General features: G+C 68.8%; 43 protein-coding genes (1 of these 43 running past the window's edge). 10 read left to right on the top strand and 33 right to left on the bottom strand.

Features of this window, described 5'->3' with window-relative positions:
* Positions 1–16: 16 nt before the first annotated feature.
* Positions 17–1,063: a peptidoglycan-binding protein gene (locus U9R90_RS26625; protein ID WP_411059207.1), complete on the bottom strand. Its 1,047-nt coding sequence runs from the start codon at positions 1,061–1,063 to the stop codon at positions 17–19.
* A 376-nt stretch (positions 1,064–1,439) separates the two neighbouring features.
* Between U9R90_RS26625 and cspE the strand changes: the two genes are divergently transcribed.
* Positions 1,440–1,649, top strand: coding sequence for a transcription antiterminator/RNA stability regulator CspE (gene cspE / locus U9R90_RS26630; RefSeq protein WP_411059208.1), 210 nt, complete (start codon positions 1,440–1,442; stop codon positions 1,647–1,649).
* 152 nt (positions 1,650–1,801) lie between these two features.
* On the opposite strand, the gene U9R90_RS26635 is transcribed toward cspE, so the two are convergent.
* Positions 1,802–2,446: a hypothetical protein gene (locus U9R90_RS26635; protein WP_411059209.1), complete on the bottom strand. Its 645-nt coding sequence runs from the start codon at positions 2,444–2,446 to the stop codon at positions 1,802–1,804.
* A gap of 11 nt (positions 2,447–2,457) precedes the next feature.
* A complete protein-coding gene (locus tag U9R90_RS26640; RefSeq protein ID WP_411059210.1) occupies positions 2,458–3,099 on the bottom strand; it encodes a ParB N-terminal domain-containing protein in 642 nt (213 codons plus the stop codon).
* A 479-nt stretch (positions 3,100–3,578) separates the two neighbouring features.
* Between U9R90_RS26640 and U9R90_RS26645 the strand changes: the two genes are divergently transcribed.
* The 6 genes from U9R90_RS26645 (at position 3,579) to U9R90_RS26670 (ending at position 9,458) form a co-directional block, all read left to right on the top strand.
* Positions 3,579–4,166 (top strand): hypothetical protein, encoded by a 588-nt coding sequence (locus tag U9R90_RS26645; protein WP_411059211.1) that lies wholly within the window; start codon positions 3,579–3,581, stop codon positions 4,164–4,166.
* Positions 4,167–4,235: 69 nt separating this feature from the next.
* Positions 4,236–4,526 carry a hypothetical protein gene (locus U9R90_RS26650; protein ID WP_411059212.1) on the top strand — a complete coding sequence of 97 codons (291 nt, stop codon included), beginning with the start codon at positions 4,236–4,238 and terminating at the stop codon, positions 4,524–4,526.
* Entirely contained in the window at positions 4,523–5,533 is a 1,011-nt protein-coding gene (locus tag U9R90_RS26655) for a hypothetical protein (RefSeq protein ID WP_411059213.1), read from the top strand. Before U9R90_RS26650 ends, U9R90_RS26655 begins: the two co-directional genes overlap by 4 nt.
* 27 nt (positions 5,534–5,560) lie before the next feature.
* Positions 5,561–6,349, top strand: a complete 789-nt coding sequence (locus tag U9R90_RS26660; RefSeq protein ID WP_411059214.1) for a hypothetical protein — start codon at positions 5,561–5,563, stop codon at positions 6,347–6,349.
* Between the two features lie 142 nt (positions 6,350–6,491).
* Positions 6,492–7,487 carry a hypothetical protein gene (locus U9R90_RS26665; RefSeq protein ID WP_411059215.1) on the top strand — a complete coding sequence of 332 codons (996 nt, stop codon included), beginning with the start codon at positions 6,492–6,494 and terminating at the stop codon, positions 7,485–7,487.
* A 348-nt stretch (positions 7,488–7,835) separates the two neighbouring features.
* Positions 7,836–9,458, top strand: a complete 1,623-nt coding sequence (locus U9R90_RS26670) for a hypothetical protein (RefSeq protein ID WP_411059216.1) — start codon at positions 7,836–7,838, stop codon at positions 9,456–9,458.
* Between the two features lie 492 nt (positions 9,459–9,950).
* Here the strand turns inward: U9R90_RS26670 and U9R90_RS26675 are convergent, their stop codons facing one another.
* The 8 genes from U9R90_RS26675 to U9R90_RS26710 form a co-directional block, all read right to left on the bottom strand.
* Positions 9,951–10,784 (bottom strand): hypothetical protein, encoded by an 834-nt coding sequence (locus U9R90_RS26675; RefSeq protein WP_411059217.1) that lies wholly within the window; start codon positions 10,782–10,784, stop codon positions 9,951–9,953.
* A gap of 327 nt (positions 10,785–11,111) precedes the next feature.
* Positions 11,112–11,432 carry a hypothetical protein gene (locus U9R90_RS26680; protein WP_411059218.1) on the bottom strand — a complete coding sequence of 107 codons (321 nt, stop codon included), beginning with the start codon at positions 11,430–11,432 and terminating at the stop codon, positions 11,112–11,114.
* A gap of 76 nt (positions 11,433–11,508) precedes the next feature.
* Complete coding sequence (locus U9R90_RS26685; RefSeq protein ID WP_411059219.1) at positions 11,509–11,940, bottom strand: hypothetical protein; 432 nt, start codon at positions 11,938–11,940, stop codon at positions 11,509–11,511.
* A 124-nt stretch (positions 11,941–12,064) separates the two neighbouring features.
* On the bottom strand, positions 12,065–12,433 hold the full coding sequence (locus tag U9R90_RS26690) for a hypothetical protein (protein WP_411059220.1): 369 nt from the start codon (positions 12,431–12,433) through the stop codon (positions 12,065–12,067).
* A 40-nt stretch (positions 12,434–12,473) separates the two neighbouring features.
* Positions 12,474–13,805, bottom strand: a complete 1,332-nt coding sequence (locus U9R90_RS26695; RefSeq protein WP_411059221.1) for a glycoside hydrolase family 6 protein — start codon at positions 13,803–13,805, stop codon at positions 12,474–12,476.
* Between the two features lie 29 nt (positions 13,806–13,834).
* Positions 13,835–16,819, bottom strand: coding sequence for a hypothetical protein (locus tag U9R90_RS26700; RefSeq protein WP_411059222.1), 2,985 nt, complete (start codon positions 16,817–16,819; stop codon positions 13,835–13,837).
* Positions 16,820–16,876: 57 nt separating this feature from the next.
* Positions 16,877–18,076, bottom strand: coding sequence for a hypothetical protein (locus tag U9R90_RS26705; protein WP_411059223.1), 1,200 nt, complete (start codon positions 18,074–18,076; stop codon positions 16,877–16,879).
* Positions 18,076–19,062 (bottom strand): hypothetical protein, encoded by a 987-nt coding sequence (locus U9R90_RS26710; protein WP_411059224.1) that lies wholly within the window; start codon positions 19,060–19,062, stop codon positions 18,076–18,078. Before U9R90_RS26710 ends, U9R90_RS26705 begins: the two co-directional genes overlap by 1 nt.
* A gap of 169 nt (positions 19,063–19,231) precedes the next feature.
* On the opposite strand from U9R90_RS26710, the gene U9R90_RS26715 reads away from it, so the two are divergent.
* Complete coding sequence (locus U9R90_RS26715) at positions 19,232–19,537, top strand: hypothetical protein (RefSeq protein WP_411059225.1); 306 nt, start codon at positions 19,232–19,234, stop codon at positions 19,535–19,537.
* 103 nt (positions 19,538–19,640) lie between these two features.
* Positions 19,641–20,090, top strand: coding sequence for a Pycsar system effector family protein (locus tag U9R90_RS26720; protein WP_411059226.1), 450 nt, complete (start codon positions 19,641–19,643; stop codon positions 20,088–20,090).
* A gap of 75 nt (positions 20,091–20,165) precedes the next feature.
* Here the strand turns inward: U9R90_RS26720 and U9R90_RS26725 are convergent, their stop codons facing one another.
* The 4 genes from U9R90_RS26725 to U9R90_RS26740 form a co-directional block, all read right to left on the bottom strand.
* The gene (locus U9R90_RS26725; RefSeq protein WP_411059227.1) at positions 20,166–21,107 is read right to left on the bottom strand and encodes a hypothetical protein; all 942 of its coding nucleotides are present in this window, start codon (positions 21,105–21,107) and stop codon (positions 20,166–20,168) included.
* On the bottom strand, positions 21,094–25,134 hold the full coding sequence (locus U9R90_RS26730) for a hypothetical protein (protein WP_411059228.1): 4,041 nt from the start codon (positions 25,132–25,134) through the stop codon (positions 21,094–21,096). The genes U9R90_RS26725 and U9R90_RS26730 overlap by 14 nt, the downstream gene beginning before the upstream one ends.
* Positions 25,135–25,416: 282 nt before the next feature.
* Positions 25,417–25,938, bottom strand: coding sequence for a hypothetical protein (locus U9R90_RS26735; RefSeq protein WP_411059229.1), 522 nt, complete (start codon positions 25,936–25,938; stop codon positions 25,417–25,419).
* Between the two features lie 101 nt (positions 25,939–26,039).
* Entirely contained in the window at positions 26,040–26,645 is a 606-nt protein-coding gene (locus U9R90_RS26740) for a hypothetical protein (protein WP_411059230.1), read from the bottom strand.
* A 234-nt stretch (positions 26,646–26,879) separates the two neighbouring features.
* Here U9R90_RS26740 and U9R90_RS26745 point away from each other — a divergent pair, with 234 nt between their 5' ends.
* A complete protein-coding gene (locus tag U9R90_RS26745) occupies positions 26,880–27,434 on the top strand; it encodes a hypothetical protein (RefSeq protein ID WP_411059231.1) in 555 nt (184 codons plus the stop codon).
* A gap of 39 nt (positions 27,435–27,473) precedes the next feature.
* Here the strand turns inward: U9R90_RS26745 and U9R90_RS26750 are convergent, their stop codons facing one another.
* From U9R90_RS26750 to U9R90_RS26835, 18 genes are all read right to left on the bottom strand, one after another.
* A complete protein-coding gene (locus U9R90_RS26750) occupies positions 27,474–27,902 on the bottom strand; it encodes a hypothetical protein (RefSeq protein WP_411059232.1) in 429 nt (142 codons plus the stop codon).
* Positions 27,902–28,126, bottom strand: a complete 225-nt coding sequence (locus tag U9R90_RS26755; protein ID WP_411059233.1) for a hypothetical protein — start codon at positions 28,124–28,126, stop codon at positions 27,902–27,904. Before U9R90_RS26755 ends, U9R90_RS26750 begins: the two co-directional genes overlap by 1 nt.
* A gap of 745 nt (positions 28,127–28,871) precedes the next feature.
* Positions 28,872–29,402: a hypothetical protein gene (locus U9R90_RS26760; RefSeq protein WP_411059234.1), complete on the bottom strand. Its 531-nt coding sequence runs from the start codon at positions 29,400–29,402 to the stop codon at positions 28,872–28,874.
* A complete protein-coding gene (locus tag U9R90_RS26765; RefSeq protein WP_411059235.1) occupies positions 29,402–29,734 on the bottom strand; it encodes a hypothetical protein in 333 nt (110 codons plus the stop codon). Before U9R90_RS26765 ends, U9R90_RS26760 begins: the two co-directional genes overlap by 1 nt.
* A gap of 22 nt (positions 29,735–29,756) precedes the next feature.
* Positions 29,757–30,620 (bottom strand): hypothetical protein, encoded by an 864-nt coding sequence (locus tag U9R90_RS26770; protein ID WP_411059236.1) that lies wholly within the window; start codon positions 30,618–30,620, stop codon positions 29,757–29,759.
* Positions 30,621–30,631: 11 nt separating this feature from the next.
* Positions 30,632–31,108: a hypothetical protein gene (locus tag U9R90_RS26775; RefSeq protein WP_411059237.1), complete on the bottom strand. Its 477-nt coding sequence runs from the start codon at positions 31,106–31,108 to the stop codon at positions 30,632–30,634.
* A 128-nt stretch (positions 31,109–31,236) separates the two neighbouring features.
* Positions 31,237–31,710 (bottom strand): IPT/TIG domain-containing protein, encoded by a 474-nt coding sequence (locus tag U9R90_RS26780; RefSeq protein ID WP_411059238.1) that lies wholly within the window; start codon positions 31,708–31,710, stop codon positions 31,237–31,239.
* Positions 31,711–32,060: 350 nt separating this feature from the next.
* Positions 32,061–33,008, bottom strand: a complete 948-nt coding sequence (locus U9R90_RS26785; protein ID WP_411059239.1) for a hypothetical protein — start codon at positions 33,006–33,008, stop codon at positions 32,061–32,063.
* A gap of 234 nt (positions 33,009–33,242) precedes the next feature.
* The gene (locus U9R90_RS26790) at positions 33,243–33,932 is read right to left on the bottom strand and encodes a hypothetical protein (RefSeq protein WP_411059240.1); all 690 of its coding nucleotides are present in this window, start codon (positions 33,930–33,932) and stop codon (positions 33,243–33,245) included.
* A 346-nt stretch (positions 33,933–34,278) separates the two neighbouring features.
* A complete protein-coding gene (locus tag U9R90_RS26795) occupies positions 34,279–35,595 on the bottom strand; it encodes a phage major capsid protein (protein ID WP_411059241.1) in 1,317 nt (438 codons plus the stop codon).
* Positions 35,596–35,831: 236 nt separating this feature from the next.
* Entirely contained in the window at positions 35,832–37,958 is a 2,127-nt protein-coding gene (locus U9R90_RS26800) for a 2'-5' RNA ligase family protein (RefSeq protein WP_411059242.1), read from the bottom strand.
* 60 nt (positions 37,959–38,018) lie between these two features.
* Positions 38,019–38,231, bottom strand: a complete 213-nt coding sequence (locus tag U9R90_RS26805) for a hypothetical protein (protein ID WP_411059243.1) — start codon at positions 38,229–38,231, stop codon at positions 38,019–38,021.
* Between the two features lie 11 nt (positions 38,232–38,242).
* A complete protein-coding gene (locus U9R90_RS26810; RefSeq protein ID WP_411059244.1) occupies positions 38,243–38,920 on the bottom strand; it encodes a hypothetical protein in 678 nt (225 codons plus the stop codon).
* A 134-nt stretch (positions 38,921–39,054) separates the two neighbouring features.
* Complete coding sequence (locus U9R90_RS26815; RefSeq protein ID WP_411059245.1) at positions 39,055–39,897, bottom strand: hypothetical protein; 843 nt, start codon at positions 39,895–39,897, stop codon at positions 39,055–39,057.
* A 125-nt stretch (positions 39,898–40,022) separates the two neighbouring features.
* Positions 40,023–40,511: a hypothetical protein gene (locus tag U9R90_RS26820; protein ID WP_411059246.1), complete on the bottom strand. Its 489-nt coding sequence runs from the start codon at positions 40,509–40,511 to the stop codon at positions 40,023–40,025.
* Between the two features lie 281 nt (positions 40,512–40,792).
* Positions 40,793–41,044 (bottom strand): hypothetical protein, encoded by a 252-nt coding sequence (locus U9R90_RS26825; RefSeq protein ID WP_411059247.1) that lies wholly within the window; start codon positions 41,042–41,044, stop codon positions 40,793–40,795.
* An 11-nt stretch (positions 41,045–41,055) separates the two neighbouring features.
* On the bottom strand, positions 41,056–57,531 hold the full coding sequence (locus U9R90_RS26830; RefSeq protein WP_411059248.1) for a hypothetical protein: 16,476 nt from the start codon (positions 57,529–57,531) through the stop codon (positions 41,056–41,058).
* A 102-nt stretch (positions 57,532–57,633) separates the two neighbouring features.
* Positions 57,634–57,671, bottom strand: the final stretch of a protein-coding gene (locus tag U9R90_RS26835; RefSeq protein ID WP_411059249.1) for a hypothetical protein. The gene runs 175 nt beyond the window's last position; only the last 38 of its 213 coding nucleotides appear in the window; the start codon falls outside the window, past its right edge — the gene reads right to left on this strand; it ends in the stop codon at positions 57,634–57,636.

Genomic DNA, 57,671 nt, shown 5'->3' on the forward strand with positions numbered 1-57,671 from the left:
CCGACCAGGGGCGGGGTCAGGAGAAGAGGAGCTTCCAGGTGAGCGGGCCGGGGATGCCGTCCGGGTCACCGCGCAGTTCCTTGCGGGAGCGCTGGAAGTCGGCGACGTTCTTCCGGTCGGCATCCGACCACTTCGGGCCCGGCCCGGACGTGTAGTGGCGGCCGAAGCCCTTCGTCAGGAGTTGCTTGCCGAGCAGCGTGATGTGTGAGTTGTTCTTGCCCGGCCCGAAGTACGAGGCGCCGGGGAACGGCGGAACTGGCTTCGGCTTGCTGCCCCCGCCGGGGATCTTGAGAGTCTGGCCGGGCGTGATGACGTACGGCTCGGAGATGTCGTTGGCCTTCGCGATGTCCTGCCACTTCACGCCGAGCCGCGTGCCGATGGCGGACAGGGTGTCCCCGGACTTCACGGTGTAGGTCGTGACGTTGCCAGAGGAGCCACCGCTCACCTTGGCCTTCGCCAAGGAGATCAACCTGGCGAAGTCGAGGTCACCAGGATCGCCGTGGGAGTTCTCCGGAACGTGGGAGTGGCCGCACCAGCCCTTGAAGTTGTTCCACGCGGAATGCGACATGCGGGCCTTGGTGGCGCCGTACGAGGACGGGTAGGCCAGCCACGTCTTGGGGCCGGAGAGCGGGATGCCGTTGTTCTTGTGCTGCCAGGCCAGGAACGACGCGAGGGCGTCCAGGGCCCAGTCCGGGGCGTCCGGCCAGTAGATGTAGTCCTGGCCCGCTTTGGCACCGTTCCAGCTCGCCTTGTGCTTCGGATCGCAGGTGCCTACCAGCTCGATCTGGATGACGTTGAGCGTGTTGGTCTCCACCCCGCCGGGGCGGTTGACCAGGGCGCGAGCGGACCGGTTGAACGGGTAGTGCTGGTAGAAGTCCAGCCGCTTCTTCCCGAAGTTCGGCCGGGCGGTGACGTTCGGGGCCGAGGCGCCGTCCCCGTACGACGGCAGCGACGTGCCCTCAGTGGTATGGAGCACGCCGCAGTTCGGCTTGATCAGGGAACCGGTGTACCTGCGCGAGTAGTCGTACGCGCGGCTGGCGCCGGGGTAGTAGTTGACGGTCACGGTGTGCTTCCTCCGATGGTTGGTGAGCAAGGAGGGAGCACCGTGACTGCCGGTGCGGATTAAGGTCGCGCGCTACCGATCGGGGCCACAGCCCTAGTGTCCCGATTTCGAGATTCTGCGTCACCGATCGCATGATCGGCGGTCCGCTGACCAGCGGCTTGGTGCTGGACGTACCTCACGTGGTGTCGCGGAAACTCAAGACCGGCTCACTAGGTGGCCTGTCTGATGGGTCGTGGGCCTGGTACCGCACTGGCTGGTCGACTACCGCGCTGCAGATGCAACGCATGAAGATGGTTCTGACCTGGGCAGACTTCCGGGGGCATACTCAGCAAGATCCACAGGCTGTCGGCCTGTCGACATAGCCGAAGGAGCGTGCATGGCGAAGATTAAGGGCCAGGTGAAGTGGTTCAACGAGTCAAAGGGGTTCGGGTTCATCACGCCCGCTGACGGCAGCAAGGACGTCTTCGTGCACTTCTCCGCGATCCAAGGCAACGGCTTCAAGACCCTCGCTGAGGGGCAGAACGTCGAGTTCGAGATCCAGGACGGTCAGAAGGGCCCGTCTGCAGTCAACGTCGTGGCCATCTGAGAACGCCGAACGCCGCCTCAGCCTTGTTTTCGCCTGGCTGGGGCGGCGCCGCTATTCGCCCGCGCAACCGTCGGACAGGCTCTAGGCCCGTGACGGCGGCGGCCGTACTTGCTGCTAGGAGCACGGACGGATTCAGGGGCCAGCAAAGGTGATTAGCCCTCGACCACTTCGGCGTCGACGACGCTGCCGTCTTCCAGCTCCGGCGGGTCGGGGTACTGCACTGCGAACAGTGTCTTGTTGAGCCTCTCGGCGAGAGCGGTGAGGTCCACGCGTTCCTCTTGCGCGGCTTCGCTGCCGTCCAGGCCGGTGATCTCGACGGCGAGTGCGGCGTCCTTGCCGTAGTGGTGGCGGTGTTGCCGCTCCAGGTACCACGCGTCGGCGCGCCAGTCCGGAGCCGTCCGGTCCTCGGTGACCTCCTCGACGATCTTCCCGGTCTCCGGGTCCCGGAACTTCCGCGTCGTGACCTTCGTGACGATCCCCCCGTCAGCGACCCTCCTGATGTTGGCTACCGCACGGGCGGCGGCCACGGCGCGGGCCGTGCGCACCTTCTCGAACAAGGCGACGTATGGGTCCTCGTCCCCGTTCGGGGCCTGACCGTCCTCCCGCGCGGCTATCTCAGCGCGGCCACGGGCCATCCATCGGCGGTAGGTCGAGCTGGAGATGCCGGCTGCCTCGACGGCAAGCTCGACGGCGATGCCAGTCCGGCACGCGGCGACGATCCGCCCTTCAACTGCTTCGGACAGCAGGGTGGGGCGTCCCCCGGCCTCGGGGCGGCGTGGTTTGCGGCGACTAGGCACGGCTCAGCTCCTCAGTGTCCGGGCGTGAAGTCGTGTCCGCAGACCGGGCAGGTGGCTGTACGTGCGCGTCCCTCGTCGTCCAGGCTGAGCCCGTCGCTGTCCCGACCGTTCGCGCCATCCTCTGGGAGGTGCATCGCGGGCGCCTGGCCCTCGTTGACGGCGCCGGGCAGCGTTTCGGGATCGACTTGGCGCAGCAGGGTCTCCAACTCGTCTTCGGGGATGGCGAGTGAGTCGAACAGGTCGGCGTCGGCGGTCACGATGTCCTCGAGGTACGCGGCGAGGGAGCGTGGTTGCCAGCCGCCGTCTGCGCCGATCTTGTTCAGCTTGATGTTCAGGGCCTTGGCTTCGGCGTCAGATCGGGAAGCCCAGCCGCGCTGAACGGGCACGAGCCAGCCGCCGTCGGTGTCCAGGAGAATCCCGTCCGGGAGCGGGGTGCCGCGGGACTGCATCTCGATCAGGGCTTCGCGGCGGCCGTGTCCGCCGAGGATGGTGCCCGTGCGCTCGTCGGCGATGGGCTGGTCGACGAAGCCGTGTGTGGTGATGCTCTCGATGATCCGCTCGACCTCGTGCTTCTTGGGGTTCCCATGGGCAGGGGCGAGGTCGGTCAGCGGCACGTAGGTGGTGTAGCGGGGCGCGGGCACGGTCTCGGTCACGGCAGTCCTTCCGGCAGTTCGGGGTGCCGGCGGCGGGCGCAGTCTGCGAGCCCGCGGACTTCAACCGCGGCGCCCCACCTCGCAAGCGGGGCATGCCGTCATGGCCGGGCCACTCCCGCCGCCGGACCGGCGCGCCCTCGTTCCGGATGGGGCGGCACCGGAGCCCGCCTGCCGCTGGCGACGTCACCAGGGGCGGGAGAGCCACGCGGAAGGTAGGGGGCACGTCTTGCTTGTGTCGCGGGGTTGGTGCGAGTCATCGGGCCAGGGGCAATCTCCCGGTCTGATTCGGGAGTTCGGGCGCTACCACACATGGCGACGCGTGCTGTACTATTTACTGCGGCTGGGAGAGCAACCCAGCTACCTGGGCCTAGGTGTCACAGATTTCGCCGATCGACGTACTAACAGGCGACACGCTCTGCACCCCGCCCAGGACAGACCCGAAAAGCCCTGGGCCACGCCTTGGGTGAGAAAGGATTCGCATGTCGCACGACGACGTCGACCCGACGCCGGAGCCCGTCCTGTACCTGGGAGACGCCGCGCTCCTCTCGGTCTTCGCCAAGCTGTTCAAGGATCATGTCGTCCCCGCGATCGACGAGAAGATCGCCGCCGTAAAGGGCCCGCTCCTCGCCGCGTACGACGATCCCGAGAGCGGCACCAAATCCGTCGACGCCAAGGTCAACGGCGTTGCTGTAGCCACTCACACGGTGGCCGTCTCCAAGGACAAGTACGAAGTCGACGACGAGGACGCGTTCACCGCCTACGCGGAGGAGCACGGCGAGGCCGAGGCGATCATCCAGGCCCGCCCCGCGTTCCGGGCCAAGATGCTCAAGCTCGCGACATACGACAAGGCCACCGGGGCCATCGTCGACAAGACCACGGGCGAGGTGATCCCCGGCATCACCCGCATCCCCGGCGGTAAGCCCACCGGCTCCGTGTCCCTCCGCTGGAAGGACGGCGGCCGCGAAGCGGTCATGGAGGCGTTCCACAAGGGAGAGCTCGACAGTCTGCTGCGCGGTGTGCCCATGCTCCCCGCCGCGCCCGGCAGCACCCCCGAGCAGCAGCAGTAGCCCAGCGCGCCGTCGAACGACGCCCGGCCCCCCTGCGGCGGCCGGGCTCCCTCCCAAAGGACTCCCGTCTTGTCCAGCAGAACCGTTGACATAACTCCGGCGCTTGCCGGGGGCATATCTGATCGTGCGTTCCGCCTGTACTGCTACCTCGTCCTCTATGGCCGGGGCTGGGTCACCGTCCAGGACGCCGCCGACGCGTGCAGCCTGACCAACCACCAGGCTCGTGAACCCCTCTCCGAACTGCGGGAAGCAGGGATGGTCGAGTCGCGGCGCGTGTACGAGCTGGGCGCCCACGGCCGCAAGACGTGGCACACCCACTTCCGGCTGCTGCCCGAGACGACGAACGAGGCAGCAGCGTGACCGACCGCAGCGCGGTGCGCCGCAACCGCCGCCACTACTACGTCCAGGTCGAGTCCACGACCGCACGCGACTTCCGCATCAGCTTCCGCGCCCTCGGCGTGCTGACGTACTGCCTTGACCAGTCCGACAGTTGGAACGTCCGCTCCGAACAGCTCGCCCGCGGCGAGGGGCGCGAAGGGCGCGACGCGGTCCGTAAAGCGCTCCACGAACTGGCCGCGCATGGCTACTACCGTCTGGAGCGGCGCCGCTTCCTAGACGGCACGACCGGTATGGGCGCCGCAGTCAGCGAATACCCCGTCGAGCAGTGGGCCCAGGACTACGTCACCTTCGGCAAGAAGCTGGACATCCCAGTCGTCGAACAAGAAGACGGCAGCTTCCGCGTCCGCTACGCCGACGGCAGCCTCGGCCCCGACGGCTTCGCGACAGAGTCCGCAGCACCCGACGTGGCCGCACCGGACGGCCCTGCGGCCGCCGAGCCTCAGGCTCAACCGACACCGAAGAAGAAGCCGCGCGCCACTCCGCCAGCCGCCGCGCGCTCCGCCGCGAAGGGCAAGCGCGGCCAGCCGACAGCCAGCGCTATGGACGCACGGGTGAAGCCGGGCGGCGAAGAGAAAACGGTGAAGGAGAAGACGCCTGCACAGGAGGTCGCGACTTGGTACTACGACCACGCCGCGCAGCACCTCGGCCCATACGCAGGTCCGAAGAAAGGTAGTTGGTACTTCGGGCTTATCAACCTCAGCCAGCAGGCCCTGGACGCGGAGTACACGCAAAAGCAGGTGGCCAAAGCGTTCCAGCGCACCGGAGTGCACTTCCCGACGGCGCACCAGTTCCAACGGGCGCTGAGCGACGAGCGGAACAACAAGCCGATGCCCGCCCAGTACGGAGGCCGCCCCGCCCCCTACAACGACGCGGAGACCTGGGGCGTGAACGACAAGGCCGGCCCACCGCTCCCGAGCAGCCCCGAAGACCACGATGACGGTGCCGAGTTCGGGATCGTCCCCGCATAACGCCAAGGAGAACGAGCGGTGAGCACCATGACAGCCGAGCGCTTCATCCCCGAGCGCGAACCCAAGCGCCTGCTCGAGATCACGGACCGTATGGTCGCGGCCCTCAAGAGGGGCGGGGCGGACCTCTCGCAGTTGGGTGTTCCCGGCCCGCCGGAGGCGGACGACGTCGAATTGTGGGAGGACGTTTCCGTGCCGCAGGCCCGCGCCCGCGCATTGGCCTGGACGAACAGCATGAAGGCGGCCGACCACGACGACTACCTCAAGTGGCGGTTCTCCGACCTGGACGATTATCAGCGTCCCCAGGCGCTGAGTGGGTGGCTCGGCTCGCTTGTCGAGGCCAAGAAGCAGAGGGCGCGGCCCGGCACAATGCACTTCATCATGTCCGGGAACATCGGCTCGGGTAAGACCACCGCGGTCGCGGCACTTGGCAATGAAGCCAGCAACCGAGGCTTGCTCGTGCGGTTCGTGCAGCACGCCACGTACCTCACCTGGCGCCGCCCTGATGGCGGCCCCGACGACATGAGCCGCTACCAGATCCGCAGACGCCACGTCGAAGACCCGGACCTGCTGATCCTCGACGAGCTGTGCGGCGAAATGGACGGCGTGCAGACGGAGTTCGTCCGCCGGGAGACAAAAGACCTGGTCGGCTCCCGCCTGGCATCAGGCAGACCGACGGTGTTCTCCACCAACCTGCGGCGCGAGGGCATCAAGACAGTCCTCGGTGAGCGGCTGCTGTCCCGCATCGAAGACCGCGCATACCTGGCGAAGGTCGTCGGGCCCGACCGGCGCGCACCCCGCAAGGCACTGGACTGGTGAACACTGCCCTGCAGAAGGGCCGATGACGGCCATGCAGGATCAAGAGCAGCACGGCAGGCCACGACGCTATATCGTTTGGGCAACTCCGAGGGACCGATGAGCATAGGCCCCCTCGGAAAGACCCGAACGAAAAGGACGTGTCTTGCCGAAACTGCCTACCGTACGTGCCATCACCCAGGGGGAGCGGGAGCTGCGAGATTGGCACCGCAACCTCCGCATCGGAGCTGGAGCCGCAGGCTTCGGAATGATGCTCGCCTCCCTGTACCAACTCCACTGGGCCGGGACACTGATCGGCTTCCCCGCGCTCGCGGCCGCGGCGATGGCCGGGTCCCTCGAACTGCTCCTCGCCTTCAACGCCGGAGCAGTCACCTCGATCCGGCGACGCGGCACAGACGGCCGTGAGGGCGGCTACTACTGGTCACTGTGGGGCATCTTCGCGTTCCTGCTGTGCATCTCGATCGCCGCGAACGTCGGGCACGCCGTGATTGCGCTCAGCGAGTGGTTCAGCACCGGTGGCGCGCCGACCGTGATGGTGGAGAACAAGGTCATCGTCTACGCCGTTGGAAGCGCCGTTGCCGCCATGGTCCCCCTCGGCGGCAGCTTCGGGCTGCACATCTCCGGTTTCGTCCGCGCACGCGGTGCGGGCTCGGACTGGATCGACAAGGACGGGAGCGGTGCTCTCCTCGACACCGGAGCGCCGGTGTCCGCACGGAGGACTCCGGCAGCCCCGCGTCCCACGGCGAAGGCCCCTGCCCAGCCCAAGGCGCCTGCGCCCGATCAGGAGCAGGCCCAGGAGCCGGGGCCAGGCCGGAAAGAGAAGGACAGGGAGGCAGAGCCGACCGCCGACGAGCAGCAGGACACTCCAGAGAGCGAACCGGTGAAGGTCGTGTCCGAGGAGGAGCTGTACGCCCTCTACAAGGCGGCCAGGGACGCAGACGAGCAGCACCGGTTCGGCACCCGCGGCGACCTCAACCCCACACAGCTCGGCCGCCGTCTGGGGCAGAGCCCGCAGAACGGCCGCAAGAACGTGGGTCCGCGCTTCGATTCCCGGTACCGGGCGGAGAAGCAGGAGGAGCACGGCGACGGCGTCAGGATGGACAGCCTGGGGGCCGGTACCGACGCCGCTCAGGCATCCTGACCTTCCGCACCCGTACGACAGGCGGCGGGCGCACCCGATCCGGGGCGTCCGCCGCTTTCACGAGCGGACCCCTTCTGCGAACACGACGTCATCGGCTGGAGGCCGTGCCGGTGGAGGTGGCGGCCGGACTCGAAGCCGACGTACAGGATCTGGACGCCTGATGCCGGGCCACCGCGAGGATGCCGACCCCACCACGGAGAATCACGTCTCCGACCTGCTGTAGCGGGTGGATTCTCCGCCCCGATCCGCTAAAATAGTACAGCGAACGTCAGGGCGGGAAGTTAAGGCCCTGCGCGCCGCAACATCCGGGAGAGCAACCCGGAAGACCCGAAGCGAAAGGCCCACCCCGTGGCTGGAATCACCGCGCCCCAGCGCACCCGCAAGAGCCGGAAGCCCACCGGCAAGCCGAACCCGCCGATCATCCTGCTCACCGGCCCGGAGAAGACCGGCAAGAGCTTCGAAGCCGCACGCGGCTCTGGCTCCGACCTGATCGGCACGACGTACTGGATCGAGATCGGCGGTACCGAGGGGACCGCCGACTACTACGGCCGCATCCCCGGAGCCGACTACGAGATCGTGCCGCACGACGGCTCCTACCAGGACATCCTCGACGCGATCCGCTGGGTGAACGCTCAGCCCCGTGTCGACGGCAAGCCCAACATGCTGGTCATCGACTCCATGACCTCCGTGTGGGACATGCTCAGCGACGAGATCGCCATGTACGCCCGCAACCGCGCCATCCTCAAGGCGCAGCGCAACCGCTCCCGTGTGCCCACCCTCGACGACCCGGTCGTCATCGACTCCGACCTGTGGAACCGGGCCAAGGACCGATGGGGCGAGGTGTTGTGGCTCCTGCGCCGTCACCAGGGCCCGTGCCTGCTGCTCGCCCGGACAGAGATCGTCACGGCCTTCGAGAACGACAAGCCGACCCGGAGCACCACGCGGAAGGTGAAGGCGGAGAAGAACCTCCCTGCGGCCGTCGACGCGATCGTAGACCTCCACGCCATCGGTGAAGCCTGGCTCACCGGTGTGCGAAGCCTGCACATGGAGATCCAGCCCGGTGCGACCCAGCGGTTCCATGAATTCACCGTGGACACCCTGCTGCGCCGTCTCGGTCTACAGGACGCCGCCGAGTCCCGCTCCGCCTCCGAACTGCGTCCCGACGCTGATTTGCAGGAGCACGGGCAACAGCCCCAGCAGGCCGCTGCCCCGCGCCAGCCCGCCACCCGGCAGGCCCCGGCTTTGACCGGTGAGCAGGCCGCCGCGCTGATCCGCGAGGCCCTGATGCACCCCACCGATCCGGAGAGCGCCCTGCGCGACGTACGTGAGGAGCACGGCCGCCGCACCCTCAAGGCCGTGAAGACGGACACCGCGTGGGGTGTAATGAGCGCCGACGACCTGATCACCAGGTCGCTCGACCACCTCAAGGCGAAGGCTGACCAGGCTCAGGCGGGCCAGGAGGACGACGAGCAATCCGGCGAGCAGCAGGCGCCGCCTGTCCGTACGGATGGCGAGACGACCACGCCGACGGACACCGAGGAGCCTGAGGAAGCAGGGCAGGGGGCACCGCCGCCCCCGGACCCGGCCGCCGAGCCGCCGGTTCCCGACCGGCCCGAGGACATCAGCGAGGCAGAGGAGCCGCAGGACCTTCCCCGGCCCCGTACCGCCCAGACGAACAAGGTCAACAAGGTGATGTCGGTGCTGCTCACCGAGGCGGAAATCCAGGCCCGCATCCTGGGCATGTCGATGCAGGAGCACCTGGCGTCGATCTCCGGCCAGGACGAGGGGACCCCGCCGCCGATGACGAAGCTGCGGGCACACGTCATGGAACACCGGTCCACCGTGATCGGTCTGCTGGAGGAGCGCGGCGAGCGGGACCTCGCCAACACCTACCGGCTCGCGGGCAAGCCGGAACTGAAGATCGCCGACATGTTCGCGACGCTCTACACCGACCTGGCCACTGTCGGGTGAGGTGACGTGATGTGACGCGCGCCAGGCGCGCCCGATCCGCGCCTATCCGGTGTGGGGCGCGCCCGCCGCATCACGTCACGTCACCCGCTGAAGGCTCGCCTGCACGACTCCAGCCACCGTGCGGGCGCGCCTTCACTCCGCCACCGGGCGCGCTGCGCGGATTCCGCAGGCGCGCTTGCCCTCACCAGAGCGCGCCGATGCGGCCGGGGCCGAGCGCGCCCCGCCACTGCAGTAACGCGCGCCCCGAGCCGCACGCCACCCCGCAGGGCGCGCCCAGCATCCGAGGCGCGCGCCACCGAGGTAGCGCGCCAGGGCCTGACCTGCAGATTCGCGTGACGCGCCACACTCAGGCACGCTCTGCTCTCTCTGCCACGACCCGTCGGCGCGGGTCTGCTCCGGCCAGGCGGTGGCGCGCCGCCGGGAGGTAGACGCGCTTGGGGTACGAAGAAGGGCGCGCCCATCCGGGCGCGCCCAAGGTACGAGGTAGCGTCGTCAGTTCTCCGGACGCGTCCGCCCACGGCGCTCGGCGCGCCGCTGCTGACGCACCTCAGCGCGCGCCTTCTTCGCATCGTTGCGCACCGCGTTGCGTAGCCGGGAGAACTCCTCGGGGTACCTCTCGACGAGGAGCCGCATCGCCTGAAGACGATAGTTCGGCGCCGTCGGCATCCGTCCCCACCGCGCCACCGAGTAGTTCAAGGTGTACTGCAGGAACCGGAGCTCGGCCTCCAGCCGTGACCGGAACTGCGAGATACGCGCGACATGGGCTTTACGGGACTCGCCCTCCGTAGCGGGCAGGAACTTCTCCGGGGCCCGCATCATCTGGATAGTCAGAGCCTGGGTGCGTGGAGCCACCTCCAGCGAGCGGAACGCCAGGCCCTGAACGTAGTCACGCCCCGACCGCGCGGCCCCGGCGACCTGCTGGACGAACGCTGCCCACTCCTCGGCAAACGCCTCGTCATCGAGCTGCGCCAGGTACTCGGCCTCGTCCAGGGCGAGGTCTTCGACCGCTGTCACGATGGGCTGACGCGCGTCCTGGAGCTGCGTCCGGAAGGTGCTGATGCGGGCCTGGTAGTCGCGCTTGGACTCGCCCTCGCGGCGGACCACGACGGACTTGAACTCGCGGGCAGCGCGATCGGCCGCGACGAGCGTCCGGCTGGCCAGGTCCCGCGAACCGAAAGCAGCCGCCTGCACCTCGCGAGAGGTCCGCCGATCGGTGCCGCCCTGGACGAAAGCGGTCCACGCCTCGAAGAACGCCTGATGCGACATTCCCTTAAGGCGCTTGACCTCTGCCGTGACCATCTCGGCAGGTGGCTGCGCGTCGGCCATCCCGGCGGTTCCTCCTGGTTGTAGCGGCTCGCTGCTCGAAAGCCCCGAGTACCGCATATTGCGGTGGTACGTAGTCGGCGATGGCCGCCTCGCAACCGAACCCACCCCGTGTGCCGGGTCATCGCAGGAGCAACCACTCTCCGGCCCTGGGCGCTCTGCACGCGCGCAGTGGTCTCGGGCTGGAATCTGCTGGCCTGACCCTGGAGGAAAGGGAAACCCAAACTCCAGAGACCAGCAGCAGCCCTCAACGCAGTGAGTTCGGCGGCGAGGCGGCCACCTGAGTGCGGATGATACCCGCCGGCACCCGGCGGACCACCGCCCGCGACGCTACGCAGCCGGTTCCGGCCCCTTCGGGCTGGTCACCGACTCGATCGCCGGGGCGACCTTGCTCGGCTTCCAGATCAGGTCGTACGTGGACTGCGAGGCGGCGAGGACGGCAGCGAGGGTGGCGAAGGTCAGCGTGCCGTGCTGGAACTGGTCCACGCCGCCGGAGGCCGCGACGGTGACGACACCCGCGACCAGGGCGAGGGCGACAGCGACGACCTTCTTCACGTCCGCCGACCAGGCCGGGCGCTGCACGATCGCGGTGAGCAGCGGGAGGAAGGCGCCGACCTGGGCGCCGGTGGTGATGGAGTCGAGAGTCGACATGAGGGGTCTGCCTTTCCGGTAGGGGTGGTGGAGGGCAGAGCATGCGGACCTCGGCTGGTTTGTGTCGTGGGCTGGGCTACATGGCGTCGTGCTGTTCGACATCGGCGGTGATCTCTCCGGGCGGCTCCGGTGGCGGCCGGTGCAGTGCGTCCCGGACGAGGCCGCGCAGGCCGTGGATGTACTCGAGTGCGGCGGCCTTCCAGCGGCGCCACTGCCGCTGTTCTTCTTGCAGGTGCTCGACGCGGCGCTCCAGGTCGCTGTATTTCGCCTCCAGGCTGGCCATGCGTTCCTGGGTCTGGGTGGTGGCTGCACGCTGCTGTTCGAGGAGGCTGGTGAATCCCTCGGTGACGGCCTGGACCGAGGCGACAAGGGTCTGTGACTCGGCCACCTGAACTTCGCCATCGGCCTTGCGCCGGTTTTGCCGGTACAGCAGCCAGGCGCCGCCGAGCGCGCCGAGCATCCCGAAGAGGGGGGTGAGTACGGGTGCCAGCGAGACGAGCCGTTCCACTGGCGGTCTCCTCGGGTTGTTCGGTCGATACGGGGGCGCGGGAGCCGGGACCCCGTGGACGGGCCCGCGGCTCCCCGCGGTGCGTACGGTGCCGTCCCGGCGTGCTTGTGTCGCGCGGTGGTGGTCAGGCCGGGGAGGTCTCGGCGGGGGTGACGCCCGCGGCGATGTTCCATGCGGCCTGGACGGCGGTGAGGATCTGGGTGTCGGTGACGGCGGCTTGTGCGGAGTCCGGGTCGTCGGCGCGGAGGCCTGCAGCAGCGGCCGTGGAGATGGCCGGGTCGGTGGCGATGAGGGCGGCCAGGGCGGGGGTGGCGAGGTCGCCGGGGTTGAGGACGCTGCGGGCGAAAGAGGCGCGCAGGGGGTTGCCGGGGGTGGTCTGGTCTTCGGTCAGGACGTCGCGGGCCAGGTGGGTGTAGGCCATGCGGACTCGGGCGGTGAACTGGGCGTTGGTGGCCAGGAGGGTGTACTCGTCGTGGAGTGAGGAGGCTGGCACGCTGTCCTTTCGTCAGGTGAGCGGGAGTGAAGCGGGGGGGTTATCGGCCGTCGATGAGGCGTTCAGCGAGGTAGGGGGAGAACGTTCCGGCGTTGATGCCTTCGCCGATGCCGCAGGAGCCGTCGGAGTCGCCGGGCACCTTGATCCAGAGCAGGTATTCGGCGCCGCCGACGCCGAGGGAGCTGGGGACTCCGAGGCGGCGGCCGGCGGGGTTGCAGTAGTCGACGTGCTGGCCGTTTTCGTCCATGGCGCCGTTGCCGTTGCGGGCGGTGTCGATGACGAAGCGGGCGCCGCTGATGCCGCGGGCTTCGAGTTCGGCGGTGACCTGTTTGCCGTAGGTGCAGGAGATGTCGGTGGCGTCGAAGTTGGCGACACCGATCGCGAACCCGGCACTCTGCCTGATCCCGGCGGCGGCCAGCCGTTCAGCCATCACCTGGGGGCGTATCCAGGTGGCGTTGCCGCCATCGAGGTAGGCGCGGGCCATCGGGCAGGCGGCCAGGGTCTGGGCTGCGTAGGCGACCAGGTCTAGGCGTTCGGTGCGGGCGGCGTTGGTGGGGAGGTTGCCGAGTTGGGCGAGGGAGTCCGGCTCGACGATGACCAGCGCCGGGCGGTCGCCGATGCCAGCCGCGAACGCGTCGATCCAGGCCCGGTATGCGGCCGGGGTTGTGGCGCCGCCGGAGGATTCCCCGCCGTTGTCGCGGTTGTGCATGTTGTAGGCGGCCAGGATCGGCAGTTGTCCGGCGTTGGCCGCGGCGGTGACATAGGCGTCGACGTCGGTGGCGATGTCGGTGTTCCAGTTGCCGAACCAGCGGGCGCCGGGGCGGCGCACCAGGGCTTGGGCGATCTTGGCAGTGCGGGGGTCATCGGGGTTGTCGCGGACCCATTTCGCGGCGTTGGAGTCTGGGTCGGTGTAGAAGCCCTCGTGGATGGTGGAGCAGGTCAGGCGGACCTCGGTCAGGTGCACGGTGACCGGGGTGCCCTGCCCGAACTGGAAGTTGATCCGCCCGACTTCGGTGGCCAGGGTGGAGGTGAAGGGCAGCACGTAGTGGCGGTGGACGGTATCGAGGGTGACGGTGCGCTCGACGGCCGGGGTCCACGGGTCGGCGCCGAGCCCGGCCACAACCCGCAAGGTGGTGCCGGGCTGGCTGGCCCGCGCGGTGAACGACAGGGTGTAGGCGCAGCCGGGGCGCAGGGGGATGTTGTCCTGGCCCACGGCAGCGTCCCGGAGGATGACCGCGTCGGTGGTGGCGGTGGCCTCCAGCCCGGTGCCGGGGGTGTTGAGGGTGACCATGGCGGGGTCGGATGACCACCAGCCGGTGGTGCCGTCGGTGAAGGTGCCGTTGGTGATGAGGTCCCCATACAGGGCAGGCACGAGCAGGTCTCTCCTTGTGTGGCCTGGGGTTATTTGGTGTAGGTGACGCGGAGTTTGGGCGGGTAGGTCTGTCCTGCGCCGCGGGCGCGCCCGTAGTAGGTGCGGCTGGTGGAGTTGGGGTCCAACGCGATGCCACGCCACTTCGTGGAGTCGAAGACGCTCGTGATGTCGACCCATTTGCCCTGGTTGCGAGACCAGGAGATGGTCTTGGACTCCGAGTCGCTGGAGAACTTGGCAGGCCGCGAGGCATGGGAGTGTGCCTTGATGACGGCCTTGCCGCCGGAGGCGGAGTACCAGTGCTCGAAGTACAGGTAGACCTCCGCCTTTTCGATCGTGGCGCCGGACAGGTCGGAGGCCAGCGCGGCCGGGAAACCGACCAGGGCGGCTTGGGTGCCGTTGTTGGAGCTGTAGTAGCCCTGCAGGCAGGCGCTGTTGTAGTAGGCGTTGTAGCCGGAGCGCTTGGCGTAGGAGCCGGACCAGGAGGCGGTGTAGGTCTTGGTGTAGGTGCGCACCGGGGGTTCGGTGCTGCCGCCGCCGGTGTTGTAGCGGCCGGTCTCCGGTACGTAGGCGCCGATGTCCTCGACGTAGAGGTAGCCGGGGCTGCTGCTCGTCCCGTACAGGTCGACGTACTGGTCAGCGGGCCCGTAGGCGTTCTGGAAAGTGAGCAGCAGGCGGTGGAGTCCGGCGCCGAGCGCGGCCCCGGAGCGGATGCATTCCAGTCGGACTCGCAGCGAGTTGCCGAGCGCCATGTGGTGGTTGGAGAACTGGAGTTGCGGGGAGGAGATGGTGGCCGCGGCGCCGCCGCCGTCGCGTAGCCGCAGCTGTATCTCCCCGCCTGCCTTGGAGGGGTTGGCTCTGGCGTCGAAGACGATGCGATACATGCGCTTGGGGTCGGCGTCGAAGGCCAGCTCGACGAAGCCGTATTCGCTGCTGGTGGTACGGCGTGATCCGGCCTGGTAGTCGATGGCGACCAGCCCGCGGGCCTGCTGACCCAGCAGCGCGGTGACCGGGTCGCCGCCCACGGTGAGCTGCCCGGCGACGTTCAGGTCGGAGAATCCGGCGTTGCCCTCGGTGTCGATGGTGGCCACGGCCTGGCCGCCACTGCGCAGGGTCAGGTACTGCGGCATCCCGGTGACCAGGGACACCGCGGTGTCCCCGCCCTCGTCGAACAGGCGCAGGCCCTGGGGCCCCAGTTCGGCGCGGGCACCGCCGCTGACCCGGCCGAAGATCGGGACGGTCTCGGCGTTGTCGAAGACCACCGCCCCGGCAGTCGCTTCGGTGGCTTCCAGGCAGATCACGGCCTGGGTGGCGCCCTGGGGGGCGGCGACCTGCCCGGTGATGCGCTGCCATACCCCCGCCTCCGGCGCGCGCGTCTCGGCGACGCCGTAGCCAAGGACGGTGCCCGCGGTGTTCTCCCAGCGGGCGAGGATCTTCACCGCCTGGGCGGCAAGGTCGTCGGAGACCAGGAGGTCGATGCCGATCTGGAACTGGTTGGCGGCCAGCACCGGCACGGTCGCCACCGGCAGGGTGAAGGACACGGGCTCGGGGGCAGAGCAGTCCAGACGGATACCGACACCGCTGCGGTTGCCCGGCACCAGACTCCACGGTGCCCCGGCGGCCACGATTGCTTGTGCGGTGGCCGCGGTCTCGAATCCCGGATCAGGTACCAGGTTGGTTCCGGCGCCGACGGCGACGTGCTCGGGCAGGACCGCCCCGACCGACAGATGCGGCGTCTCCACGGACCCGGCTGCGATCTTGCCCGCCGTGATGCTGTTCGCGGCCAGTTCGTTGCCGGTGAGGGAAAGCGCTTGTACCTCGCGGGCGGTCAGCGTCTTGGTGACCATGTGGTTGCCGGTGATGGACTCGGCGGCGATCTCCAGGGCGCCGATCGACTCCGCCAGCACCATGCCCGCACCGATCACGGTACGGATCTCGGCGTTGTCGAAGTCCGCGGCCCCCGCGCTGGCTTGGAAGCTCTGCACCCACACCGTCGCGGTGACGGTGTCCGCGGGGGCCTGGACCTGGCGGCTGATGCGCCCCCACCCTGCCCCAGGGGTGGGGGCGGCGATGGCGGTGCCGTACCCGAGGACTGTGCCGGTGGCGTCCTGCCAGCGCAGATACAGCCGCAGCGAGTCGCCCGCCCAGTCGGCCGACGCCCGGTAGTCGAAGGCCAGGAAGAGCCGGTCCCCTGGGGAGACGGGCAGTTCGGTGATGAGCAGGCTGACGGAGAGCGGGTCGGGGCCAGGGCTCGTTGTCCGCAGGGCGCGGGGGGAGCCGTTGCCGTCGGTCAGGGTCCACTGACTGGTACCAGCCAGCAGCCGGTCAGTGAAGGCACCCTCGAAGGACGCGTCAGGGAAGAGGTTCCCGGTGCCGATCGCGAGTTCGTTGTGGCCGACCGCGCCGACCTGCAATGCGGCGCGGGACACCGCGTTCTCGGCGAGCTGCGTCTCGGTGATGATCCCCTCGATCAGATCCTGGGCCACGGCTTGACGTGGGGTGCCCTGCGTTGCGGCGGACACCGGACCGGCGAGCGCCGCGGTGTTCACCGCGACCAGGCGCACCCACACCGGGCCGTAGCCGTCCAGCGCGAGCGTGGCCTTGGCGCCGCCGGGGCTGGTGATGGTCGCGGCCAGCGTGGAGGCGGTAGGAGTGAAGTCCGCGCTCGCCCCGACATGGATCTGGACGTGGGAGACGTCGCTGGGGGTGGTGTAGGAGTCGGCCCACTGCCCGTCCCACCCGGCCACCAGCCCGGCCAGTACCGGCTCAACCGTGGGGGCCAACGGTGTCGGCGGCGGTGCGGCGTTGACCGCCACGACGGCGACCGTGCCGTCCTCCTGGACCCCGACCGAGCCCCGCAGCTGGCCTTCCTCGTCGTAAATCTCCATCGCGCCGCCCTCGATAGAGGTGTGCGCGGCTTGCGTCGTACGCTCCAGCGCCTTCAACCGCCGGTCGTAGTCAGCCAGGAGATCCGCCATGCGGCGCGCATCGACCTGGGTGTCGAGGAAGTTCGCCATGGCGCGGGATGCTGCGCCGCGCAGGGGGCTACCGTCGCGGCCTCCGGGCGGGCGAGGTCAGTACACGAAGGAGTCGGAGCGCTTGAGGGTCAGCACGCAGGTGCCGTCCGCGCTGATCTCGTCGCCGACGATGCGGTGCCACACATCCACCTCGCCCACCCAGGGCACCTCGACTTGGACGCGGATGTCGTCGCCGAGCTGCCACGAGCCGAACGGTGCGTTGGGGTGGTCGATGACCTGGATCGCCGGTATCTGGAGATCCTGGGTGCGCCCGGCCAGTTCCCGGCTCCCGCGCAGACGCAGGGCCTTGGCGGAGGACAGGGTTTTGTCGGTGACGGTGGCGACCCGGCGTAGCCGTCCGTCGTAGCGGTGGACCTGGGCGCGCTTCATCTTGCGGCCCTCGCCCTTGCCCAGGACGACGACATCGTTGGCGTAGTCGTCGCCCATGCCCTCCGGTTTCGCGATGGCGGAGATGTTCTCCGCGTCAGCGAAGCGCAGATCGGAGCGTTTACGGCCGAGGCGAGGTTTGCCGAGTTGCAGGCGGTGGCTGACCGTGTTGCCGCCCCCGTCCCAGGCGTGGGTCTCGATCCAGTCGAAGGGGGTGGTGCGGGTCAACAGGTCCAGGGCCTGGCCGCAGTCCGGGTTGTCCCACCAGGCCAGCTCCCATGGGTCGGAGCCGTCTTTCGCGCCGAGGAGTTCTCCGAGCTTGTGGCCGTCGACCTTTAGACCAATGTCGCCGTAGGGGCGAGACTGGACGTGGTGCCAGATCTTGCGGAAGGCGTCGTAAACGTCGATGCGCGGCCCGCCGTACGGCTTGGGCGGAGGCGGCACCTTCTTCTTCGGCCGCACGAAGTCGATATAGCCGTCATGGTTTTTGTCTTTGCCCGCGTAGGGGTCCTTGGGCTTGATGAGTGCACCGGACACCAGGTGCGACTCGAAGGGGATGCCTTGCGGGTAGGCGGAGAAGCCCTCGCACTGGATGGTGGCCTTGGGCCCGTCGTACGGCGTCTTCGTGACGACGCCACCCCAGCGGATATGCCCGTCGATCTCCAGATACAGCTTGGTGCCCCACTCCTGCAGGACCGGCTTCCCGTCCGGGCCGATCATGCGTGCGTACTCCGGCTCGATCGTCCCCGTCATCGAGCCCGGCCCGGACAGGTCCCGCCTAGGGTTGCTGCTCAGCGCGAGCGGTACGTCCCAGTCCAGGATCTCCTCCGGCAAGGCGCGTTGGGCGATGAACCTCCAACCCTCGGGCATCAGGACTCGTCCTCATCCGGGGCTTCGACGAACTCCAGGTCGGTGAAGACCACCGAGCCACCGTCCACCTCCAGCACACCCTTGTCGCCCTTGCGGCCGGAGCCCTCCATGGTCACGGTCTGCACGGTGCCGCGCATGGACGCGGGAATGTAGAGGCGCCCGCCGCCGACGAAGGTGTGCCGCTGCGGCGAACCGACCCAGTCGCAGTTGTAGCGGGTGCTCTTGGTGGCCCGCGAACCGACCCGCACCCGCAGATAGCCGTAGGCGTGGTACGGGTTGCGCTGGTCGAGCTGTGCCCACGTCGCCTGCACGAACAACTGCGTGGCCCACTCCGGGATCTCGATGTCCCACCGGGCCCCGTTGGGGAACATCTCCCAGTTCGGTTCCTTGATGTTGCCGACCTCATCAGGCGTGTCCCACACCCCGTGCAGATGCCGTACGACACGGCGCCGCCGCGGGCTGACCATCTCCCGCAGGTCCTTGATCATGGTCTGAGTGATCGACGCGGTGTTCGCTGGAATGTCGATCCGTGCCAGAGCAATGGCCGAGTCCGAGGAGCGCACCTGACCCACGTGCGTCGTCGTCTTGGGCACTCCGCTGATGACGCGGGTGAAGACGTAGGGGCCCACCTTCGGATCGGGCGGGTTGGGCCAGGTCTCACCGTAGGAGTACGGGTTCTCGATCCGGGCCACGACCAGATCACTACGCGCGGTCGCGCCGGTCGCGGCGATGGGGATCTGCTCAGCGACGGGCAGCCGGGCTGCATACGACTGATAGGCCGCACCCGCGGCCCGGTTGGTGATCGCACACGCCCCGGTACGGATCTGCACGGACGCGGCAGGCGACGACAGGGCCCGCACCTGAAGGTCTCGGGCACCGACCACTCCCTCAGCCCCGCCGAACGCCGCATACGCCAGCAGCCGCGCCAGCTCACTGCTGTGCTCGGCACCTCCCTCGGTAAACCACGGCACGCTGTCCCAAGCCATATGGCGTCGCTCCCTCTGCCACTCGACGATCAGACAGCGCAGCGTTCACCGTGGGAGCATCTTGTGTCCCAGGCAGCAGCCGACGCTCCTGCACGGCCGGTGTCCGGGGCTGCTCCTTCAGCTCGCCCGAGCCCCCGCGGCGCGACCGCTGCGCCGGTAGCCTGCGGCCATGACGAGCGATGAACGTCCCACGGTGCAGGCCGCGATGGACCCGATCGACGACATGGTTCTGGCCGTGCGGGGCGATGGGAACAGCGAGGCACCCGACTACGAGCTGCCGCTAGCAGTCCCGCTGGACACGGCGTCCCACGTGCTCGGGCTGGACCTTGCGGAAGGGCTGCGGTTGGCGGAGAGCAACACCTACCCCGTCCCCGTGATCAACGTCGGCGAGGAAGGCTTCCGCGTCGGCACGGCACCCCTCATTCGTGCCGCTGGGCTGGGCAAGGTATGCAAGGCACTCCGCGTTCAAGGCTGAACTGGCCCGGCTTCTCAGCCAAGTTGCGAACTCCATGCCCCTCCCCGTTCGAGGCAGGGCAGACTTGGCGTCCGGTAGCAGGCGCGCGGTGGAGGAGCTCCCCATGGAGGACGCGGATGAACGGCTTGCCCGTGCCTACGCTGAGGTAGCCGCCGAGATCGGCCGCACTGACGCGAAGGCGGGCGCGATGCTCACTGCGCTCGGCATCCCCCTGGCCGTCCTTGTCGCGGCGATCCCCGGACGCGACTTCTCGGCGAGAGTCACCGTCCTGGCCGCGATCTCTGCGGCCGGACTCGTCGCCGCGATGCTGCTCGTCTTGCTCGTCCTGCGGCCCCATATCGGCCAAGCGACTCGTGGCTCCTTCCTCAACTGGGCCGACTGCACCCCGGACGAAGTGCTCGAAGACCTCGCACCAGACATCCGCCTTCAGCAACTCTTAGTCCGCTCCCAGATCGCCCGCCAGAAGTTCACGACCCTGCGCCTGGCCGTGCACATCACCATCGGGGCAGTCGCGGTCTTGCCGCTCGTCCTTCTCGCAGCCATGGCGGGGTGACGCCCCGTTTTTCCGCAGCGCCGACGGCGATGGTGGACGCGGATTCCGCTCTGACGGAAGCAATTTCGCCCATTTTCACAGGTAGGCGTAGGCGTCTCGCCAGGCGACCGTCATGTACGCGGTGCCGGTGGGGTCCGTGCCGCGCAGGATGAAGTCCTGGCGGCCGAGAGGCAGCCGTATGTCCGCCAGCCGGGGGGCACTGCGGTGCAGCGCCCCGGCGACTGAGGCGTTGCCGTTGCGCAGGACGGTCCTGGCCCACGGGCGGGGGTCGATCACGACCCGTTCCCCAGCGCCCAGGTCCAGGTCCAGGCCAGCCTTCCAGCGGCCCACCACTTCGCACACCGGCCGCGAGATCGGCCCGTGGATCGTGATGACCGGCCAGGCTGGTCCAGTCCCGCCTACCACCACATCGCTCGTCGGCAGCGACGTGCTCGGGCCGGTCATCGTCAGCGGGGTGGTCAGCGGCCCGACTAGGCCGTGGTGTGAGGGCGGGACGATGTCGATGCGCTGCTGCTGTTCCACGTCGTCGTACGCCACGCCGTCCTGGCAGGCGAACGTGGCGATGACGGGGGTGTAGCCCTGCCGGGTCAGACGGGAGCCGACCGAGGCACACCGGCGTGGCCGCCCGTAGAGGCGGCGGGCCCGGCCGCCCTGCACGGTACGCAGCACCGCAGGGGTGGCGAAGCGTCGGCGGACCGCTTCGGCGTCCCATGCCTGTGCGAGGGCGGAGAGTGCGTCCAAGTTGGCCCCGTGGCGGCCGTGGCCGCCGGGCGCCTGGTCGACTGTGTCCACGCCGATCTCGAAGGTGATGGTGGCCGCAGCCTTGAAGTCCTGTCCGAAGCGGATGCCGTCCTCTCGCGGCAGCGGCTTGTCTCCTGCCTCGGTGTCGCCGTAGACGATCTCGTGGGGCTCAAGGAGGTAGAAGCCGGAGCGGATGCTGCCAAATGTGAAACTGGCGCCGGGATGGATGCCGTTGGCGCTGTACGACAATTTCCACTCACCCTCAGCCAGCGGCATGGGCACCTCCCCGGCGTATGCGGCGCAGCTCAAACATCGCGTCGTTCAGGGCCTCTCCTGGACTCATAGGACGGCCGGTCATAGTGAAGTTGAGGTCTCCGCCGATGAGCGCGGGGCTGACGGCCTGCGGTACGGATGCGCGCGGGGCAGCCGCGCGGGTGCCGCGGTTGAGGGTGACCGCTCCCTCGGCGTACTGGCGCAGGGCTCCGTTTGCCCAGGCGACGACGCCACCGAACTCCCGGACCACCTGCTCGACGATGGCCTTGGACCGGGGCCGCTTGGCCGGGCTGAGCGGCACGTAGGCTTCGCCGCCGGTCTCGGGCTCCGCCCACAACCGCCACTCGCCGGGCCTAGCGATCTGGGCGACGTGCCGCTCGGCCCCGGCCGCGAACGCCTTGATCCGGCTGCCGGCGTGGCGAATCCCGCCGTCGGCGTACCGCAGGATGCTGCCGTTGGCGTGCTCGGAGATGTACGGTTTGCCGCTGGCCGAATACTGGACCGTGACGCGGACGGTCTTGCCGGTGATGCTGTTGATCTTCCTTTGGATGGCCTGCACCTGGGAGTACGCCGACCCTGTGGGAGCGGTGATCTCGACCTTCTTGCCCTTGAGGTCCTTGACCTTGTAGCCGAGATCCTTGATGGCCTGCTGCGCGACCTTGGTCGGCGCTTCCATCTTCAGCTTCTTGCCTGGTGGCAGGTCGACGACCTTGTTGCGGATCGCCGTCAGATCGCCTGTGGCCTTCTTGACGATGGCGCTGACCGTGACGTTCTTCTTGTTCGGGGCGTTCGCGATGTCCTTGGCGAGGGCCGAGATGTTGACTCGGGCGCCCTTGGTGGGGGCGGTGATCTTCACGCTCTTCCCGCCGGGCAGGGTCTGCACCTTGAAGCCGAGCGCTTCGAGTTGCTTGCGTGCCGCACCGGTGGGCGCCTTGACGGTGATCGACTTGCCCTTGCCAAGGCTTTCGAGCTTGCCACGCAGACCAAGGACCTGGGCGGTGGCCTCCGGGATGCCCTTGGTCGTCATCAGCGTGGTGACGGTGTCCGGGACGAACCCCATCTGGTCGGCGAGTGCCTTCGCCTGGTCCTTGGGGATGCCCATGTCCACCGCGAGCTGGATCGCCTTCGCGCGGGCCCGCTCCATCGCGGCCTGCCCCTTGTCCATCGCCTCGGACATGGGCATCAGGCCCTGCTCCGCCGCTTCCTGGGCGCGGGTGGCAACGCCGAGCATGGAGTTACGCAGCTCCGTGAGCTGACTGTTCAGGATCTGGCCGTTGCGGCTGGCGGTGTTCACCAGGCCGTCACTGTCGACAAGGGCCTTGCCCCAGCCTTCGGCCCGGTCGATGTTGCCCTTCATCGTGTCGTCGATCTGCAACATCACGGAGTTGAGCTGCGCAGTCGCGTCGTGGAACGACTGCGTGTTGCCGTTGAGGGCGTCCAGGGCCCTCTTGAGGTTGTCGACCCGGTCGTCGGCGCTCTTGGTCTTGTCGCTGAAGCCTTGCACCGCGGACTGGAGGCGGTCATACGCGCTGGTGCCGGTCGTGCCGCTTCCGTTGATCGCCTGGGAGAGTTCCTTCTGCTTCTTCTGGCTCGCTTCCAGCTCGCCGCGTACCTGGCCAAGGGCGTTCTTTGCGCGGATCGCGGCCAGGCCCTCGTCATCCCAGCTCTTGGCCGCACCACCGGCCGTGACGATCCAGTCTTCGTGCGCGTCCGCGGTTGCCTGGAGCTTCTTCTCCAGCTCCCCGAGGCTCGTACCCTGCCCCAGGTAGGCGTTCGTGAGATCACCGAGGCTCACGTCCGCCTTGCGCATCATGTCAACCAACTTGCCCTTGCCGTCAGCAAGTTCGGTGTCCTGTAGGAGCTGCGCCGCTTGGGCCCTCACGTTCGCGTCGATCGCGCCGCCGGAGTCCGCGAGAGCCTGCGAGAGCTGGTCGATGCGGTCCTCGTGGGCCTTGGCAGCGCGGGCGGCTGCCTCCTGCCGGGAAGCGAGTAGGCCGAGTCCGATCGTGACACCGGCCATGGCGATGCCGAGGGGCCCGCCGAGCGCGGACACCATGCCGCCCATCGCGGTGGACGCGACCCGGTTGGCGGCGCCGAGCCCGCGCATGGTGCCGCCGAGCCGCCCGCCTTCCCTGGATGCGTTTCGGTACGCGAGGCCCATCCGCTGCCATGTGGTGATCTGCGGGCCCATTACGCCGGGGCCGAGGGAACCGCGCATCGTCGAGCCTAGGGCCGTGAAAGACGTTCCCGCAGTGCGGGCCTGTGCGCCGAAAGTGCGCAGCATCCCGGTGACGCCCGTGATCACCTTCAGGGCGATCAGCGTGCCAAGGAACGCGGCCAGCGCGGTGTTGGCGCCGGGGATCACGCTCATCAGGCTGTTGAAGGCGTGCAGCAGCCCGTTGAAGGTGACGAGCAGGACACCGAGGCCGCTGCCGGCGGCCGACAGGTTACCGATCGCGGTGGCCAGGTTGGAGACGAGGCTGATCAGCGCGGGCCCGATGGACTGGCCGATGGCGCTGAAGAACGTGCCGAGCGCGGGCATCAGCTCCGTGCGGATCTGACGGATCAACTGCGTGATGCCGTTGTCCTTCGCCGCCCGTCCCAGGCCGCGAAAGAAGTCCCCGACGAGTCGGTTCAACTCGTGGAAAGTTGGTGCGGCGTCGCTGAAGAATTCCTTCATCGACGCCTGGCCCTTGGCCGAGTTCGCCCACCGGTTGAACCGGGTCATGGTGCCCTCGAACCCGTCGAGCAGGGCGTTACCGGCGTCTTGCGCGGCCTTGCCGACTCCACCGAGGCCTTTGACCAGGTCCCTGGTGGAGCGGCCGAGTTGGGCGGCTTTGTCCCCGGCGTGGTCGAGGAACTTGGCCAGCGATCCGGTCTCGCGCCCGGCCTGGGCGGAGGCCCGTACCCACTGGGTGAAACGTCTGGCGCCCTGGCTGACCCGTTCAACGAAAGGGCCGGAGGCCACCAGGAAGTCGAGGGTCGCGTGCCCCAGGTCCGCGAGGCCATCGGTCATGTGCCCGATGGCCGTGCTGTTGGTGGCCGCGATCTTCTTGAAGTCCCGGCGGAACGGGCCAGTCTGCATGAACTGTGCGCCGCGCTTGGCCAGAGAACCCATCTGGCCCGCGGTGTCACCGAGGGAATCCCGCAGCAGTGGAAGCACCGAGGACGAGAGCGGTTTGATCTCGTCCGCGACCTGCGAGAAGAAACGTTCCTGCACGGATCGGCGCATCTTGCGCCATGCGCCGCTCAGGCTGGAGACCGTCGTGACGGTCTTACGGGCGGAGGTGGACAGCCCCTTGAGGGACTGGGCCAGGGCCTCGTGCTGGGCCTTGGTCTGCTTGGCCCCGGCGGCTGCCTGCTGCTGGGCCTTGAAAGTCTGCTTAAGGGCCTCGCCGAACCCGCCGAAGGCGACCTTCGTGCCGATCGCCGCGGTTCCGGCCGCGACGATCAGGCCGGGGATCGCGCCGAGGACGCCGACAGCGGGTGCGGCCGCCGAGACCAGCGCGGTCAGGCCCGCACCGTACTGTGTGAGCGCAGCGACGGCGGGTTGTGCGACGGCCAGCAGGGAGCCGATTCCCAGCATGCGCATTCCGCGGCGGCCACCCGGCACACGCATCCGTACCGGCACGGTGACCGGTGTGCGGTCGGCTTCGCCTTGGGCGCCCTGGATCAGGTCACGGACTCCCGAGAGCAGGCCCCCGTTTCGACTGTGGCTGTCCGAGTCGCCGTCGGGCCGCACGGGCACGCGGACGTCCGTACTGGCGATGCGGCGCGCGATGTTGTCCAGCTCGGTGCGGAGCCGCTGGTCGTCGACCTTGATCTTGACCTTGGCGCTGACGCCCTTCGACGCCTCCTTGACGGCGGTCTCGAGCTTCTTGCGCAGGTTCTTGGAGTCGACCTTGACCTTGACCTTGACAGCCAGGCCCTCAGCCAGCCCTTCGACCTTCGTGCGCAGTTCACGCGCGAACCCGGCGAGGTCGGCGACGACCGGCACGTCAAGGCGGCCAGCCTGCAGGCCCTCAGCCACTGCGGACCATTCCTCTCTGCATCGCGGCCGCGAGCATCTGCCGGTGCCCCGTGAGCTTCCCGGTGGGCTGCGACTGCGCGCCGGGCCGCTGGGCAGCGGTGTCGGCGGGGTTGTACGGGCGAGGGATGGACGTCGGCTCGTCACGTCTCCGGTCGGCGGCCAGGATGCTGACCTCTTCGATCAGCTGAGCCAGGAGTTCCGTCTCCTTGGTCCACCCGTTGATCTGGGCGGACTGGACGCGGGAGTCCTCGGGGAGGCCGTCGATCAGGACGATCAGACGCCTCAGTCCGATGAAGCCGGGCTCTCCTGGCTGTCGCCAGATTCCTCGGGCATCGAGCCCGTTGTGGAATCGGCTGAGGTCGGACTCGACATCTCCCCATCGCTCGCGGAGGAGTCGTCCAGTCCGAAGGACTTTCCCAGGTCAACTCCGTAGACCTTGATCAGGCCCATGGTGAGGCGGACATACGCGGAAAGGGAGGGGCCCAGGGCCTCGAACCGCTCGTACTCCTTGTTGCCGAGCAGGATGCGGTGCACCTCGTAGATCGCATCGACGAAACGGCGCGGGAGGTGCGGGCGCTTGAAGACGAGGTCGACGACGACAGAGGCCGTCGGGTTCTCACTGGCCTCGATGACGTCGCGCAGCAGACCGACCAGGTCCAGCTCGTCGGAGAGCAGCGGATCAAGGGCCTTGGCCGGGAGCTCGGCCGGGTAGATGAACTGCTCTGCGCGGTACTTGATCGGGATGCCGTTGGGGTACTGAACCTCGCGGCGTTCGGCGGCGTCGAGATCGATGACGAAGGACATGAAGGGCTGGCCTCTCGTGTGTGCGGGCTGAGTCGCGGGGTGCGGCAGCGCGCGGACACTGGCAGGCCAGTGGGCCTTGCGTCGCGCGCTGCCGCGAGAGGTCAGCCCACTGAGGGCTCGGGGGCGGCGGTTGGTGCGAACGCCGGGTCGTCGGTGATGACGTACCAGGCGTCGGCGTCGTCGCCGCCCTGTACCGCGAGCCTTAGCGGCAGCACGGCTTCCTTCGACTTGGCGAGATCGGTGTTCACGCCCTCCATCTGCATGGAGCGCGGGACCATGTAGCGGTAGTGCTTGCCGCCATCGATCACCTCGATGCACGCGGCGATCTCGGTGCGGCCGCCGATCCTGGGCGGCGTGAACTTGTAATGTTTCGTGGTGTCCTGGGCGGTGACTTCGACGATCTCGCCACCGCCGTACACCGCCTGGAAGTTGGCCCCGGACCACTGCTGAAGGTCGACCTCAATCGTCGACGCGTCCTGGGTCTGGAAGGTCCGGGTCGGGTACGAGGACTGGGCACTGCGGACCTGCTCGAAGTTCGGCTCGTTGTTGAACTTCAGGCTGTCCTCGGTCGTGAGGCCCACCGCACGCCAGCCCGCAGGCATCGCGACCGTGGCGTCGGCCGGCGCGGCGGTGCCGACTGCGGCGAGCCAGACGCGGGTGAGCGAGGGGATGACGATTTCGTTGTTGTTGGCGGTCTCGCCTGCCATGACGGGGTTCTCCCTGGGGTCCGGTGAACGGGCCTGGGAACCCTGGGAGGAGCAGGGGGCTAACGTCGCGCGCTGACCAGGGAGCTACGGCGACACCCCGCAGCACGGAGCGCTGGTCGGTCGCGCCGACGATAGGGACGCGCGCCGGGCAGCGTTTGGTGGTGCCAGCGCCACTGACGATGAATGGTTGGCTGAGACGGCTGAACTTCCCGGCGATGCGGGAGCATGTGCACCATGACTCTCGTGTGGGCTCTCCTGGTCGCCGCCGTCACCTCCGTGGTAGTCGCCATCGCGACTGGCCTGGTCGCCGCCCCACGACTCGAGGCTCGCAAGAAGCGGATCGGCGAGGCTCATGCTGCTCGCGACGCCTTCGGCACCCACCTGATGACAGTCCTGTCGACCTGCACGCTCCTGCAGCAGCTGCCCCAGGACGACCCGTCATGGACACCGGTGTTGAGGGAGCGTCTGAAGGCCGAGCGGGAGCGGTGGCTTCAGCAGCTCGACGATGCCACCCGTTGGATGATCGACCATGTCGCGACGTACGCAGGGAGCTGGCCCTCCCGCCGCCTCATTGACTTCGCCGTCGCCTATGCGTCCAACGCCCGGATGCTCGTCCTGTCGGAGCGAGAGGAAGCCACCAAGCTGGAACTGATGGTTACGCTGACGACCCCGGTCCAACGCCAGTTCTTCGGCTTCTGGTGGACTCGCGCCCGCCACTACCACTCGGACCGTCGGGTGTTCGCCGAGACCCTTGGTCGCCTGGCCCCGGACGAACCCACCACACCGTAGGGCGATCGAAGCCCAAGCGGGGCCCGGTCGGGCTGTCGTTTACGGGTGCAGGGTGACCAGCAGGCCGAGGAGCCAGCGCGGCTGTCCGTCGACGAGCGGTGACCATACGAGCGTTCCGGAAGGCCGGACGCCGCTGATGACGGGTTGGCCGGGCGTGTGCGGGGTGTCGGGTAGCTCGGCGGCGGCGGCCGCGCAGATGAGGATGATCCTACGCAGCTCGGCTTGCCCCGGCCAGCCGCCAGGGTCGCCGTGCACTTCCAAGGTCACCTCGGGCTCTGTTGCCCACGTCAGGGCGCGCAGATCCCCGCCAGGCCCGTGTATGACGCGCAGATGCGGCCATGGCGCCTCGGCGATCCCGGACACGCGGCCGGGACCACCCAGGGCCTCGGCCACATGTGGGTGCTCTTGGAGCCAGGCGAGGACTGAGGAGACCGGATCGGCGTCGGCGAGTTCGAACGTCGCGGTCATCAGGTGCGGGCGACGTAGCCCTGGAGTCGCAGCCGTCGGGCGTAGTCGGCAGTCACACGGACCTTGGCCCCCGGCAGGTGGTCAGTGCCCTCGATGCGGAGGTGGTTAGACAACGTGATCGTCTCCATCCGTGTTCGAGCAGCGGTGGAGCTTGTGGGGGCGGACTTGATCTCGGGGGCCGGGGCCTGCGGCGCAGATGTCTTGGTGAGGTTCTTCGCAGTCATGCCGTGCACTGTGGGCGGCGCAGCCCGTTTACGTCGCGTGCTCTCGCGATGTGGTGAACTGCTAACACGGCCCAGGACTCCTACTCGCGAGCTCAGGACGCCTGGTGTGGCTCCCCCGTCTACGCCAGATACCGTAACTGGCCTATTTAACCTACGCATTTACTATCCCAAAATGGGGCCAGACGGTCTGGCACCTTGACGTCACCGGATAAAATGGCGATGGCGGAAAAGGGCGACCGCCCCCGCCATGCTATCCGCAGCCGTTAAGGCGTCACACCATCTGACCTGCGAAAACGTCATTTCGTCTATGCTCGTGGCCCCTCCACTGTGGTCGTTGTGCCGAAGAGTCGGCACCTCAGACCGAGAGGGACAACGAATGAGCGGAAAGAATCGCACCCCTGTCGATGGCCGGGGGGCCGGGTGGCGAGAGATCCCCTGGCAGTGGCGTCGGCCTCGACCTCTGGAAATCACTGAGCGCCTGACATCCATCCCCCTCGTGGCGGCGGTTGCCGGATACGTGCCCGAGGGCCCGGCCACGCTCAGCACAGCCGTTGCCTTCGCTCTCCATACCGTGGCCACGCTGATTACATGCTGCGTGCGGCGCACCCGCAGATGAACCCGGTTGTCGCACCTCGCTGGTCAGCGCCCTGGCATACACGCTCAGCAGGGAAGCTGACCAGCGGAGAAACCGACCACTAAGGCGTCTACCTTACGTGCCTGACGCTTCCACGGGACCGCGATAGCGTCAGCGTTGAGCGGCCACGATCGCAGCAGCGCGGGCCATGAAGTGTGTCCCGTCAGCGATCAGATTGCCGGGGTAGACGGTGCCGACTTCGGCTTCGACGATCATCGGGCCACGCGCGGTGACCGTCACCATGACCTTCTTGCCGGCGATGACTGGCTGGCCGGTGCTGATGTTCTGGGCGATGCCGTCCGGGTCGATCGCCGTGGTGCAGCGGCAGTTCTTCAGGTTCGCGACGGCGCGGGACGACTGGTCGCGGGGCTCACGCATGTACGTGTCGGCACCGACGCCGCGGTGCTTTCGGTCCCAGTCCATGCTGTTGATCGTGAACCGCAGGTTGCCCGGTACGACCTGGCCCTGTACCTGGATGTGAGTGGGGCGGACATTGTCGTCGGCCATCGTGACCCACCGCTTCGTGGGCGGGGCCAGGCGCTTGGCCTCGACCTCGACCTGGTGGGCGATGCGCTGGACGTGCGGGGCGATCATCCGCGCCAGCATCGCCTCCAGCGCCGGGTTCGGGGTGAACTTCGCCATCAGGGCACCTCGGGCGGGTTCCGGGTGGCGGTGACCTGGACGTAGTCGACGGCCGGGCAGCCCGGTACACGGTGGTCGCGGGCGGTGGTAACGGTCCAGGTCAGGCCGGTCTCGTCGCCGACGACATCGCCGGGTTCCACGGGCTGGGCGGCCGGGTCCAGGCGCAGGGACCAGGTGCCGTCCGGCTGCTCCAGTGCTGAGCCGGGCCAGGTGCCCCGCGGCGTGGGCCGCTGGTTCGGGTCCGGCGGCACCGGGACGCCGTTCGCGTCTCGGGCCCACGGGTGCTCAAGCGCATACAACGTCAGCAGCCGGTTAGGGAGGACGACGGTCATGGGTTCTGCTCCACTCTTCCAGTCAGGGCCAGTGCCGCAGGCGGCCGGACGAGTACGGCCAGGGGGCGCGCGGTGGGCGAGACAGCGGCTGGAACACCAGACGGCGCAGCCTGCTCAGGCTATTGATCGTGGGCAGGGCACCGGCCTGGCCGGTGGCGGGCGCGGCGTCATACGAGATGGACTGTCCCTCGGCGCTCACCGAGGAGACCCGCGGTCCCGCTCCGGAGTTCTGGTTGGGCCTCTGCCGGACCGATTCAGCGGCGTGCGCGACGACGTACCGCACCACCGACTCCTCCTGGGCGCCATTCAGGCCGACGAGGAGATCCACGTCGTACGTGCCGTCCGGGGCGGGCCGGTAGGCGATCACTTCGGCGATGTCGTCGAAGTCGACCGGCCAGGCGTCGATGTCATCGAGTGCGTCCGCCCAGCGGGGCGTAACGCCGCGCAGGGTGGTCGCGGTCGGCACCAGGGGCCGGTTGAGGTAGGCGGCTACGTCGGCCTGTGCGTTGCGGATCTCCTCCTCGTACGCGGCGCGTTGGGCGGAGGTGAGGGGAAGCGGGACGCCGAGGGCGTCGGCGACGGCTTCGGGTGAGCCGACCAGGCCCTGGCCCAGGGGGAGGTCGAGGCGTACGGATGTGTCCGTGACCGGCGGTGCTGCCGAGTTGGGGGTGAAGGTGACCACACCCCAGTAGCGGCCCGGTGGAACGGTGGGCACGTCGAACCGGTACACCCCGGTGCGGAGGTGAACGGCGGGTGCGGCCGAGGCGGCCACGGGTCCGTCGCGCTCGGGTGCGGCGTACAGGTCGAGGCGGGTCACCTCACCGCCAGCGGGGGCCGGGTCGTAGCGCGCGCCGGCCCACATGGGTTTGTAGTCGTAGACCGACACCCGTCGTCTCCCTACTTGCTGGTTGCGTCGGTGCGTGTCGCCTGTGCGACGAGGCGTTCACGGATGCGGGCGGCGATCTGCGCGGAGACCACCGCGCCCCTGGGCTGGAGGAGCCGGGTGACGGGGTTGCGGTGAGGCCCGAGGAACGTGCGCTCCACCAGACGGACGGTGCAGTGGAGTGTCGATCCGAACGGAGTGAGTGGCACGAATACAGCATCGGCATCCGCAGGCGGCTCTCCGGTGGCGTCGTCGAGGATGACGTCGGACAGGCTCGCCTCGTCCGGGACAACCTCGGTCGGCGTAACGTACGGGCTCTGCGCCGGGGGCTCCGGGGCCGCGTCGATGTGCGGTGGCTCCAGTGGAGCGGCGTCGGGCGCGGCGGGGGCCGTGCCGATCTCTGGGGTGTCTGCCTCGGGGGCGGTCGCTTCGGCTGGGGTCTCCTTGACTGCCGTCTTGGTGGCGGTCTTGCGGGTGCGGGTGGTGGCCATGGGCTGGCTCCTCGTACGGTGTCGGTCCGATCGCGCGCACCCTGCACAGCGAGTTCGGCTTGTGTCGCGCCGTACCGTCGCCGCACACCGCGGGGCCCCGCTTCCGCGGGCTCCCGCTGTGCTGCCCGTCAGCCTGCGGCGGGGGCCTCATAGGTGAAGCCGTCGGTCCTGGAGACGGTGCCGCTGTCGTCGGCGAGTTCGACGGCCACAGCCCCTTCCCCAGGCGGCGTTCTCACGGTGAGTTCGCTGGCCGAGCGGAGACGCAGCTCCGTGCCAGCGGCGCCGCCGAAGGTGACTGCGGAGATCCCATCGAGCCTGGCGCCGTTGATCGTGACGGTGGTGCCACCTGCCGCCGGACCTGTGGCGGGGTTGATGCTGGTGATGGTCGCCGCGGTGAACAGTTGGTCGACGGCAGAGCGAAAGACGATTGTCCCGGCCGGGTAGAGCAGGAAGCGCTTGGAGCCCTCGGGCTGCCCATCGCCGCGCCCGTACGGCTCGGAAATATAGACGTCGTCGGTGACCCGCACGGGCGGATCGTCGAGCGAGGCCGCAGGGAACGCGGCCTTCATGATGCGGGTGCCGTCCTGGCGATACAGGCCCATGATGTCCTTCCTCCGGATGCGGTGGTCGGCGAAGGATGTGCGGCGGCAGGGGCTTGGGTCGCGTCCCGGAGCGCGCGCTGCCCCACGGTGAGGAGCTGTCAGACTGGGTGGTGGGCTTGTTCGAACGCCAGCGGGCTCCGGGCATGCTGCCGTCAGCGCGGGCCTACCGGAATTCCGTTCCAGGCAACCACCAGAGACGGGATAGATAGTTGGGGTAGGTGGACAGCGCGACCAGCGGGTGATGTGCTCGGGTCGCTTGGAAGCATGTTCAAGTTGCCCCAAACCAGGACAAGGACGGTACCGCCATCGTGTACCGCGAAGACGGAACGGAGCTGACCGGCTGATGCGCATTACAACTGCCGGTCAGCCGCAACGGTGCGGGACTGCTGCTTGGGCACTTTCCGCTTCTTCGACTTCCCACTGCTGAGCGAAGCCTTCCGCGCCGGGTCATTTCTCATGCTGCCCACGTTCGCGCTGGCCGCCAGCACCTCGTCAATGATCTGGCGCCGGACTTCAGTTGCTGCTTCGCCGTCGAGGCCTTCAATGAGGCGCTCGGCCGTTAGGTAGTGACTGTTCAGTACCGGCTGGTCGAAGTAGCGGTTCAGCTGGCCGATCGATTCCTTGTACATGGCGAGATACGTACGCGTCAGGTACCCCGACAGGACCGTACTGAATGCCGCCAGTGCACCGATGAACCAGCGAACCTGTTCGACGGGGACATATGCGCCAGCCACGGCAGCGCATACAAGAAGGAACAGGCCGACCCCCATTGCCACCCGAGACGACTTGAACGCCTTGTCGGCCTGCTCGGTGACGATGCGGTGGTACGTGCCGATCTGGCCTTGGTTCAGCTCCATCAGCGTGGCCAGCTCGGTCGTCTTCCGAAGCTTCTCAAGCGCTTCGCGGTGGTACTCCTCCTGAGCCTTCAGAGCGGCACTGAAGCCCTCGTTCTGATTCTTCATGTACTGCCGACGAGTAATCAAGAAGAGGACACCGGCAATACTTACGCTAAGAATGCCAACTGAAACAACCCAAACAAGGGGCGTTAGGTCGACCGACTCAAAGGAAGCCCCCGAATCATTGATGCCCTTGTTGTCATCCGCAACGTCACTCAAATTTACAGCAAAATAAGCTGACAAGGAGGCAGCGACGACGCCGAAGATGGCGCCGCTCCAGATAAGCCTTTTCCACCGCCTGGAGCGCTCTTCGTCCAATGCAAGCGAATCCCAGGACACTTTGCCTTCCCTGCGCATGTGACTATGTCCGTCGTCGTCGCTGCCGGTTACAGTCGCGCTCATCCTCGCCCCCTCGATCAGTCTCGGAATCCTAGCTCCTAAGACTCCGCCACATCCCTCGAAGGAAGGGAGACGCGCTGATGCGCTGCATTGGATCAGCCCCGAAGGAACGAGGATCAGCGACGGGTCAGACGTGTCCAGAGGTCATGGAGTTGGAAGACGGCAGCTACGCCGTGATCGGCGCGAAGGTCACCAACCGGCTCGCCTTACGATGCACCCTGATCACCTCGGTCATGGTCAGGTCGTTGGTGTACGCCTGCTGCCCGGTGTTTCGTAGTTCTCGACACAGTCCCCGGCATCCAACCAATACGCGGCCGTGGGGCCTTGGCCGATGGCTTTCAGGTCTCGAATGTGATCGCCGAGCCGGTCGAACCGCTCGGCGACCCTCGTGATCAACTCGGGAGTTCCGCCGTCCCGGCCTACCTTGCCTGACTGCGCATCCGCGTACACCACAACCAGAGCGCGCTCTGCCGTCTCGGCGGTCGTGCGGGGCTTGCGGCGCCGACGCATAGCGTCGCGGACCAGGGCGTCGACGTCGCCCGCGGAAGGCCAGTCGGGGGCTGCGGGTTCAATGACGTAGCGGCAGCGCCAGACAGGCCGGGTGACCGCGTCTTCGCCCTGGGCATCGCGATGCCAGGCCGCTGGATCATGGCGGGCCTCGACGAGACGGACTCTCCATCCGTCGGGGACGTTGAGTCCGAGCTCTTCCACACGGGCGCGCCAGTCCGTTTCGCTGACAGGGGGCTGCTCGGCGGCCGGAGTGGTGACGACCATCGTGCCGCCCGGCTCATAGCGGACTCCGGCCTCCCAGCCGCGCGGTGCGGGGGCCGGGGCGCGCAGGGCCTCGCTCGGCTGCGACGGCCCGGCGGCAGTCGACTGAAGCAGCGCGTTCAGGTCGTTCGTCAGGGTCATCGCGGGCACCGGCATCCATTGGCCGCACCTCGGCGACGGTGGCGAGCGATCGTGGAGGAGGTGACCGCTTGGCCGTGCTGGCTGAGGACTTCGGCGATGGCGGTGGAGGAGACCGATGGGGTGTCGAGGATTCGACGTAGCGTCGCCGCGGTCTCCCGGTCGACCGACTTCAGGGCAGAGCCGACGCTGCACGGCGGGCCTTTGCGTGCGGCTGGCGCGCCGGTCAGAGCATCCAACTCCGCAGCAAGTCCCACGAGTTGCGTGACTGTCACCGGGGTTCCTCCGTGTCAGGACGTGCAGGTGTGAGGGCGGAGGGGAGGCGCCGCCCAGGACGGTGAGCGGCGCCTCCCCATCAGCGGGGTCAGCTGGTGGGCTGGGCCCAGGTGCCGATAACCAGCGACTCCGGGCGCGGGACTTCCAGGGCAACGCGTTCGTCCGCGCGGAACGTGATGAGACCCTTCTCGAAGTTGTCTGCGTTCTCCGAGCTGACGGTGACGGAGACGGACTCCCGGTCGTGGAGCTGGGCACCGAGTCCGAAGGCGCCGATGAGGAAGTTCTCGTCGGCCATGGCGGTGGTCTCGACGACGTCTAGGCGCCAGACGCGCTTGGTCGCGCCGACAGCGATCTGCAGGGCGACGCGGAAGGCTCCGGTCTGGTCCTCCTCGACCTCGACGTGCTCCCACATCGTCGGACTGAGCACGATGCCGGTCGGGTCGTACTCGGCGAGCAGGGCCTTGGTGATCGAGCGCCGGATCTGGACGCTGTACTGGTCGGTGGTCAACGCCTGGTACTGCTGAACGCCGGGGGTGTTGAAGATGCCGGTCAGGGACTGGCCGTCGCCGACGCTGTGCAGGAGGTCCCAGTCCTCCTGGTACTTCACGCCCTCGATCATCCGTGAGTTGATGAAGGTCTTCAGGCGCGGCTCGTCGCTGAGGATGTTCTTGTGCGCGTCCAGCAGATGCGCGATCTCGCTGACCGGGTACATCACCGGGACGAGCGAGAGCTTCGAGCGGGGCGCCCGGCCCCACACATCGGTGTCCGCGCCGACGGGCGGAGACTGTCCGTCGGCGGCGTATCGTTCCTTCACCTGCTTGGCGTTGTTGGTCCAGCCGGTCTCTCGCGCGCCGTAGAGCACGGCCTGCTTGGTGCTGCTCTTGGGGAACAGGTCGCGGATGTGGAACTTGCGGTACTCGCGCTCGGCTATCCCCAGGTTCTGCGCGGAGCCGAGGGTCTGGTGTGTCGTAGTGCCGGCGGAGAGGCTGAAGATGGACTTGCCTTCCATCTCCGCGCGCACGTAGGGGCGATCACGGAAACCGGCCTGGGCGGCGTTCTTGTACGCCTCGCTCTCGACGAACAGGTCACCGAGGCTCTTGCCCTCCATGGGGCCCTGCGGCTTCTGCCCGTAGTGCTGGCCCGCGGCGGGCACGGAGTCGGGCGCGGCGAGGTACTGCTTGACCTCGCTCATACCTTCGGCGTCCGCGATGAGCTGTTTGAGCTCCATCGCTTCGGCGGAGACCTTCTTGAAGGCGTTGGCCTGCTCGGTGCTGACGACGAAGCCGCCGTTGTCTTCCACCTTGAACGTCTGGCTGATCCGCTCGGCTTCGGCGGACTTCTCGGCGAGCTGGGTCTTGAGGCCCTTGACGAAGCCCTTGCTCTCCGAGATGACGGGGGTGCTCACGGTGTGCTCTCTCCATGATGCTGGGGTGCGGTTGACGTGCGTCGCTCGCCCGGCCAGCACCGGGACGACCCGACAACGCGGGGCATTTGAGAGAGCGGGGGTGGTTAACGTCGCGTGCTGCCATTCCCCACTAGCTGGGGGAAGGCAGCACACGGCCTCTGAGCTGCTGTTTTGTTATGACCGTGGAGCAGCGGCTGAGAGCGGGAAGCCGAGACGGGAGGCCTGAGTCGCGAGGGCTACCCCTGGATCGCGGTGAGTTGGGCCTTCACCTCATCGGCGTCGAGCCGGACGGTGTTCCCGTCGTCCTTGTCGGTCTCAGGTTCGGCGACCGCGTCGTCTACGGACACGGGATCGTGAGGCTCGTCGTACGGGTCGTCGTCCCACAAGTCGATGCTGCTGCCCGCCATTGGGGAGGGTGCGGCCGCGTGCTGCTCCTGGTCCTGTTCGTCGTCGGGGTCGATGGCGAGCCCTTTGGAGGAGAGCGCGGCGAGGAGTTCGCCGACGGTGGTACGCACGGGCTCAAGCTGTTCGGCGTTGGAAGCCGACTGGATGCGGGCGGTGGCGTCGGTGAGGGCACGCGTGGTTGGTCGGACGACGCGGCTGTCCGTGGTCTCGCTGCTGTCGGCGGCCCGTGCCGGTCCCTGGTCGGGGATGACCACGGTAGTCAGTTCGACGGGCTCGGGGGCGCCCAGGGATATCTCGGGGCCGGTACTGTCGTACGGCACGGTGTAGGTGGCGGGTTCGTCGCCGTCTTGGTGGACAGAGACGATGACACGGTCGGGGTAGGTGGCTTCGACGCAGGTCCACGTGCCGTCCTCTGCGGTGAGCAGGCGGCGCACAGCGGCGCCGACACGGTCTCGGATCTCCTCGTACGACGCGGGCAGCGGCTGGATCGGCGACACGGCGACTCCTGGGACGATGCGGGACTTGGCTTCGAGGACGGCGGCGTGAGCGCTCTTGCTCTCGGCGGCATGGGTGGCGGGGTAGATGCCGGTGGCGTCGCGGTGCCGAAGGTTGCAGTAGCCCTTGGCCTTGTCGGGGCTCATATGGCGCCCGGCGATCGACACACAGCGATCGAAGTCTCCTGGGCTGCCCCAGGCGATGTGGGCGGCTCCTTCGCCGCGCACGTACCAGCGGCGGAGCTGTTCGGCGTCGCCGCGGTTCCTGTCCAGGCCGCCCACGGCCTTGGCTTCGAGGACGGCCGCGCGGGCGGTCTTCGCCTCGATACTGGCGCCCACCCGGTGATCGACCCTGTCCGAAGGGCGGAGCCCGACTGCGGGGGCCGGTTCGTCATCAGCGGCCGGGCCGGTGAGACGGATAGGGGTGGCGTCCGGCCCGCGCACGACGTGCACCGTCTCGAAGGCGACAGGAATCGGTGGCACGGCCGGGAGATCTGCGGGCAGGTTATAGCCGAGGGTGACGTGCGGGGTGAACCCGTGGTCGGTGCGCAGTGCTTCGGCCAGCGGGGATACGGCGAGCGCGCCCGCGATTCGTGCGCGGAGTTCACTCAAGCCGGGCACGTCGACGGGCACGAATACCGGCTCGCCGTCCCCGCTGTTGGGGAACCGTCCGATGCCGCCGATCTTCCCTGTGAGCGGTTCAGCGCCATCAAGCGCGGCGGCCACGATCCCGGCGAGATCGTCAGGGTGGCCGGGAAGCTCTTCGGCGTCGCCGAGGTAGGCCAGGGTGATGTGCAGGTCGCGCGGATCGGTGCCGTCGCGGTGGGCGATCTTCGTAGCGGTGCTGGCGGGGAGATAGAGCGCGACCATGGCGCCGCGGCCGACTTGCTGTTCTGCGGCCTTGACGTCGATGCGGCCGCTGGAGGCGGTGGTCTTGTGCTCCAGCTCGGCGGAGCCTGGGTCGGCTTTGACTTCGATGCTGCGCGTAAGAGGGTGTGCGCCGTGGAGTACCGGGGAGACCTCGTACAGGTCCAACTTGTGGATCACCCGGACGCCATCAGACCGCTTCGTGGCGCTGCTCGGCGGGACTCGGTAGCCGATGGAGAACTGAGCCTGGTCGTACTCGTGCCACTGCCTCACCTGCTCGTATACGTCGCGGCCTTTCGACGTTCGCAGGTTGAACTGGATGGTCGCGACCAAGGCCCCGGCCTCAGCGGGCCAGTTCGGGATGTCGGAGAACCTGGCGTCACCGGGCTGCCATTCGGCGATTTCCAGGACGGCCCCGACGGGTTCCTTCCACTCGTGGTGCCAGACCGTTTTGACGGGTCTGGTCGCCAGGGTGTGGGTGAACGCTCCGGGGACGATCAGGTCCGCGACGTCATCAACGACGCCGGTAACGGCGAAGATCGCCCTGCAGATGCCCTTGCGGGGCGCAGGGGCTCGGGACATAGGGGCGGTCGGCACGGCGAGGGACCTCCGGCGGGTGGACAGTTGACCGCCGGGGACCGTGCCGTGCTCGCCCGTCTACTGTCCTGTGCTGGTCTCTGCCTGGGGGTTCTCCGCCTCCGCAGCGGTGCGCGCCGCGACCCATCCTTGGGTCCAGTAGCGGGCGCTGAACTGTTGCTCCTGGTCGGCGCTGTACTGGTCGTAGGGGCAGGCGTCGGAGGGGTCTCCGGCCTTGAAAGCGGCCTTGCCCTCGTTGAGCAGCGCCAGATGCGCCTGGCGGTTCAACTCCACGGGTACGGCTCCTAACTCTGCTTCGGTGGGAACAGGGGGTCCTGTCCACCATGGTCTGCGGACGCGTCCTCACCGCCGGGGGCCTGGCTGTGGGTTCGGGTCATCTGAGCGTCGTCGACGTCGATGGCCCACACGTCCGGGTCGGTGTATCGCCACACCTGACCGGTGGCGTCGCGGACCCATCCGGTCAGTGTGCCGTCTGGGGCCTGATCGAGCCACGCCTCATCGCCGCTGGCGCCCTGGTACGCGGCGAACGCGGAGGACGGATCGGTCTCGTCGCCTTCGTCGTACATGTCGCCGGACCAGGGCCGGGCGTCGTCCTCGGGGGGAAGCGGGGCACCCCCGCCGGACTCGTCCTCGGGTATCCGCCCGTCGCCCACCTGGGGCTCCACCGCTGAGCCGTCGGACATCTCATCCTCAGGCGTCTCGGCATCGGGTTCGGCCTCAGCGTCCAAGGCGTCTGCGGCAGGCTCGACCGCCAGCGCGGCGTCAGGCTCGGCTGTGTCCAACGGCGCGCCGGCATCGGCGCCCTCCTCGTCCGCAGCGTCGTGGTCCTGGTTTTCGTCGTCATCCCCGAACGGCTTGCCGCCCTTGGGAAGTGCCTTGATGGCGAATCCGTATCTGGTCACGCCGCACAGGGTGAGGTGGTCGTGTGCCTTGTGTCCTGCTGCTCTCGCTCGATTCTGCATGCACACTCCTATGAGCGGTGCTGTGACGAAAAGCGATAAACGGCCCCCCTCAGAGAAACAGGTGGCTCTGCGGTGCGGAACTGCAGGTTGCCGGACACGGGGCCAGTACCAATCTGGGCGTCTGCGGCTCCAGGCTACGAATGGGTAGGAGGAGCAAACCGGTCAACGAGATAGCGGGCCGCCGCGGTCATGGCCTGGAGACGAAAGCTCGCCTCACCTGCGGTGGAGGTCCCTGGGTGAGGGCCATTAGTGTGGGTCATCTGCCACAGCCCTTGGATAAAGGACCCGCCGTCGCGCGGCGGCAGCAGTTTGTTGTCTACGAGATAGGCGATCGCCCGTCCGCCGTCGCCCTGTTGGACTCGAGCGAAGCCGTGCAGAGTGGCAAGGTGCGCCGCTACCTCTTCGAGCATCGCGCGGATCTGGCCGTTCGCGGCTTCGAACCGTTGCTCGACTAGATTGGCGACGGCTTGCTGGTAGCAGGACCGCGCCACGTCCATGCCCAGCCGCGCGAGGTCGTCCTCAAGGGCAGTGATCTCCGCACTCAGGGGTGCGCGGGGTTCGTCCAGTGGGAGGAGGCGTACGCCCGCGAGGCGGTAGTGCAGGCTCTCCCATGGGTCTGCGCTCGTGATCTCGGTGTACTCGGCGTGGAGATCGAACCCGTCGGAGCGGACCGCCTCCCGGAGTTTCCAGAACGGTGTCCCGGCCTCAACTCCGTCCGGTGTGTTGGGTGCCACCTTCTCTGCGACCAGCCGAACGAAGTCACGCAGGCCCTCGACCGCTGCCGGATCAGCGTCGGCTGCGGCTGCGCGAGCTGTTCGTACTGTAGGGGCCACCAGTTTCGCCTTGCCGTACCAGGACTTCGGCATGAAGCCGTCAAGGCCAGCTTGCAGAAACAAGATCTCCAACTCGCCCTCGGAGAAGGCGTTCTTCGCGATGTCGGCAGCGGTGCCGACGACAGGAGAGGAAGGGGTGCGCATTGGAATAGTGTGACGGGCGGGCAGCTCCAATGCCGCCAATATTTCTGGGCATAGCGCCCTGGCGGACGGATGCCCGACGGGGTTCCATCCGGCTGATCCGTCCTGTCCAGCTCGCGGGGGGAACTTCAGATCGCTGCGGATGAGCCCAGCGCGACGAAGTTCGCGGCCGTGCCGACGAGCAACCCGACGACGAGCAGAACCGGGCCCCGGTAGCTCTCCCACCAATTCTGCCTGCTGCCCTCGACGTACTCCCGCAGTCCTGTGTACTGGTCCTCGACGTTCTTCCGCGCCGCCTCCAGATCACCTTGGAATCGTCTCTCCAGACGGACCATCAGTTCCTCGTTCCGCCGGCCGAGCTCCTGGGGAAGATCGACCTGCTTCCACTTCTCAAGGTCTGCCACACGTTGTTCGATCGTCTTCTGTTCGCTGGTGACGACGTTCGTGTCGAACGCCTCAACGATGGTGCCCGCGTCCGTGGCGTAGACGTTGCGCGGGCGCTTGAGATACCCGGCGAGACGCTTGCGAGCACTGCTGATGTCGAGGAGCGTCAGGACCAGGCCGACTGTTTCCAGTAGCCCAGATACTCCATACAGAGTGACAGCGGCAGCAGACATGCCGGGAGGGTACTGCTGTGTGGGCAGGTCGGCGGCCTTGTAACGTTCTCCGGTGCGGGTGTTCGCCCGCAGAGAGGACGACGCCCCGCCCCGAGCGGGTCTACCGCGTGGGCGTAGCCAGATTGACGCGGGCTAGCCCAAGACCGATTCCAGCGGTGGGGCACTCCGGTTCCAACTACCACGAACAGTTTCAACTAACGTGTCACGGCTTATCTGCACGCACTTGATTGAGGACGTCGCAGGGCCACGCATTTCTCTGAGGGGCCGTGTATCACTCTTCGTCACGGGTGTGCCGTGCGACGGTTCTCGATGACGTTGCTGTATTGGCGGAGGGCGGCGAGCACGGCATCCTCGTCGCCTCCAGCCAGGGTGCGCAGCGGTCCCGTCGGCGTCAGCGGGATGGACTCGCCCGCGTGCAGCTCGACGAGCGCCGCTGCGCGAGTGGAGCCGATCACCGGCCTGTCTGGGTCACCGGTGATCTGCACCTGGTAGGCGGACCCGTCGTCGAACGTGCCCGTGACGGTGAGCGGCATCGTCTGCTCCTTCATCGTGTCGCGAGCAGGCCGAGGAGGAACGCTCTCAAGTCGTCGTCCTCGTACCAGTCGCCGGTGAACATCGCCTGCAGGGACCGGGCGAGGCTGTCACCCGTGTCCGGCTGTGTCTGCTGGTGCAGGAGACGGCCCAGGGCGCTGTGATCGGACCTGCGGGCGCCAGGCCGCCCGGTGTGTGTCCGGGTGAACCAGAATGCTCGCTGCGCGGCATCGAGGTCCGGCTGGTGCCTGGTGAGGTGCTGCGCCAGGGTGTACGCGGCTGTGCCCAGTCCTTCGTCTCCGAGGTCGGCGATCGTGGCGCGGCGCGCGTCTGGCTCGTAGCGGCCTGCGTCGCCGTCCACGGCCGTGAGCCTGCGCCCGTCGGGCGTCGCGAGCCAGTCCCTGGGGATGAGTCGCTGCACGCCACGCACGGCACGCTCGGCGTCCGGGGTGGTGTCCGGGCCGAACACGATTCCTGCGTTGCCCTGGGGGCCGAAGTCGCGGATGCCGGATAGGGCTGCTGCCACGGCGTCGGGCACCGCGGCAGCGTAGCGGGCGCGCAGGTCCTCCCACTCGCGGCGGGCGGCCGCGGCCTCCATGCGGGCGGCGGCGATCTCCACCTCGACGTCCGGGTCCTGGATGGTGCTGCTGGTGCGCGCGGCCTGGAGGTTGAGCAGGCGCCGCTCCGTCGCGGCCACGTAGTCGTCCGCGTGCTGGAGGATGCCGTGCGGATCGCCGCCGAATTCGTCGCCGAGTACATCGGCCAGACGGCGGGTCACCTCCACGTCGACGTCGGCGCCGGCCGCCCGGAGCGCGGCCATGTGCCGCAGAGCGGCCAGGCCGGGGCCGCCGTCGGCAGCGCGATCCGGCACCCACCGGGTCTCCCCCGAGCGGCCGGGGAGCCTGCCCGCGACGAGCCGCGCCCACGTCGTCGACTTCCACCAGGAACCGCGTCGGGACGTCTGTCCGAAGCGGCCTGGCTCGGGAAGCAGGCCCGCCCACTGAGAGAGGCGCGCGGCCAGCGACTCACCCTCAACGTCCGGGAGATCGAGCGCGGCGTGCAGTCGCGCCAGGTGACGGGACTCCGGCCAGTTCCGTACGCGGCCCACCAGACGGCGCAGGAACGCGTTCAGACGGGACAGCCGGTCGCGGCTGTTGCGCCACAACTCGGCGATCTTCCGGGCGGCGGCCTTCACCAGTTCGACGAATCGGCGGCCCAGGTGCCCGAGCACGGCGATCACTTGGGCGAGGAGTCCGGACTGACGGGCGGTGGTTGGAGCCGTGGCCGCCGCCCGTCGGACGATCCGCTGGGCTGTGGCCTGCCGGGTGCGGTCGAGCTGCCCGGTCAGGAGCCGGGCGAGGGCATCCGTGTCTGTCGGGTCGGCACCGTTCTCTTCGAGCTGTCGCAGGAGGGCGCGTACCGCGTCGTCCGCGTGCGTGGTGACGGCGGTCGTCGTGTCGCTGTCCGGTGTCCCGGTGGCGCGGCGCCGTGCTGGGGTCTCGACCTGGTCCGGGACGAGCCGTAGCAGGTCGGCGGCGCGCTGTGCCAGGTCTTCGTTGCTCTCGCCGGGGAGAGGTTCGAGGTCGTTGAGGGTGCGGAGTGCGGCCCGGACGGTCCGCTCGTGCGCCTTCTCGCGGGCCCGGCGCAGGCGCTGCTGGACGGCGGCGCGGTCGCGGCCGGTGATGCCCGCAGCGTCCAGGGCAGCGCTCGCCTCTTGGCGGGCGGCCTGCCGTGCGTCGCTCAGCGCCTCGGGAGTCAGGCGCCGCGCGATCTGCTCGCGTAGCGCGTGGATGCCGTCGGGTGGCTCGGTTCCGGCAACGGCCTCGTCGATGATGCGCGTGGCCACCGTGCGGCTGTGGTCCCCGACTATCCGGTCCCGCACGGTCGCAGCAGACGGGTTCGGGGCGCGCGGCGCCGGGGTGGGAGCCGGGTTCGGGGCGCTGTCGTTGGTGTCCGGGGCCGGTTCGGGGAGCTGCCACACAGGCATGGCTGCGTGGACGATGCGGCGCTTCCACTGCCGGTTCTCGTCCTCTAGGAGCAGACTGCGTACGCCGCCGGGGCCTTCCTCTACGTCAATGACGCGGAAGACATGGACCTCGTCGCTGCGGCGCACGTCCGGCATGGCGATGATGTCGCCTTCGCCGATCTGCGCGGCATTGGAGGGGCGGGGCCGGTCGAGTCCTTCCGGTGCGGTTCGGCTGGCAGCGTGGTCGAGGTGGTCGGCAGCGCGGAGCGCGGCCCGTCCTTCGGTGGTGGCCGGGTCCGCGTTCGCCCGGAGTTGGGTGGCAAGGGCGGCAGCCTGCTCCAGTGTGACGGGAAGGTCGGCTCCGAGGCGGGCGGCGGCCTGCTGTGCGTCCGGGTCGTCTTCGGGGCTGTCGCCCTGGTCGGCGATGGCGTTGCGGTCGGCCGGGGTGAGGTCCGGGTCGACCGTGGAGCCGGTGACGGGGTCGATGGCGGGCAGCGGTTCGTGCACCGTTATCTCGTCGTCGGGGGTGGGCGCGTCGTCAGGGCCGAGGTCCGGGGCAGCGCCGTTCGGCCCTTCGGCCTTCTGGACGACGGCTGTGGCGTCCATGTCCATGGTGCCCAACTCGCCAGTCGATGTGTCGACATAGTCGATGGTGACGCGGTCGCCGTCGCGGCTCGTGTCCAGGATCTCAACGGTGGTCGGTGTGCCGTCGAGGTCGAGCACGATGATGTCGCCCTTGGTGATCTCGTCGGCGCTCTGATCGGTGATGCCGGTGATGGGCGCGGTCTGTGCAGTGTCGTCGCGGACCTCACCAGCGACTCGGAGGCCCACTGCGTCACGGGTGATGGTGCCGTCGGCGGTGGTAACCGTGATGCGGTCGCCGTTGACCTCGTCGACAGGACCGAGGAGAGCGCCGTGCTCGTCGGAAACGACGTGGCCGGGACGGACCCGCTGCCCCGTGGAGGTCCAGCCTGCCGGGCGCCGGTCACTGGTGTCGTCCACGGTGAGGGAGGTGGGCGTGATGCCGGTGTCAGTGTCCCCGTCGCGCCAGCGTACGGAGACGGTGGTGTCGGTGACTGCGGTCACCGTGCCTTCGCGGTCGCCGGTGCCGGTGACGCGGCTGCCGGGGAAGAGACCGCGGCCGCGGGTGTCGGTGGCAATGGCATCGGGCAGGCCGCCGCTGACGACGTCGCCCTGGGCGCCGCTGGCTGGGGCTCCGGGGGCGGCGGTGTCCGGGGTTTCAGCGCGGGCGGCGCTGGCATTGAGCGGGGTGTAGACGGTGCCACGGCTGCCGGTCCTGCCGTCAAGGCTCTCGCCGATCGCCGTACGCCACATGTCCTCGGTGCGGCCCCGACGGGTCACGGTGACGCGCTCCGGGGTGCTGAGGACGTATCCGGCGCGGGTCACCGCGCGGCCGCGACGGGTTGTGCCGTCGATACGCGCCATGTCGCCGGGCTGGAGCTGGTCGACGCTGGCCCAGTGTGCTGGCTGCCCGCCGACGGGTTCCGGCTCCGGGCGGGGCTCGGGCTCCGCCGTCTCCTCGTCGGTGCTGTCCGTGTTCTGTGTCGGCTCCGGCTTGGGGCGGGGCTTGCGGGCCTGGCCGGTGTCCGGAGTGGTGTCATCGGTGCTGGTGCGCGCGGCTGACGAGTCGTTGCCGCGATTCGCCTCGGGGGCAATACCGGGGTCCGCAACGCTGTCGCCGCGCGGCGCCTCCGGGACATCCGGCGCGATGTCTGACGGGCTCGGCCGGTCGGCCGAATCCGTACGCAGGGCGGCGGCGTCACTCCGGGCGGGTTCGGGCACGTCGTCTACGGCGGGCGCATCCGGGACGGCGTTAGCGGCGGGTGCATCCGGGGCCTGTCCGTCCGGCTCGTCGACGCTTGCCCGCGGGGCGGTGCGGTCCTCGTCGTCCGGGGCGAATCCGTCGCGCAGGTAGGACGCCCAGAAGGACCGGTTCTCGAGGTTCTTGAGCGTGTCGCGGTCCTGCCGCTTGCCCTGGGCAGCGGCCAGGGTGCCGCGCAGCCACTGGAACTCGTCGCGGGCGTGCTCCAAGTCCTGCTTCAGGTCCCCGTTCGTGGTCTGCTGCGTGCGGAAGGACTCAACGAGCTGCACGAGTTGGTCGTACCGCTCCTTGACCGCCCGGTCCTTACTGAGACTGGCGGGGAGTTCCGGCAGCTCGGGGTGGCGGCCCGCGAGGTGGATCGTCACCGCGTCCCAGGTGTCCTGGTCCGGGCTGGTGGCGTCGACGGGGTTCTGCAGGGCGCGGACGACCAGGTTGGCGACGGCCAGGTCCCGGCTGCTGGAGCGGCTGTTGTGGTCGTGGCTGATGGTGAGCAGCGGGGTCGCGTCCCACGTCGGCTCGCGGTCATCCGAGCGCCGGTTAACGCTGCGCACGGTGCCGATCCGGCGGCCGTCCATCCACACGTCGAAGGTGCCGTTGCCGGAGGCCGGGCGGAGTTCGGCGCGAGCGGCGAAGGCGCGCACTTGGTCGGCGCCGCCGAAGCGGATAGCCCCGTCCCCTTCGCTCTCCGGGGTCAGGGTGAACGACGGCAGATCGATGCCACTGGCCGTGGGCCCGTTGGCGGTGGCGTCGATGGCGGCCGCGGTGAGGCGCTGCTCTTCCTCGTACTGGTCGCGCTCGATCTTCTCGTCGGCCCGGCGCTTCTGCTTGAACTGGTTGTACGTCAAGCGGCCGCCGTTGTTGTCGAACCACTCGATGAGTTCTTCACTGGCGTAGTCCCGCCACCGGCCGAACCGGGACAGGTTGCCGCCAGAGAACAGGTCACGCTCGCTGACAGGCGGCAGTCGCCTGCTGTTCTTGCTGAAGAAGTAGCCGTTAGTGGCGTCGATGGCGGCGGAGTACCGGGCCTCGTCGAGATCCTGGAACTCGCGCTGCAGTCGCTCCTCGCGAGTCTGCGGGCGCCGGGTGACGTCCGTGGTGCCGAAGGTGAGCGCGGCGTCCATCGCCTCACCGCGGCGCCGGACTTCTTCGGCGTCGGCTGCGGGCGTGGCCGGGATCGCGTCGCGAAGGCGCTGATCGGCCTCGTCGCGCCGGTCCATCTCCTCCGCGACCCGCATCTGGTCGTCCTCGGAGAGGCCCTGTCCCCACGCGGCCGCGAGGTCGTCGTCGGTCATGCTGGTCAGGTCGTCAGGGAGTGTGGCGACCGGCGGGGCTGCCTCCGGGGAGTCGTTGGTGCCGTCGTGGTCGTCCTGGAACAGGTCGCGCGTGGCACGCAGGGCCTCGGGCAGCGTGCGGCCCTCGCGGTCGCGCCACTGGGCGATGGCGTCCGGGGTGAGGGGCTGGTGCCAGTCGATGGCCTGGCCGTCCGCGTCGGGGGTCATCTCGAAGAGGTCGGCGAGGTCACGGGCATCATCAGAGTCGTGAGCGGTGAGGACGATCTTCCCGAAGCGGCCGCCGTTGCGGGCCTGCGCGAACTGCCACCGCCGTACCCCGCCGGGGGTGTCGGCGGGGTCGTCGGTCCAGGTGACCAGCCCGCCACCGGAAGACAGGGTCAGCGTCGGGTTGTCCGTGAGCTGCGCGAGGAACGCGCGCCGCTCCGGGGTGTTCTCCTCTGCAGTCAGCCGGTCGCCGCGCCGCCATGCCTCGCGCAGGTCGGCCACGGTGCGGGGCGGCTCACGGTCGGCCATCCCACCGTCGCGGCCAGAACCGTCTCCGCCGCCGGTACCGGCCGGGATACGCGGTAGGTTCGGCAGGCCGAGCCGGGGCAGGCTGGGGCCGCCCAGCGCGCCGGGGCCTTCTCCGCCCGTGCTGCGCTCTCCGCGACGACGACGCCGATCACGGTCGTCGCCGCCAGCCTGGGCATCGGGCTTGTTCGCATCCGCGCTGCCCTCGCCACGGTCACGGTCCGGGGCATCCGAGAGTTGCGGCCCGCCGCCAGCACCTTCTGGCTCCCCGCTGGGCGAGGCACCGTCCGCGCCCGTGCCCCGGTCACGACGGTCCCGCTCGTCATCACGCCGCTCCTCGTCCGGCCGCCGCTCGTTGTCCTGCTGGTCAGGCTCCGGCGTCTCGTCGCGTGCGGTGTCCTCGCCCTGGGGCGCCGGGGTGTCGTTGGCGTCATGGTCGTCTCCCGTGTCGCCTTCGGGAGCGTCGCCGTCGCGGAGGTCGGGCGTCGGCTGCTCGTCGCGGTCGTTGTCCGGGATCTCCTCATCCGGGTGCCGCAGGCGGAGCTCGGCGTCGCGGCTGTAGAACCGCTCCTGACCATCGCCCGTGACAATCCGGACGCGGCCCCGTCCTGTGACCTTCGGAGGTTCGGAGACCGTGTGCGTACGGCCGTCCGTGTCGGTGTACCGGTCGCCTTCCTTCAGGTCGGCGGGGTTGCGCATCTGGACCGGACGCAGGCTGCTGGTGTCGCGGCCCTCGTTGTCGGCGAACATGTCGGGCGTCCCGAACTGATCGTCGGGCCGGTCGAGCGGGTTGTCCGGATCGGCGACCGCGGGGGCCTGCGTCTCCCGCTCGTCGACGTCGAACAGGCCGCCCTCCGGTGCCGTGGGCTCCGGCTTCTTCGGCTCGGTCTTCGGCCCACGCCTGGCGCGACGGTCCTTCTCCGCCTCCAGTACGGCCATGCGGGTGCGGTCGGCGCCGGTCAGTTCGCCATCGGCCATCTCCCGCTCCACCAAGGCCACGATCTCGTCAGCGATCTCCTGATCGGTCATCGCCGACGGCGCCTTGGTGCCCTCGGGGCGGATGGCGTCGAGTTGCTGGGTGACCTCGCCCTGGTCGAGGGCGACCGTGTCGTCCGAGTCTGCGGTGTCCGCCTCGGGCTCGTCCGGAGCGTCGGCGCCCCCGCGCGCGCTGGTCAGTTCGTCCGGCTGGAAGGTGGCCCGGCTGGGGCCATTGCTCACGTTGACCGAACCGTCGGAGTTCTCGCTGTTGACGTACCAGCCCTGCTCGTCGGGATCGGTGACGGGCTCGCCGAACTTGAAGCGGCCCGCGATGAGGCCGCCTCCCTGAGCCGGTGCCGACCGCTCGGCGCCGTCTTCCGCGGGGGACTCATCGCCTGAGGCAGCGGGCACCGGGGGCACATCGCGGCCGCCGTCGTCACCGTCGCCTGCGTCCACCGACCTGTCCGGTACATCGGCGTTGTCGGCACCGGAGGGCTCACTCTCGGGCCGGAGGCTGCCGAGGGTCTGGGAGACCTCCTGGGCCGAGAGCCGCACCCGGTCCTGCTCCGGCTCATCCGACTCTTCGGCGCGCTCGGGCACGGGGTTCTCGCGGTCGAAGTCGTTGAGCCTGCCCACCGCAGAGTCAACACTGACCTGGAGCGGGATGCGGGCCTGGCGGCGCTCCTCGACGATCTCCCGGCGGCGTGACTCGCGCTGCCGCTTATCGAGCCGCGCCTTGGCAAGCTGCTGCTCAAGTTCCTCTTCGTCGATCTTAGGCAGCTTGTCGAGGTCGGCGATCCTGCCGACCACATCGTCCAGCAGGTTCGTGCGGGCCCGCGCGTGCTCGATCTGCGGGGTCAGGTCCGCGGCGGCCTGAGCCGACTGCAGGAGGGCTATCTGTTCGTCGAGTTCGGGCATCCGGGCCCGGTCCGCCTGCTGGAGCGCAGGCGCCTTGTCCAGAGCGTTGGCGAGCCGGGTGATCATGCCCGACCCGGCACCCTTCTTCTTCAGGTCCTCCGGGCCTCGCTCGAAGTCGGAGCGGGCGAGGTCGGGGAAGCCGACGTACGCGACGAGCTTGCCGTCCGCGCGACGCTCAGTGCGCACGCCGACGTCGAGGCCGCCGAACTGGCCCAGGACCTTCCACGGGCCCATGCCATCGCGGTCGTGCTCCAGGAGCTGGGTGGTGACCTGCCGGTGCAAGGCCGCCGCGGCGTCGGAACGCTCGGTGTACGGCAGTCCGCCGAGGTTCATGGCGAAGGAGTCGCGCACGTCGCGGATGCGGGGCAGGGCTTGTTCGCGGCGGGTGATGCCGTCGCGGGTGTCGGCGAGTTCCTGCTGAAGATCGGCCAGAGTCTCGTTGCGGCGGACGCGTTCGGCAGCCTCGTTGTGCTGGTCGATCTCCAGGTCGCGCAGCGTGCGGCGGGCCTTCATGAGCTGGCTCATGAAGGGGTTGCCGCCAATCTCGGCTTCCATCGTCTCGTAGTCGGGGTAGTCGACGTCGAGTTCGGTGACGGTGTCGCGGGTGTCGCTGTCGGCCATGTCCGGGCGCTGGATGTCCACCAGGCCCTCGGCCTTGGCGGCGACGAACCCGGCCTTCCAGCCGTCGAGGCTGGCCTTGGTGGCGAAGATGTCGATCTCAAGCTCGGCGTTCTGGTTGCCGTAGCGCAGGCCGCGGCCGTTGCGCTGCTCCATCTGCGCGGCGCCCCAGTCGAGGTCGACGTGGGTCAGCGACACCATGCGGTTCTGCACGTTCATGCCGGTGCCGGCGACGGTGCTGGAGCCGATGAGGACGGCTATCTCGCCGTCGCGGGCACGGCGGAACAGTTCGGCCAGTTCCTCGGGCTTGCCCGACTTCTTGTGGTCCTGGACGAACGCGATCTTCTCGGCCGGGATGCCGCCCGCGACCATGAGCCGCTTGAGTTCGGCGTAGGCGTCGAAGCCGCCCCGGTTGTTGCCGCCCGGCACACCCTCGTTCAGGAAGATCATCTGAAGGGCGCCGGGGGTCTCGTGGTCCTCGGTGCTGCCGTAGTGCGTCTTGTAGACGCGGTCCTTGTGGCGGTGGTAGCGCTCGGCGTGCTTGGTTGCGACGGCGCGCAGCTTGTTGCCCGCCTGCGCCTTCGGGTCGACGAGCCGCGGGTCCAGGGCGACGCTCGTGCCCTCGCCCGAGACGGCGAGCATGTTGTCCTGCGACCGGTCGACGTCTCCGTTGTGGATCGCGCGGCCGCGGGCGACGAGCTTCTTCAGCCGGGCCGTCTGGTCCTTGGTCGGGTCGACCATGACCAGGTTGGGCCCGCCGCCAGTGATCTTCGGGCGGGGAATGCCGACGTCGTCTGCGCGTTTGGTGTCGGCGACCAGGCCCCACATCGTTTTCATCGCGCGGCGGTTGTGGAACTCGGCGAACCGCTCCACGATCCGCAGACCGGAACCGTCCGGGGCGTTCTCCACGCGGAGGGTCTTGCGGCCGAACGTTGCTGCCCACAGGTCCGGGGCCCCCGCCTTGTATGCGTCCAGGACCCACGGGGCGGCCAGGGCGAGCATCGTGTACTGCTCGGTGATCGAGTTCGACAGCGGCGTTCCGGTGGCCAAGGTGACTGTGGCGCGGCCAGCGCGGCGGCGGTGCAGGTCGGTCAGCTTCTGGTGCAGGTCGATCCCGCGGATGGACGCGGGGTCGCCGCCGCCCTCACGGGAGCGGAAGCCCACGCCCTTGTACCGGTGGGCCTCGTCGACCACGGCGTAGTCGAATCCAAGGTCGTCCCAGTACGTCTGGCCGGGCGTGCGCATCGCCGCCGCGTTCTTGCTGATCTTGTTTTGGACCGTCGCAATGCGCTGCTCGATCTTGGCGACGATGAACGGGTGGCCGGGGTTGTCCGCGTCCTCGTACTGCCGGTCGAGCTGTTCGCGCAGGGCCTCCAGCTCGCGGAACTCGTACTCCTCCTGCGCCTCCGGGCTCATCTTGATCGACCCGAAGGCGGGTTCGGTGAAGATGACCAGGTCCGGCTTGTTCGCGCGCAGCCACTCCAGCGTGCTGTCGCGGCGGCCATCGGCGAGGTCCGCCGACGTGATCAGGTGGATCTCGGCGTTGGGGTAGAGGAACCGCGCCTCGTCGTGCCACTGCTGCGCGAGGTGATCAGGGACGACGGCGAACGGCTTCTCGATCTGCCCGGAGGCCCGCAGCGCCTGCGTGCCCATGACGAGCGTGGAGGTCTTGCCCAGACCCACCTCATGGGCCAGGACCACAGACCGCTCGAACTGCATGCGGGCGCCGCCGGACAACTGCCACGCGTGCGGCGTACGGTCCGGGGTGAAGCCCTCCAGCGACGGGCTCATGCCGTCGTACGAACGGACGACGTGCCCGTTCATGATCTTGTTGTAGGAGTCGGTCAGGCGCGTGAGCCGGTCGGCGCTGGCTGTCGCGTACTTCGCGAACTCCGACCGCATCTGGTCGGCCTTCTGCCGGACCAGGCGGGACGTTTCCTCATCGACGTCCCGGCGCTTGTCGTCCCGGTAGACCGTCAGCGAGCCGTGACCGAGGATCGCGCGGGCGATATCGACGGCCGGCTTGCCCTTGGTGCCCTTGTCCTCGTTGGCCGCGACGCCGTACATGACGTTGTTGGCCTGCGGGACTTTGCCCGTGTTGAGAATCCAGCCGTAGCGGTCGTCGTGAGCGACGCGCAGCGTGCGGTCGCCCAGGTAGTCGCGCAGGAACCCCTGAAGCAGCTCGGGCGGCGTCCAGTGGGCGCCCATCTCCGGGGTGAATTCGCCGATGGTGCGGTCGGTCGGCTGGACCGCTTCGAGCGCGGCCACGTTGACGGCGAACGCCGGGTCCTTCTCGGCTGCGCGGCGCGCGGCGTCGAGCTTGTCGCGGACGGGGCCGGACAGGTAGGCGCCCGCCAGCTCCAGGCGGCCGGTGGACGGGTCGGTGAAGACCTCGTTGCCGAGGGCGCGCACCGCGTCCTGCGGGGCCATATCCAGCAGTCGGGACACTTCGCCGAGGTCGACCTCACCAGTCGCGGCGACGACCGCGGCCAGGGCCGCCTTCGGGTCGTCGGTGCGGGCGAGCGGCTGACGGCGGGCGGCGGCGCGCTCGGTGAAGACGCGGGACAGGATCGGCTCTTGCTTGTCCGGGTCCCACCGCTCCAGTGCGAGCACCGACCCGGCGTCCGGGTCAGAGCGGAAATAGCCCCACGCGGTCGGGGTGCGCTCCCCCGTCCCGTCCGGCCGGGTGCCGATCTTCATGCTGCGCACCTGGCCCGGCTTGGACAGGGGCCCGTACTTCTCGACGTACGCCGTGTGCAGGTCGCGGAGCTGGGCACGCAGCTTCTCGGCGCGGTCGTCCTCGTCGTTCTTGCGGTCCAGCTCGCGCAGTTCCGCGGCGGCGTCGCGGAGCTGCATCAGAGCGCGGAGCTGGCCGGTGCGGCCGTCGGACGGTTCGACCGCGACCGGGCTGCCGCCGTTGACGTGCTGGTAGAGCTGGCCGTCGTCGCCCTCGTAGAGGCGGCCGGTCCAGTCGTTGGCGTGCTTGTCACGGGCGGTCTGCAGGAGTACCGGCGGCCGGTCGTCGCCGTCGGGGTGCGGCTGGTAGCCGTTGCCGTCGGCCACGGCCTTGGCGGCGATGCTTTTCAGGGCATCACGGAGCTGGCCGGAAGCCCTGGCCGCGTCGCCCTTGACGGTCAGGCGCGGCCCGTACGGGGACGACTCGGTGGCCAGGTCACCGAGGATGTGCTCGGGGTGGTCGGTGAAGTACGCGTTGACGTGCTCGCGAACATCGCCGATCTTCCGCTCAGGGGCGTTGAGCCATGACGTGTCGGCCGGTTCCTCGCCGTCGGCGCGGCGCCGCAGCACGAGGACATCGGTGACGACGCTGGTGCCGGCGTCGTTGAAGACACCACTCGGCAGGCGAACGGCGCCGATGAGGTCGCCGTACTTGGCGATCTGCTTTCGGGCCTTGTCGCCCTCGGAGTCCAGGGTGTGCCGTGAGGTGATGAGCAGCGTGATGCCGCCCGGCCGGGTCAGCGCCAGCTCCTTGGTGATGAACCCGTTGTGCAGCGACTCGGCCGGGTACCGCTTGTCGCCGAAGGGCACGGACGCGAACGGAACATTGCCGATGCTCGCGTCGAACGTGCCGGGGTGGGCGTCGGTCTCCGCGAAGTTCTCGTTGAGGACGTTGGCGTCCGGGTAGAGCGCCTGCGCGATCCGCGCGGTGGTGGGGTCGAGTTCGATGCCGGTGAGGCGGGCGCCTTCCGGGGAGACACCGAAGAACGTGCCTGCGCCGGACCCGGCCTCAAGGACCTCGCCACGCTCGAAGCCCAGCGCCTTCAGGCCATCCCACATCGCCTCGGCCATGGGCTGCGGCGTGTAGTGCATGGACAGCGTGCCACGGGACGCCTGCCGCCACTCCAGCGGCGTCAGCTCCTGCTGGAGCATCGTGCGCAGGTCGCGGTACTCCGCCCAACGGGCGAAGTCCTGATCGAACTTGCCGTAGCGGGCGCCGCCCTGCTGGTAGCGCGGCTCCTTCTCGTTCGGCTCGGCCGCGAACAGGACCGGAACCGAGCCCCACCCGGACCAGCGGGCGAGGGTGCGCTTCTCCTTGTCAGTGGCCGGGCGGTTCTCCCGCTCCAGCCGCTTCAGGACCCGGATCGCCTCAACGTTCGCGGCGGCTCGCTGGACCGGGCCCTTGGTCGCAGCGTCGGCCGGGTCCGGCCGAAAGCGCGGTACTACATGTCGTACACCGCGTCCCTCATCGCCTGCAGATCCCGCATCTCCGGACTGAGCGTCGGCGTCTGTTCGGTCTCCGGCTCCGGCTCCGGCAGCAGATCCCGCAGCACCTGATCCGTCGCGCTCGCCCGGATCTGCTTGATCTGGCCCGCCCGCTCCGCGTACTCCGTCGCCGCCGGAACTGTCTGCTCCAGCGCTTCCTCGGCCACCAGAATCGCCGTCTCGATCTCCCTGCCCTTGTTCAGGAAGAACGTCTCCGGATCGGTCATCTCCGCCAGCTCCCGCGGCCGGTGCCGGGTCCAGTGATCCCTGGCCACCTGGCTGTAGATGCTCACCATCAGCCCCTTCGTCTGTTCCGAGAGCCGCGCGCAGGGCTGCCTGCTGCGCCTCGATCTCCTGGCGGGAGATGACCTTGCGGTCGTCGTCCCCGCCATTCTTTCGTACGTCCGTGCGCTGCGCGTCAATGGCGTGCAGCGCGGCGTTGATGGCCGCCAGCCGAGTGCGGGCCTTGGACCGGTCCGAGGAGTCCAGTTCGCGGTCCGAGGCCCGCAGCATCATCTCGCGGGACAGTTCCTCGGTGACGCGGTGGAACTCGGCGAGCAGGCCCTCGGGCACGTCCAGGTTGGCGCCCTTGCCGATCTTCCCGGTAATCGGGTTGGTGTTGTCCGACCAGCCGTAGCCGTGGCCCTTGAACAGGCCGTAGAGGGTCTGGCGCTCCTTGCTTGCCGACGGGAAGGCGTCGGCGCGGCGGGAGGACTGGTACAGCTCGAAGAACATCTTCGGCACCCACACGCGGCGTACGGAGCCGTACAGGCGCACCGGCTCGGTGTCAGGGTCGGTGTCGTAGCTGTCGACGATTGCGGCCAGGGCCTCGGGCATGCTCCCGAACGCGCCCAGGACGCCGCCGTGGCGCTGGCGTTGCGCGTTCCACCCGGCCTTGTGGCCGCCCGCGTACGGGGAGTCGTGCGCCTGGTAGCTGACTTGGCCGTAGTGGTTGCCGTCGACTTCGACGGAGGCTCCGTACGAGCCGTTCAGCGGGTCCTCGCGGGTGTCTGCCCGGTTGACCTTCTGCTCGCGGCCTTCTGTGCCGCGGCGGTTCTGCTCGTCGAAGAGGGCCTTCAGCCGCTCCTCCAGGGCCTCCCGCTCCCGGCCGCTGGTCAGGTTCCGGTTCTTGTAGAGGTCCCGGAACGCCTTGCCCAGATCCGCGTCGCTCAGCTCGGCTGGGTCGGGCCCGTTGCGGTAGACGTCGGCCTTGCGGTTCTGCCGCTCCTCGTGCACGGCCTGCCGACGGGAGGACAGGATCTCGTTCTGCTCCGGGCCCAGGCGCCGCAGGCGGACCGGAAGGTCGTGGAACTCCTTCCCCAGCGCGTCATCGTCCAGCTCCTGGACTGGCGGGCGTTGCTGGATGTCGCGGAGCTTGCGCCCTTGCTGCTCGGTCTCCGCGTCGGCCAGGCGGCCGGTCAGGTCGTTCCACAGATCCCGCTCCGGGGCGAGATCGTCCTCTCCATGGATCGAGCCCGACGGATTGTGTACGCGCTCCCGAGCCTTCAAATCGTTGATGTGTGCCCTGAGTTCGTCGTCGCCGAGGCCCTGTGGCTCCCCGGCGTGGGCGACTAGCTCGGTGGTGCGGCGGCGACGGTCGGCGTACAGAGCCCGCTCGTCGTCGTTGAGATAGTCACCGCGCCGGGAGCCGTAGGTGCCGCGGTCGCTCTCCGAGCGGCTGATGGCCTCGGCGAGATCGGCGTCGCTCAGGGCGGCCGCGCGGTCCTGCGGGCTCGACTGCGTCTCAGGTTCGTCGCGGCTGGTCTCGTCGTTCTGGGCGATGCGGCGCCGGTCGAGTTCGGCTTCGACCTTCTGCAGGGCGGCGCGCGCCCGCTGCTTGCGGGCCGGGGTCGTGGCGACTTGGGCGTGGATCTTGAGGTTCTCGCGGTGTCCGCGCAGGTCCGCGTCGAGCATGGCGCGGAGCTTCTTGGTGTCCTCGTCGAGTTGTTCGGGCGCATCGCTGCGGTGGTTGGTGTCCTCGTCAGTGATGCGCACGTTGCGGCCCTGGCGGACGAACGCGGCGAGGACGTCAGCGGCCTTCTGGTCCCGTGTGCTGGGCTTCCAGTTGGTCCCGGTGATGTGGGCCTGCTGGACGGGCGACCACTTCATGCCGCGTGCGGCGCCCAGGGCACGCTCATCGTCTGAGTTGCCCTTGACCGTTCCGCGGATGGCGAGGACACGCTTGCCCTTGTGGGTGGTCCATGCGGCGTGGACGCGGTCGGCCTTGGCCGGGTCGGTGGTGGCCAGGTGGTGGCGGGCCATGATCTCGTCAGCGCGGGAGAGCTGGTCACCGATGGGGATATGGATGCCCTCGACCGTGGCGTGCCGGTCACCGTAGCTGCCGACCACGCGGCCGACGCGCTTGCCGTCCGGCCCGTACACAGTGACGTGCCCGGAGGACCAGGTCGTCCAGTAGCCGTCTACGCCCTCGACAGGCTCAGCGTCTCCCGGCACGCCCTCTGGGCGGCCTTCGGCCGTCGGCTCGGAAGTCCCGTCCGGCTGATCACTCTTCTCCGGCGTCGGTGCTGTCTGCTCGTCTGGGGTGTCCTGTGCCTTGGGCTCCTTGACCGGCGCCTCCGGCGTGACGGTGTCCGGGGCAGAGGCCGGCTCGGCGGGCTCGTCTGATTTCGGGGCCTGTTCGCCTTCGTCGTCGAAGGGGCGGCGGCGCAGCGTCTCGGCCAGCCGGTCGGTGGCGATGCTGTGCTTGGGCGGGTGTTCCTGGTCCCACAGGGCGCGGGCGGCTGTCCATTCCTGGTGGTAGTCGCGTCCCTCAGCGGAGCGCCACTTCCTGCGGTGCTCGGCGAACTTGGGGTCGGAGAAGTCGAGCGGGTTGCCGTCCTTGTCCTTGAGCGTGCCGACGATGTGCTCGGCGAAGCCCTTGGCATCGCTCTGCCGGTCGAACCACCACGGCATCCGCTGGCCGGTGCTGGTGGCGTACAGGTACCAGTCGCCGTCGAGTCGGCGGGCGACGAACTGGCCGTCGCCGACGAGCTTGAGGCGCTGCTCCTTGACCAGGTCGTCGAGTTCGCGGGCGGTGCTGCGGTCCTGTTCACTTCCGGAGGCGCGGAGGGCTTCGGCGCGCCGGGTCCAGCTGTCGCGAACCTGCTGGAGTGTGGTGAAGCGTCCACGTGCCTGGGGACGTCGCCGCTTCGGCTCGGGGGCCTGCGGAGTGTCGCCGCCGGAGCGGGAGGAGTGAAAGTCTCGCACCGCGCGGCGGATGGCCTGTTCGGCGCCTTCGCCCTTGGTGGAGCGCCAGGTCGGGAACCAGTCGCCGATCCTGGGGTCGGAGAAGTCGATCGGTTCGTTGAACTCGTCCGGCATGATGTGGCCGTTGCGGACGTGCTCGTTGATGTACTCGGCCGCGCCCTCGGCCTCCTGGCGGGTGGTGAAGTCGCCGACGTCGAGGTAGCCGCCGGTGCCGGTAGAGGTGAGGTACCAGCGACCGTTGGCGTCATCGCGGGTGGTGACGAGACCACCGGACGGGGTGATCTGCAAGTCCTCGTCACCGGCCAGTCGCCGCAGTGCCGGGGCGTTCGCGCCAGGCTGCTGGGCACGGTCAAGGAAGTGCCGTCGTACGGACGCGGTGTCCTTGAAGCGGGCACCGTCCTTGGCCTTGCGGTTGGGCAGGGCCTCTACATCGACATCGTGGCGCCCGTCCTCGGGCTCGTCCTGGTCGTCGCCCTCGGGACGGTCACCAGCGTCGTCGCCGATGTCGTTGCCCTCGTCGTCGGCGGTGTGCGGTTCATCAGGGGTGTCCGGATCGCCGTGGTCGTCGCGGGACAGGCCCAGGCCGCGCCGCCCATCCTGCTCGCGGCGGGCGTCTTCGGCTTCGACCTTTTGCTGGCTGTTCGTGGGGGAACTGCCATCAGGCCGGGCCACCATCGTGATCCAGCGGGCGCTGGTGCTGTGGCGTCGCCCGGTGTACGTGCCATTGGCCGCGCGGTCCTGTACGAGGACGCGGTCGCGTGGGAGGGCACGAAGGACGCGGGCGAGTTTCCCCGACCACAGCCTGGCGACACCGCCGGTCTCGATGAACCTGCCCTTCGAGTCCCGAGGGTGAAGGGCAGGGTTCCACGGCCGTCGTACGGACTTGGTCTCAAGCGCGCGACTCAGGCCGACCGAGCAAGCGGTGCGATTCAGCATGGCGTGGACCATGCGCACCGCAGGTGGTTAGCGTCGCGCGCTGACTGCCCCCAGTCTGATCAAGATCGTTTGTGGTGATCTGAGCCAGGCCCCAAGGTCCGGCTACATCGTCTCGGTGAGGATGTGGATGGCGAACCAGG

This window comes from Streptomyces sp. E11-3 (assembly GCF_046540415.1).
Classification (GTDB): domain Bacteria; phylum Actinomycetota; class Actinomycetes; order Streptomycetales; family Streptomycetaceae; genus Streptomyces.

Coding starts and splice junctions, on each gene's coding strand:
- cspE (WP_411059208.1), top strand. CDS start 1,440: ATGGCGAAGATTAAGGGCCAGGTGAAGTGGTTCAACGAGTCAAAGGGG.
- U9R90_RS26705 (WP_411059223.1), bottom strand. CDS start 18,076: ATGCCCGAGGGTTGGAGGTTCATCGCCCAACGCGCCTTGCCGGAGGAG.
- U9R90_RS26825 (WP_411059247.1), bottom strand. CDS start 41,044: ATGCCGCTCACCGTCACGGGCACGTTCGACGACGGGTCCGCCTACCAG.
- U9R90_RS26660 (WP_411059214.1), top strand. CDS start 5,561: ATGACAGCCGAGCGCTTCATCCCCGAGCGCGAACCCAAGCGCCTGCTC.
- U9R90_RS26780 (WP_411059238.1), bottom strand. CDS start 31,710: ATGGGCCTGTATCGCCAGGACGGCACCCGCATCATGAAGGCCGCGTTC.
- U9R90_RS26740 (WP_411059230.1), bottom strand. CDS start 26,645: ATGGCAGGCGAGACCGCCAACAACAACGAAATCGTCATCCCCTCGCTC.
- U9R90_RS26760 (WP_411059234.1), bottom strand. CDS start 29,402: ATGGCGAAGTTCACCCCGAACCCGGCGCTGGAGGCGATGCTGGCGCGG.
- U9R90_RS26700 (WP_411059222.1), bottom strand. CDS start 16,819: ATGGCGAACTTCCTCGACACCCAGGTCGATGCGCGCCGCATGGCGGAT.
- U9R90_RS26810 (WP_411059244.1), bottom strand. CDS start 38,920: ATGCAGAATCGAGCGAGAGCAGCAGGACACAAGGCACACGACCACCTC.
- U9R90_RS26785 (WP_411059239.1), bottom strand. CDS start 33,008: ATGAGCGCGACTGTAACCGGCAGCGACGACGACGGACATAGTCACATG.
- U9R90_RS26765 (WP_411059235.1), bottom strand. CDS start 29,734: ATGACCGTCGTCCTCCCTAACCGGCTGCTGACGTTGTATGCGCTTGAG.
- U9R90_RS26775 (WP_411059237.1), bottom strand. CDS start 31,108: ATGGCCACCACCCGCACCCGCAAGACCGCCACCAAGACGGCAGTCAAG.
- U9R90_RS26820 (WP_411059246.1), bottom strand. CDS start 40,511: ATGTCTGCTGCCGCTGTCACTCTGTATGGAGTATCTGGGCTACTGGAA.
- U9R90_RS26735 (WP_411059229.1), bottom strand. CDS start 25,938: ATGTCCTTCGTCATCGATCTCGACGCCGCCGAACGCCGCGAGGTTCAG.
- U9R90_RS26675 (WP_411059217.1), bottom strand. CDS start 10,784: ATGGCCGACGCGCAGCCACCTGCCGAGATGGTCACGGCAGAGGTCAAG.
- U9R90_RS26725 (WP_411059227.1), bottom strand. CDS start 21,107: ATGCCGCTGGCTGAGGGTGAGTGGAAATTGTCGTACAGCGCCAACGGC.
- U9R90_RS26750 (WP_411059232.1), bottom strand. CDS start 27,902: ATGACCGCGACGTTCGAACTCGCCGACGCCGATCCGGTCTCCTCAGTC.
- U9R90_RS26830 (WP_411059248.1), bottom strand. CDS start 57,531: ATGCTGAATCGCACCGCTTGCTCGGTCGGCCTGAGTCGCGCGCTTGAG.
- U9R90_RS26710 (WP_411059224.1), bottom strand. CDS start 19,062: ATGGCTTGGGACAGCGTGCCGTGGTTTACCGAGGGAGGTGCCGAGCAC.
- U9R90_RS26745 (WP_411059231.1), top strand. CDS start 26,880: ATGACTCTCGTGTGGGCTCTCCTGGTCGCCGCCGTCACCTCCGTGGTA.
- U9R90_RS26790 (WP_411059240.1), bottom strand. CDS start 33,932: ATGCCGGTGCCCGCGATGACCCTGACGAACGACCTGAACGCGCTGCTT.
- U9R90_RS26755 (WP_411059233.1), bottom strand. CDS start 28,126: ATGACTGCGAAGAACCTCACCAAGACATCTGCGCCGCAGGCCCCGGCC.
- U9R90_RS26815 (WP_411059245.1), bottom strand. CDS start 39,897: ATGCGCACCCCTTCCTCTCCTGTCGTCGGCACCGCTGCCGACATCGCG.
- U9R90_RS26680 (WP_411059218.1), bottom strand. CDS start 11,432: ATGTCGACTCTCGACTCCATCACCACCGGCGCCCAGGTCGGCGCCTTC.
- U9R90_RS26715 (WP_411059225.1), top strand. CDS start 19,232: ATGACGAGCGATGAACGTCCCACGGTGCAGGCCGCGATGGACCCGATC.
- U9R90_RS26645 (WP_411059211.1), top strand. CDS start 3,579: ATGTCGCACGACGACGTCGACCCGACGCCGGAGCCCGTCCTGTACCTG.
- U9R90_RS26720 (WP_411059226.1), top strand. CDS start 19,641: ATGGAGGACGCGGATGAACGGCTTGCCCGTGCCTACGCTGAGGTAGCC.